56 protein-coding genes and 1 tRNA gene (1 of these 57 only partly in view) are annotated in these 56,453 nt (G+C 63.9%); 16 read left to right on the plus strand and 41 right to left on the minus strand.

The genetic code is table 11. The annotated features are described in order from the left end of the window. Nucleotides 1-126: 126 nt before the first annotated feature. Complete coding sequence (locus B9A11_RS06620) at nt 127-624, plus strand: DUF1097 domain-containing protein (RefSeq protein ID WP_058246685.1); 498 nt, start codon at nt 127-129, stop codon at nt 622-624. Nucleotides 625-692: 68 nt separating this feature from the next. On the opposite strand, the gene B9A11_RS06625 is transcribed toward B9A11_RS06620, so the two are convergent. From B9A11_RS06625 to zwf, 4 genes are all read right to left on the minus strand, one after another. Continuing rightward, entirely contained in the window at nt 693-1,217 is a 525-nt protein-coding gene (locus tag B9A11_RS06625) for a PRC-barrel domain-containing protein (RefSeq protein WP_083499776.1), read from the minus strand. 100 nt (nt 1,218-1,317) lie between these two features. Then, nucleotides 1,318-2,907, minus strand: coding sequence for a glucose-6-phosphate isomerase (gene pgi, locus B9A11_RS06630; RefSeq protein ID WP_268811235.1), 1,590 nt, complete (start codon nt 2,905-2,907; stop codon nt 1,318-1,320). An 11-nt stretch (nt 2,908-2,918) separates the two neighbouring features. Further along, nucleotides 2,919-3,596 (minus strand): 6-phosphogluconolactonase, encoded by a 678-nt coding sequence (gene pgl, locus B9A11_RS06635; RefSeq protein ID WP_058246683.1) that lies wholly within the window; start codon nt 3,594-3,596, stop codon nt 2,919-2,921. Beyond that, nucleotides 3,593-5,047: a glucose-6-phosphate dehydrogenase gene (gene zwf, locus B9A11_RS06640; protein WP_058246682.1), complete on the minus strand. Its 1,455-nt coding sequence runs from the start codon at nt 5,045-5,047 to the stop codon at nt 3,593-3,595. The genes pgl and zwf overlap by 4 nt, the downstream gene beginning before the upstream one ends. A gap of 193 nt (nt 5,048-5,240) precedes the next feature. On the opposite strand from zwf, the gene B9A11_RS06645 reads away from it, so the two are divergent. The 4 genes from B9A11_RS06645 (at nt 5,241) to B9A11_RS06660 (ending at nt 9,308) form a co-directional block, all read left to right on the plus strand. Continuing rightward, the gene (locus B9A11_RS06645; protein ID WP_058246681.1) at nt 5,241-6,188 is read left to right on the plus strand and encodes a radical SAM protein; all 948 of its coding nucleotides are present in this window, start codon (nt 5,241-5,243) and stop codon (nt 6,186-6,188) included. 193 nt (nt 6,189-6,381) lie between these two features. After that, nucleotides 6,382-7,323, plus strand: a complete 942-nt coding sequence (locus B9A11_RS06650) for a nucleoside hydrolase (RefSeq protein WP_058246680.1) — start codon at nt 6,382-6,384, stop codon at nt 7,321-7,323. An 18-nt stretch (nt 7,324-7,341) separates the two neighbouring features. Beyond that, on the plus strand, nt 7,342-7,788 hold the full coding sequence (locus B9A11_RS06655; RefSeq protein WP_058246679.1) for a GNAT family N-acetyltransferase: 447 nt from the start codon (nt 7,342-7,344) through the stop codon (nt 7,786-7,788). Nucleotides 7,789-7,895: 107 nt separating this feature from the next. After that, on the plus strand, nt 7,896-9,308 hold the full coding sequence (locus B9A11_RS06660; RefSeq protein ID WP_058246678.1) for a protein adenylyltransferase SelO: 1,413 nt from the start codon (nt 7,896-7,898) through the stop codon (nt 9,306-9,308). A gap of 3 nt (nt 9,309-9,311) precedes the next feature. On the opposite strand, the gene B9A11_RS06665 is transcribed toward B9A11_RS06660, so the two are convergent. Further along, entirely contained in the window at nt 9,312-10,196 is an 885-nt protein-coding gene (locus B9A11_RS06665; protein WP_084662785.1) for a DMT family transporter, read from the minus strand. Nucleotides 10,197-10,321: 125 nt separating this feature from the next. Between B9A11_RS06665 and B9A11_RS06670 the strand changes: the two genes are divergently transcribed. Both B9A11_RS06670 and B9A11_RS06675 read left to right on the plus strand, forming a co-directional pair. After that, entirely contained in the window at nt 10,322-11,101 is a 780-nt protein-coding gene (locus tag B9A11_RS06670) for a DUF533 domain-containing protein (protein ID WP_058246676.1), read from the plus strand. Between the two features lie 72 nt (nt 11,102-11,173). Beyond that, nucleotides 11,174-11,587 (plus strand): Fur family transcriptional regulator, encoded by a 414-nt coding sequence (locus tag B9A11_RS06675; protein WP_058246675.1) that lies wholly within the window; start codon nt 11,174-11,176, stop codon nt 11,585-11,587. Nucleotides 11,588-11,654: 67 nt separating this feature from the next. Here B9A11_RS06675 and B9A11_RS06680 read toward each other — a convergent pair whose 3' ends face one another. From B9A11_RS06680 to iscR, 20 genes are all read right to left on the minus strand, one after another. After that, nucleotides 11,655-12,371, minus strand: a complete 717-nt coding sequence (locus B9A11_RS06680) for an alanyl-tRNA editing protein (protein WP_058246674.1) — start codon at nt 12,369-12,371, stop codon at nt 11,655-11,657. Next, complete coding sequence (locus tag B9A11_RS06685) at nt 12,371-14,794, minus strand: DUF3772 domain-containing protein (RefSeq protein WP_058246673.1); 2,424 nt, start codon at nt 14,792-14,794, stop codon at nt 12,371-12,373. Before B9A11_RS06685 ends, B9A11_RS06680 begins: the two co-directional genes overlap by 1 nt. Then, the gene (locus B9A11_RS06690; protein WP_058246672.1) at nt 14,794-15,819 is read right to left on the minus strand and encodes a cysteine synthase A; all 1,026 of its coding nucleotides are present in this window, start codon (nt 15,817-15,819) and stop codon (nt 14,794-14,796) included. The genes B9A11_RS06685 and B9A11_RS06690 overlap by 1 nt, the downstream gene beginning before the upstream one ends. A 55-nt stretch (nt 15,820-15,874) precedes the next feature. Then, nucleotides 15,875-16,993 carry a gamma-glutamylcyclotransferase gene (locus tag B9A11_RS06695; RefSeq protein WP_058246671.1) on the minus strand — a complete coding sequence of 373 codons (1,119 nt, stop codon included), beginning with the start codon at nt 16,991-16,993 and terminating at the stop codon, nt 15,875-15,877. A 3-nt stretch (nt 16,994-16,996) separates the two neighbouring features. After that, on the minus strand, nt 16,997-17,437 hold the full coding sequence (locus B9A11_RS06700; RefSeq protein WP_058246670.1) for a TrgA family protein: 441 nt from the start codon (nt 17,435-17,437) through the stop codon (nt 16,997-16,999). 4 nt (nt 17,438-17,441) lie between these two features. After that, nucleotides 17,442-18,647 (minus strand): SAM-dependent methyltransferase, encoded by a 1,206-nt coding sequence (locus B9A11_RS06705; protein ID WP_058246669.1) that lies wholly within the window; start codon nt 18,645-18,647, stop codon nt 17,442-17,444. Nucleotides 18,648-18,784: 137 nt separating this feature from the next. Further along, the gene (locus B9A11_RS06710) at nt 18,785-20,203 is read right to left on the minus strand and encodes a cryptochrome/photolyase family protein (protein WP_058246668.1); all 1,419 of its coding nucleotides are present in this window, start codon (nt 20,201-20,203) and stop codon (nt 18,785-18,787) included. Between the two features lie 126 nt (nt 20,204-20,329). Next, nucleotides 20,330-20,845 (minus strand): DinB family protein, encoded by a 516-nt coding sequence (locus B9A11_RS06715; RefSeq protein ID WP_058246667.1) that lies wholly within the window; start codon nt 20,843-20,845, stop codon nt 20,330-20,332. A 138-nt stretch (nt 20,846-20,983) separates the two neighbouring features. After that, a tRNA-Arg gene (locus tag B9A11_RS06720) sits at nt 20,984-21,060 on the minus strand. Between the two features lie 78 nt (nt 21,061-21,138). Beyond that, nucleotides 21,139-22,359 (minus strand): cysteine desulfurase, encoded by a 1,221-nt coding sequence (locus tag B9A11_RS06725; RefSeq protein WP_058246666.1) that lies wholly within the window; start codon nt 22,357-22,359, stop codon nt 21,139-21,141. Nucleotides 22,360-22,452: 93 nt separating this feature from the next. After that, nucleotides 22,453-22,938, minus strand: a complete 486-nt coding sequence (locus B9A11_RS06730) for a hypothetical protein (RefSeq protein ID WP_058246665.1) — start codon at nt 22,936-22,938, stop codon at nt 22,453-22,455. Beyond that, complete coding sequence (sufD, locus tag B9A11_RS06735) at nt 22,938-24,215, minus strand: Fe-S cluster assembly protein SufD (RefSeq protein ID WP_058246664.1); 1,278 nt, start codon at nt 24,213-24,215, stop codon at nt 22,938-22,940. The genes B9A11_RS06730 and sufD overlap by 1 nt, the downstream gene beginning before the upstream one ends. Next, nucleotides 24,215-24,970 carry a Fe-S cluster assembly ATPase SufC gene (sufC, locus tag B9A11_RS06740; RefSeq protein WP_058246663.1) on the minus strand — a complete coding sequence of 252 codons (756 nt, stop codon included), beginning with the start codon at nt 24,968-24,970 and terminating at the stop codon, nt 24,215-24,217. The genes sufD and sufC overlap by 1 nt, the downstream gene beginning before the upstream one ends. A gap of 24 nt (nt 24,971-24,994) precedes the next feature. Further along, nucleotides 24,995-25,582 carry a hypothetical protein gene (locus B9A11_RS06745; RefSeq protein ID WP_058247112.1) on the minus strand — a complete coding sequence of 196 codons (588 nt, stop codon included), beginning with the start codon at nt 25,580-25,582 and terminating at the stop codon, nt 24,995-24,997. 71 nt (nt 25,583-25,653) lie between these two features. Next, nucleotides 25,654-25,965 (minus strand): heavy metal-binding domain-containing protein, encoded by a 312-nt coding sequence (locus tag B9A11_RS06750; RefSeq protein WP_058246662.1) that lies wholly within the window; start codon nt 25,963-25,965, stop codon nt 25,654-25,656. A gap of 18 nt (nt 25,966-25,983) precedes the next feature. Continuing rightward, nucleotides 25,984-26,175, minus strand: a complete 192-nt coding sequence (locus tag B9A11_RS06755; protein WP_058246661.1) for a hypothetical protein — start codon at nt 26,173-26,175, stop codon at nt 25,984-25,986. 105 nt (nt 26,176-26,280) lie between these two features. After that, entirely contained in the window at nt 26,281-26,757 is a 477-nt protein-coding gene (locus tag B9A11_RS06760; RefSeq protein WP_058246660.1) for a hypothetical protein, read from the minus strand. A 108-nt stretch (nt 26,758-26,865) separates the two neighbouring features. After that, the gene (gene sufB, locus B9A11_RS06765) at nt 26,866-28,386 is read right to left on the minus strand and encodes a Fe-S cluster assembly protein SufB (RefSeq protein ID WP_058246659.1); all 1,521 of its coding nucleotides are present in this window, start codon (nt 28,384-28,386) and stop codon (nt 26,866-26,868) included. Between the two features lie 17 nt (nt 28,387-28,403). Then, complete coding sequence (locus B9A11_RS06770) at nt 28,404-29,447, minus strand: cysteine desulfurase family protein (RefSeq protein ID WP_058246658.1); 1,044 nt, start codon at nt 29,445-29,447, stop codon at nt 28,404-28,406. Between the two features lie 15 nt (nt 29,448-29,462). Next, on the minus strand, nt 29,463-29,927 hold the full coding sequence (gene iscR, locus B9A11_RS06775; protein ID WP_058247111.1) for a Fe-S cluster assembly transcriptional regulator IscR: 465 nt from the start codon (nt 29,925-29,927) through the stop codon (nt 29,463-29,465). Nucleotides 29,928-30,091: 164 nt separating this feature from the next. Here iscR and B9A11_RS06780 point away from each other — a divergent pair, with 164 nt between their 5' ends. The 3 genes from B9A11_RS06780 to B9A11_RS06790 are packed head-to-tail and all read left to right on the plus strand — an operon-like array spanning nt 30,092 to nt 31,690. Beyond that, nucleotides 30,092-30,745 carry an alpha/beta hydrolase gene (locus tag B9A11_RS06780; protein WP_058246657.1) on the plus strand — a complete coding sequence of 218 codons (654 nt, stop codon included), beginning with the start codon at nt 30,092-30,094 and terminating at the stop codon, nt 30,743-30,745. Between the two features lie 3 nt (nt 30,746-30,748). Beyond that, complete coding sequence (locus B9A11_RS06785) at nt 30,749-31,030, plus strand: hypothetical protein (RefSeq protein ID WP_058246656.1); 282 nt, start codon at nt 30,749-30,751, stop codon at nt 31,028-31,030. 51 nt (nt 31,031-31,081) lie between these two features. Next, nucleotides 31,082-31,690: an HD domain-containing protein gene (locus B9A11_RS06790; RefSeq protein WP_058246655.1), complete on the plus strand. Its 609-nt coding sequence runs from the start codon at nt 31,082-31,084 to the stop codon at nt 31,688-31,690. Here the strand turns inward: B9A11_RS06790 and lpdA are convergent. The 5 genes from lpdA to B9A11_RS06815 form a co-directional block, all read right to left on the minus strand. Continuing rightward, nucleotides 31,687-33,081: a dihydrolipoyl dehydrogenase gene (lpdA, locus tag B9A11_RS06795; RefSeq protein WP_058246654.1), complete on the minus strand. Its 1,395-nt coding sequence runs from the start codon at nt 33,079-33,081 to the stop codon at nt 31,687-31,689. The genes B9A11_RS06790 and lpdA overlap by 4 nt on opposite strands. An 80-nt stretch (nt 33,082-33,161) precedes the next feature. Next, entirely contained in the window at nt 33,162-33,743 is a 582-nt protein-coding gene (locus tag B9A11_RS06800) for a DUF924 family protein (protein ID WP_058247110.1), read from the minus strand. A 126-nt stretch (nt 33,744-33,869) separates the two neighbouring features. Then, a complete protein-coding gene (locus B9A11_RS06805) occupies nt 33,870-35,144 on the minus strand; it encodes an MFS transporter (protein WP_058246653.1) in 1,275 nt (424 codons plus the stop codon). A 118-nt stretch (nt 35,145-35,262) separates the two neighbouring features. Next, nucleotides 35,263-36,321 carry a tRNA preQ1(34) S-adenosylmethionine ribosyltransferase-isomerase QueA gene (queA, locus tag B9A11_RS06810; protein ID WP_058246652.1) on the minus strand — a complete coding sequence of 353 codons (1,059 nt, stop codon included), beginning with the start codon at nt 36,319-36,321 and terminating at the stop codon, nt 35,263-35,265. 17 nt (nt 36,322-36,338) lie between these two features. Next, complete coding sequence (locus B9A11_RS06815; RefSeq protein ID WP_058246651.1) at nt 36,339-39,620, minus strand: YhdP family protein; 3,282 nt, start codon at nt 39,618-39,620, stop codon at nt 36,339-36,341. Nucleotides 39,621-39,701: 81 nt separating this feature from the next. Here B9A11_RS06815 and B9A11_RS06820 point away from each other — a divergent pair, with 81 nt between their 5' ends. From B9A11_RS06820 to B9A11_RS06835, 4 genes are all read left to right on the plus strand, one after another. Then, a complete protein-coding gene (locus B9A11_RS06820) occupies nt 39,702-40,151 on the plus strand; it encodes a peroxiredoxin (RefSeq protein ID WP_058246650.1) in 450 nt (149 codons plus the stop codon). Nucleotides 40,152-40,246: 95 nt separating this feature from the next. Further along, nucleotides 40,247-41,050, plus strand: coding sequence for a ferritin-like domain-containing protein (locus B9A11_RS06825; RefSeq protein WP_058246649.1), 804 nt, complete (start codon nt 40,247-40,249; stop codon nt 41,048-41,050). A gap of 176 nt (nt 41,051-41,226) precedes the next feature. Continuing rightward, nucleotides 41,227-42,540, plus strand: coding sequence for a M23 family metallopeptidase (locus B9A11_RS06830; RefSeq protein ID WP_058246648.1), 1,314 nt, complete (start codon nt 41,227-41,229; stop codon nt 42,538-42,540). Further along, nucleotides 42,530-43,042, plus strand: coding sequence for a bactofilin family protein (locus B9A11_RS06835; protein ID WP_058246647.1), 513 nt, complete (start codon nt 42,530-42,532; stop codon nt 43,040-43,042). Before B9A11_RS06830 ends, B9A11_RS06835 begins: the two co-directional genes overlap by 11 nt. Nucleotides 43,043-43,118: 76 nt before the next feature. Here the strand turns inward: B9A11_RS06835 and B9A11_RS06840 are convergent, their stop codons facing one another. From B9A11_RS06840 to B9A11_RS06860, 5 genes are all read right to left on the minus strand, one after another. Further along, nucleotides 43,119-43,703: an HNH endonuclease gene (locus B9A11_RS06840; protein ID WP_058246646.1), complete on the minus strand. Its 585-nt coding sequence runs from the start codon at nt 43,701-43,703 to the stop codon at nt 43,119-43,121. Nucleotides 43,704-43,910: 207 nt separating this feature from the next. Next, entirely contained in the window at nt 43,911-44,804 is an 894-nt protein-coding gene (locus tag B9A11_RS06845) for a hypothetical protein (RefSeq protein WP_058246645.1), read from the minus strand. A gap of 121 nt (nt 44,805-44,925) precedes the next feature. Beyond that, the gene (locus B9A11_RS06850; protein WP_058246644.1) at nt 44,926-45,591 is read right to left on the minus strand and encodes an alpha/beta hydrolase; all 666 of its coding nucleotides are present in this window, start codon (nt 45,589-45,591) and stop codon (nt 44,926-44,928) included. Next, a complete protein-coding gene (locus B9A11_RS06855) occupies nt 45,588-46,232 on the minus strand; it encodes a DNA-3-methyladenine glycosylase family protein (RefSeq protein WP_058246643.1) in 645 nt (214 codons plus the stop codon). The genes B9A11_RS06850 and B9A11_RS06855 overlap by 4 nt, the downstream gene beginning before the upstream one ends. Next, entirely contained in the window at nt 46,214-46,918 is a 705-nt protein-coding gene (locus tag B9A11_RS06860) for a precorrin-6A/cobalt-precorrin-6A reductase (protein ID WP_058246642.1), read from the minus strand. The genes B9A11_RS06855 and B9A11_RS06860 overlap by 19 nt, the downstream gene beginning before the upstream one ends. Before the next feature lie 174 nt (nt 46,919-47,092). Here B9A11_RS06860 and B9A11_RS06865 point away from each other — a divergent pair, with 174 nt between their 5' ends. Further along, complete coding sequence (locus tag B9A11_RS06865) at nt 47,093-48,367, plus strand: MFS transporter (protein WP_058246641.1); 1,275 nt, start codon at nt 47,093-47,095, stop codon at nt 48,365-48,367. Between the two features lie 9 nt (nt 48,368-48,376). On the opposite strand, the gene B9A11_RS06870 is transcribed toward B9A11_RS06865, so the two are convergent. The 6 genes from B9A11_RS06870 to B9A11_RS06895 form a co-directional block, all read right to left on the minus strand. Beyond that, nucleotides 48,377-49,165 carry a squalene/phytoene synthase family protein gene (locus B9A11_RS06870; RefSeq protein ID WP_058246640.1) on the minus strand — a complete coding sequence of 263 codons (789 nt, stop codon included), beginning with the start codon at nt 49,163-49,165 and terminating at the stop codon, nt 48,377-48,379. Beyond that, nucleotides 49,162-50,781 (minus strand): citramalate synthase, encoded by a 1,620-nt coding sequence (gene cimA / locus B9A11_RS06875; protein WP_058246639.1) that lies wholly within the window; start codon nt 50,779-50,781, stop codon nt 49,162-49,164. Before cimA ends, B9A11_RS06870 begins: the two co-directional genes overlap by 4 nt. Nucleotides 50,782-50,872: 91 nt before the next feature. After that, nucleotides 50,873-52,249 carry a cysteine--tRNA ligase gene (cysS, locus tag B9A11_RS06880; protein ID WP_058246638.1) on the minus strand — a complete coding sequence of 459 codons (1,377 nt, stop codon included), beginning with the start codon at nt 52,247-52,249 and terminating at the stop codon, nt 50,873-50,875. 264 nt (nt 52,250-52,513) lie between these two features. After that, nucleotides 52,514-53,668 (minus strand): endolytic transglycosylase MltG, encoded by a 1,155-nt coding sequence (mltG, locus tag B9A11_RS06885; protein WP_058246637.1) that lies wholly within the window; start codon nt 53,666-53,668, stop codon nt 52,514-52,516. 5 nt (nt 53,669-53,673) lie between these two features. After that, a complete protein-coding gene (gene fabF, locus B9A11_RS06890) occupies nt 53,674-54,936 on the minus strand; it encodes a beta-ketoacyl-ACP synthase II (protein WP_058246636.1) in 1,263 nt (420 codons plus the stop codon). A 309-nt stretch (nt 54,937-55,245) separates the two neighbouring features. Then, nucleotides 55,246-56,046 (minus strand): hypothetical protein, encoded by an 801-nt coding sequence (locus tag B9A11_RS06895; RefSeq protein ID WP_058247109.1) that lies wholly within the window; start codon nt 56,044-56,046, stop codon nt 55,246-55,248. Between the two features lie 206 nt (nt 56,047-56,252). Between B9A11_RS06895 and rsgA the strand changes: the two genes are divergently transcribed. Beyond that, nucleotides 56,253-56,453, plus strand: the start of a protein-coding gene (gene rsgA / locus B9A11_RS06900) for a ribosome small subunit-dependent GTPase A (protein WP_058246635.1). It continues 870 nt past the right edge of the window; only the first 201 of its 1,071 coding nucleotides appear in the window; its start codon is at nt 56,253-56,255; the stop codon falls past the right edge of the window.

Consider the following 56,453-nt stretch of genomic DNA (forward strand, 5'->3'; position numbering starts at 1 on the left):
AATCAAGTCAACTCCGTTAAGGTAGAATAAATTAAGGTCTCATTCTCAAGATTTCATCGCCGCTCTAGCGTCCACGGCATCGGCCAACGCCACCACGGCGGGCCGGACATTTTGGGAGGAAAATACATGAATTTGATCAACGCGCTGGCGATCTCGATCGGCCTTTTGGCCGCGCTCGCCACTTGGGTTTGCCTTGGCAACGGGGCGGGCCTGCACGTCTGGGCGCTGTTCGTCGGCTGGGGCAGCTTTTACCACACAGGCGGCGGCACCGACGGGCTGACCAAATCGGCCATCAACCACATCTGGGGCGCGGTTGTGGCGACCCTTGCGCTGGTCGTCGTGGGCACCGTGGGCGGCTCTGTGGTGGTGACCTCGGCCATCGTCGGTGCGTCGGTCGTGGCGCTGGTCTTGGGCGCGCATATCCCCGCCCTGTCGACCATCCCGGCGGCCGTTTACGGCTATGCCTCGACGGCGGCGTTTTGCCTGCTGTCGGGCGTCGCGATTGGCGACATCACCGCCGTCGCCACCGCTGCGGCCATGGTTGTCGCCTCGCTGATCCTTGGCAACATCTTTGGTTTCGTCAGCGAAAAGCTGGCCGGCATGATGGCCAAGTCCGAGGCGTAAACCCCCGGCACAAAACGCAAAAAGGCCCGGGCGCACACCCGGGCCAATCTTGGCTAAACCGTCAAGGGTTAGTTCCAAAAGCCTTCATCGACGCCTTCCATGGCCTTGAGTTCTTCGAGCGTGTAGGACACGACGATCGAGTAGGATGCATCGTCCACCGGCACCAGCATGGCATTACTGACGGGGATCATCACGTGCTTGTCACCGATGTCCAGAAAGCCGCCAACCTCGGCCACGATGCCCTTGAAAGAGCCGTCAGCGGCCAGAACGATGTCCTCGATTTCACCCACGGCGTCCCAGCTGTCGTCCACGGAGTCGAACATCATGTTGCCCCAGTCGGCCACGGCGTCGGTCGATTCCGTCATGGTGTAGACGGTGCCACCGGTGATGTCGCGGGTGCGGATCAGCTTGGGGTCGCTGCCCATATCCATATCAGCGGCCGCCATGTCATCGACTTCGGGCTGCGCCGGGCGCATCTCGGCTTCGTCGGTCTGGTCCATTTTCATCATACCGTCAGTGGCGGCATGGCTTTCGGCCAGGGCAACAACAGGGATCAGGGCGGCGGCGGCGGCGGTCATCATAAAGCGGTTCATGTGCGATCTCCTTTTCGCGTTTGATCTGCTTGGGCAACTCGTGCCGGACCGTCGCCGTTCCCTTTCTTTTTAAAGTTTATTTTTTGGTTTGGCCGGAACCTTAGCGCGCTTGGTGCGTATGCACGAACCGCAAAAGTTGCGCGGTCGAGCCGTCTTTGCCTTGCACGGGTGCCTCGCCCGTGACCAGCGGGCCAAGCGCGGTCGCCAGCTCTTTGCCCAGCTCGACACCCCATTGGTCATAAGAGTTGATCCCAAGGATCACCCCTTCGACAAAGACGCGGTGTTCGTACAAGGCGATGATCTTGCCCAGCGTTTGAGGGTCGAGCTGGTCGTAGATCAAGGTCGTCGAAGGCCGGTTGCCGGGGAAGACGCGGTGGCGCGCCTGCCGTTCCAGCTCGGCCCCTTCGAACTTGTCCGCCACCTTAGCGCGCGCCTCGTCCAAGGTCCGCCCGCGCATCAGCGCCTCGGACTGGGCAAGGCAGTTGGCAACCAGCAGATCGTGGTGGTGTTTGAGGTCAGGCTCGTGCCCGCGCGCCGCGACAAGGAACTCACACGGCACAACCCGCGTCCCTTGGTGGATCAGCTGGTAAAAGGCGTGCTGGCCGTTGGTGCCCGGCTCGCCCCAGACCACGGGGCCGGAATGATACGGCAGGTCCGCGCCGTCCATGCTCACGCCCTTGCCGTTGCTCTCCATCTCCAGCTGTTGCAGGTAGGCGGGCAGCCGCGCGAGGCGGTTGTCATAGGGCAGCACGGCGCGGGTGGCATGGCCCAGCACCTGATTGTGCCACAGCCCGACCAAGGCCAGCGCGACCGGCATATTCTCTGCCATGGGGGCGGTGACGAAATGGCGGTCCATCGCCTCGCCCCCCTTCAGGAAAGCGCGGAAATCCTCGGGGCCGATGGCGATCATCAGCGACAGGCCGATGGGCCCCCACATGGAATAGCGCCCGCCGACCCAGTCTTCGAAGCCAAAGACCCGCTCCGCCGGGATGCCGAACTCGCCTGCCTTGGCCACGTTGGACGACAGCGCAATGAACTTGCCCGCGTCGCTGACGCCCTGCGCGGCGAGCCAATCCTTGGCGGTTTGCGCGTTGGTCATGGTCTCGATGGTGGTGAACGTCTTGGACGCCACGATAAATATGGTCGTCGCCGGGTCGCATTTGGCCAGCGTGTCGGCAATGTCCGCCCCGTCGACGTTGGACACGAAATGGCAGCGCGGCCCGTCGTGAAAGGGCGCAAGCGCCAGCACACCCATGGCCGGCCCAAGGTCAGAGCCACCGATGCCGATGTTCACCACATCCGTGACGTCGCTATCGCGCACGATCTGCGCCAAGCTTTCCATCCGGCTGAGGGTCTCCAGCACCTCGGGCATGACATCCTTGCCATCCACCAGCACCGGACGCGCCTCGAGGTTGCGCAGCGCGGTGTGCAAGACGGCGCGGCCTTCGGTTTCGTTGATCTTTTGCCCGGCGAACATGGCGTCGCGTTTGGCGGCGACCCCGGCTTGATCGGCAACCTCCAGCAGGGCGTCATAAATCGGCGCGTCGATCTGCGTTTTGGAGAAGTCGAACAGCATCCCCAGCGCACTCAGCGAATAGGCGGCGGCGCGGTCGGGGTCAGCAAAAAGCGCCTCGATCCGGCGATCGCCAAGGCCCGCCGCTTTGGATTTCAGGTCGTCCCACATGGGCAGTCTCCGTCGGTTTAAGCGGCCCAGTGGACCTTGGCACCGTCAAGGACGGCGTTGATGGGGGCGTCGTGCACGGACAGGCCACGCGCGCTTTCCAGCGCCTCGCGTTTCTCTGCGCCAAAGATCAGCACGTGTTTGGCCAGCGCCCCGTTCAGCACCGGCGCCGACAGGGTGATACGCGGCTCGGGCGCACCCGGCGCGCGCATCGCCAGCAAGGTCGGCGCGTCATGGGCCAGCGCCGCGTCCAGCTGATCGGCGCCGGGGAACAGCGACGCGGTATGGCGATCCGCGCCCATCCCCAGCAGCAAAACCGCCAGCGGCAGTTCCTCTTCGATGGGTTTGGCCAGCTCGGCCAGCGCGTCGTCCGGTTCCGGATAGGGGGCGTACAATGGCAGATAACGGGCGCTTGCCGCACGATCCACCAGCAAACGCTGCCGCAAAAGCGCGGTATTGGACCGCTCGTGATCCTCGGGCACCCAGCGTTCGTCGTTCAGCAGAACGTCCACCCGCGCCCAATCCAGATCGGCGGCGCACAGGTCGTCAAAGATCGGCCCCGGCGAGGTCCCCCCCGGCACGGACAAGACCGCACGGTCGCTGTGCGACAAGGCCGTGCGCAGATCACCCGCCAGCTGGTTCGCCAGATCGATCACCAGCATCTCACGGTCGGGGTATTCGATGAACTCGTACGTCATCCCTTGATCTCCCGCCACTTGCGCCCGTCGCGGTGCATCAGCATCAAGGCATCCTCCGGCCCGCTTGATCCCGGCTCGTAGGGCTTGGGCACTTCGCCGCGCGCGGTCCAGCCTTCGATGATCGGATCGGTCCAGCGCCAGGCCGCCTCGACCTCGTCGCCGCGCATGAACAGCGTCTGGTTGCCCCGGATCACGTCCATGATCAGGCGCTCGTAGGCGTCCGGCACCTCTTCGGCATCCGGGCCCAGCGCCTCGGCAAAGGACATATCCAGCGGCACATCCAACAGGCGCATCCCGCCCGGCCCCGGTTCCTTGATGGTCACGCCCAGCGTCATCCCCTCGTTCGGCTGCAAGCGGATCACCAGCACGTTGGCGTGCCGTCCGGCTTCGGGCCCGAAAATAGAGTGCGGCGCATCCTTGAACACCACGGCAATCTCAGAGGTCCGCGCTTTGAGCTTTTTGCCGGTGCGCAGATAGAACGGCGTGTTCGCCCAGCGCCAGTTCGAGATATGCACCTTCATGGCGACAAAGCTCTCGGTGGTCGAACGCGGGTTTTCCACATGGGCGCGATAGCCCGGCTGGCTCTCGTCCGCCGCGTATTGCCCGCGCACGATGTGGTGATAATCCACCGGGTCCAGCGCGCGAATAACCTTGAGCTTTTCGTCGCGCACCGCGTCGGGTTCAAAGCGCGCGGGCGGCTCCATCGCGATCAGGCAGAGCAGCTGCATCAGGTGGTTCTGCACCATGTCGCGCATCGCCCCCGAGGTATCATAGTAACCGCCGCGCCCGCCCACATCGACGGTCTCGGCCACGGTGATCTGGATGTGATCAACGTATTGCGAATTCCACAGCGGCTCGAACAGCATATTGCCAAAGCGCACCGCCATGAGGTTCTGCACCGTTTCCTTCCCAAGGTAGTGGTCGATGCGGTAAATCTGCGTCTCGTCAAAGTGCTGCGCCAGCGTGGCGTTCAGCGCCCGCGCGCTGGCCAGATCCTTGCCAAAGGGCTTTTCAACCACCACCCGGCTGTCATCATCGGCCAAACCAAAGCTGCGCAGCCGTTCCGCGATATCGCCAAACAAACTGGGCGCAACCGAGAAGTAAAACGCCCGGACAAAGCCGCTCCGCAGCCGTTCTTTCAGCTCGCCCCAACCGCCGTCGCCCTTGGCGTCCACGGTGACATAGCCGATGCGCGTCAGGAAATCGTCCAGCGTGCCGTCCTCACAAGAGCGCCCGCCGCCGAACTCGCGGATCGCCTCGGCGACCATCTCGCGAAAGCCCGCGTCATCCATGTCAGAGCGCGCAGCCCCGGTGATCCGCGCCTCTTCGGGCATCTGCCCCGAACAAAAGCGGCGGAACAGCCCCGGCAGGATCTTGCGCCGGGCCAAATCGCCGGTTGCACCGAAAATGACCAGATCAAAGGGGTCCACCGGGATGACTCGAGATACCATGCTGCGGGCCTTTCCATTGGTTGCGCAGCGCAAGTTAGCGCTAACGAAGTCTCACTGATTGGGCATTTACCCGAGTTTCGAGCAGGAGTCTAACACCCAATTTCGCCTTCACAATGGTGTGGGCGGTATTCTTTGGTCTGGTCAGGGCAATTTCCTTTGGCTACCCAATCCTTAGGCAAGCAAGGGAAAAGACATGAAAGACAGCGCCCCCGCCAACCTTGGCAAATTCCAGGACCCCAAAGTCACCGCCAAAGGCGAGCCGCGCGCCAATGTCGCCCTAAGCAATCCGCAAACACTTTGGTTCAACACCGGGACGCTGTGCAACATCGAATGCGCCAATTGCTACATCGACAGCAGCCCGGAAAATGACGCGCTGGTCTATCTGACCGCCGACGAGGTGGACAGCTACCTCGACCAACTCTCAGAGCGCAACTGGGGGGTGCGCGAAATCGGCTTTACCGGCGGCGAGCCCTTTATGAACCCGGCGATGATCGACATGGCCGAGCGCGCCCTGTCCCGTGGCTACGAGGTGCTGATCCTCACCAACGCCATGCGCCCGATGATGCGCCCGCGCGTGCGTGCCGGTCTTGAACGCCTCCATGCTGCCTACGGCGACAAACTGACCCTGCGCATCTCCGTCGATCACCACAGCGCCGAGTATCACGACACCGAGCGGGGCGTTGGCACCTTTGACAAAACGATCGAGGGGATGCGCTGGCTGCGCGATACCGGCATCCAAATGGCCGTGGCAGGCCGCACCATGTGGCACGAAACCGAAAGCGACAGCCGCAAAGGCTACGCCACGCTTTTTGAGGCCGAAGGCTTTGCCATCGACGCCCACAACCCCGCCATGACGGTGCTCTTTCCCGAAATGGACACCTCGGTCGAAGTCCCGGAAATCACCACCGCCTGCTGGGGCATCCTGAACAAATCCCCCGACGACGTGATGTGCGCCTCCTCCCGCATGGTGGTCAAACGCAAAGGCGCGCAATCCCCCACGGTCCTCGCCTGCACCCTGCTCGCCTACGACCCACAGTTCGAACTGGGCGAAACACTGGCCGAGGCCGAAGCGGACGTCGCCCTCAACCACCCCCACTGCGCCAAGTTCTGCGTCCTCGGCGGCGCCAGTTGTTCAGCCTAAGCCCCCAATAATCCCCCCAAGCTTCTTCTCTTTGAAAATATCCCGGGGGAACGCCAAAGGCGTGGGGGCAGCGCCCCCCTTCTGCCCTACTGGCAGGCACCGGGCTCATCCTCCCACACCCAAGCCAACCATCCCGCTTGATCCCCCCGCGCGCCCGTGTCACCACCTAAACCAAACAACACGAGGCTTCCCCATGACTGCGCGCAAGATCATCATCGACACCGACCCCGGCCAGGACGACGCGGTCGCCATCCTCCTCGCGCTCGCCTCCCCCGAAGACCTCGACGTCCTCGGTCTCACCTGCGTCGCAGGCAACGTCCCTCTGAACCTCACCACCAGAAACGCCCGCATCGTCTGCGAACTGGCGGGCAAGCCCGAGACCCGCGTCTTTGCGGGCTGCGATGGGCCGATAGCCCGCAAGCTCGTCACCGCCGAACACGTCCACGGCAAGACCGGCCTTGACGGCCCTACCCTGCCAGAACCGACCATGCCGCTTCAGGACCAGCACGCCGTCGACTTCATCATCGACACCCTGCGCAATGAGCCCGCGAAAACCGTCACCCTATGCCCCCTCGGGCCCCTGACCAATATCGCCACCGCCCTGACCCGCGCCCCGGACATCGCCGAGCGCATTCAGGAAATCGTCCTCATGGGCGGGGCTTACTTCGAGGTCGGCAACATCACCCCCGCCGCCGAGTTCAACATCTATGTCGACCCCGAAGCGGCCAAGATCACCTTCGCCTGCGGTGCGCCCATCACCGTCATGCCGCTGGACGTCACGCACAAGGCGCTGGTCACCTCGCCGCGCAACGAAGCCTTCCGCGCCTTGGGCACCCGTGTCGGCACCGCTGTCGCCCAGATGACCGACTTCTTCGAGCGCTTCGATCTGGAAAAATACGGCTCCACCGGCGCGCCGCTGCACGACCCGTGCGTCACCGCCTACCTGATCGCCCCGCACCTCTTCCAGGGCCGCTTCATCAATGTCGAGATCGAAACCCAGTCCGAGCTGACCTTGGGCATGACCGTCGCCGACTGGTGGCGCGTCTCTGGCCGTGCGCCCAACGCCACCTTCATGGGCGACATCGACGCCGACCACTTCTTTGCCCTGCTGACAGAGCGCCTCGCGCGCCTCTGACCCCGGATCGGACCTTTTATGAAATCGCTCCACCTCGCCACAGCTGACGACGCGCCGAAACTCCTGGCCCTCGTGGCCGCCTTCCACAGCGAACAGGGCCACGAGATCACGCCCGAACACCAAGAGCACGCCATCCTGCCCCTGCTCGACGGCGCCCCCCACGGCGCAATCTGGCTGATCGGCCCGCGCAAATCCCCCGTGGGCTTTGTCGTGGTCACCTTTGGCTGGTCGCTGGAACTCGGCGGGCTCGAAGCGCATATCCCCGCGCTCTACATCCGCCCCGCCGTGCGCAAACGCGGCATGGGCGGCGAGGCCCTCGCAGGCATCTCCAAAGCCATGAGCGACGCCGGGGTCGCCGCGCTCCACCTGCGTATCCCACGCGACGATGAGGCCACCCAAAGGTTCTGCCAGCGCGCGCGCTTTGCCCCGCAAAAAGACACCCTCCTGCTCACCCGCCTGCTGTAGCGCGGGGGGCAGCGGGACGGCGGGCGGGGCGTGGTTCCGCAGGAACGAGCGCCGGACCGCCTTCCCCTGCAACGCACGCCCCCTATATAGATGCCATGACCTCGAACATGACCTTAAACATCCCCTTCGACAACAGCTACGCCCGCCTGCCCGCAGGCTTTTACACGCGCCAGGACCCCGCCCCTGTCAAAGCCCCCTCGCTGATCGCGTGGAACGCCGCGCTGGCCGCAGAGCTCGGCATCACCGGCACCCCCGACGCCGCCACCTTTGCAGGCAACGCGACGCCCCACGGCGCGGCCCCCCTCGCGCAGCTCTACGCCGGGCACCAGTTCGGCAATTACAACCCGCAGCTCGGCGACGGGCGCGCGCTGCTCTTGGGCGAGGTCATCGACACCACCGGCACCCGCCGCGACATCCAGCTCAAAGGCTCCGGCCCCACGCCCTATTCGCGCAACGGCGACGGGCGCGCCGCCCTTGGGCCTGTGCTGCGCGAATACGTGGTCTCCGAGGCGATGCACGCCCTTGGCATTCCCACAACCCGCGCTCTGGCCGCCACCCGCACGGGCCAAGAGGTCATCCGCGAACGTCCCCTGCCCGGCGCAGTCCTGACCCGCGTCGCCTCCAGCCATATCCGCGTCGGCACCTTTCAGGTCTTTGCCGCGCGCCAGCAATACGCCGACCTGCAAACGCTCTTCGACTACACGGTGGATCGCCACTATCCCGGCGTCACCAGCCCCACAGACCTGCTGCGCGCCGTCGCCACCCGCCAAGCGCAACTGATCGCCGCGTGGCTGTCGGTCGGCTTTATCCACGGCGTGATGAACACCGACAATTGCAGCCTCTCGGGTGAGACAATCGATTACGGTCCCTGCGCCTTTATGGACACCTACAACCCAGAGACCAAGTTCTCCTCTATCGACCGCATGGGCCGCTACAGCTATGCCGCGCAGGCCGATATCATCGTGTGGAACATGGCGCAGCTGGCCACGGCCCTCGTGCCGCTCATGCCCGACGACGACAAGGCCATCGCCGAATTCACCGAGATCCTGCACGGCATGGGCGACACCATCCGCGCCGAATGGCTGACCCGCTTTGCCGCCAAGATCGGCATCAGCGATCCCACGCCAGAGGATGCGCCCTTGATCGGTGAGCTTCTGGTCCTGATGGACGGCCAGCAAGCGGATTTCACCAACACCTTCCGCGCGTTGGGCGATGGCACCGCCCGGGATCAGTTCACCGACCCAACCGCTTTTGACGCGTGGGAGGCGCAGTGGAAACCCCGCCTCGACGCGCAGGCTCAAGCCCCCGTCGCGCTGATGCAACGGACCAACCCCGCCATCATCCCGCGCAACCACCGGATCGAACAGATGATCGCCGCCGCCGAAGCCGGCGACGACAGCCTGTTCCACCGCCTCAACGCAGCCTACGCCAATCCTTATGACGCGCCAGAGGCAGACGCCGACCTGCGCCGCCCGCCCTTGCCCGATGAACGCGTGCGCGCGACCTTTTGCGGGACCTAAGCCTCAGACGCGCTTGCGGCGGTTGATCAGCACGATCCCCACCGCCACAAGCGCCAAAGCCCCAAGGAACCCAAGGCCCACCGGCTCGTCCAGCAGCGCCCAGCCAAAGCCCACCGCCAGCACCGGCGACAGGAACGAAAAGGCGGCAATGTCCGACGCCGGATAAATCGCCATCAGGTACAGCCAGAACAGATAGCCCATGCAGGCCACCACGACCTGAAAGCCCATCCCCGCCCAATGCAACGCCTCTGGCGCGCGCATCAGGTCTCCGAACAGCGGCGAAATCGCGGTCAGCACCACGGCGCTGACGCCCAGTTGATAGAACAGCTGGCTCTCGGCGCTGACCTCGGACACCCGCGTCAACCGCACGGTCAAGGCGATCCCGGCCCAGGCAAAGGCACCGCACAGCGCCAACAGATCGCCCGCCCAGGTCCCGCCGCTTTGGCTATCCTTGTCCGCCAAGGCCCAGATCACCCCCGCCATCGCCAGCACCAGCCCCAAGGCACGGCGGCGCGACAGGCGCTCTCCCGGCAGGGTAAAGTTGGCGATGATCGTAAGCCACACCGGCATGGAATAGAACAGGATCGACGCGCGGCTGACGCTCGTCATGTCCAAGGCATTGAACAGAAACACAAACTCGGCGCTGAACAAGACCCCCAACAACAGCCCCGGCCCCAGCGCCGCGCGCAAGCCATTTAGCTTGCGACCCGACAGCAGGCACCACAGCAACAGCAGCCCCACCGCAAGGATGGACCGGAACCCGGCGGCAAACACCGGGCCAAAGCCGGCATTGGTCACCTTGATGACCACTTGGTTAAAGGCGAGCGTTGCGGCAAAGCCCACCATCCCGGCGGCCCCCACCAAATCCATAGAGTCTTTGCGTTCCATCCGACGGTTGGACACGTCTTTGACCGCCCGGTCAATCCCTTACCGCGCGGGCAACCGGGGGCTGTGCAAGCGCGGCCTTCTCTGCTTAACTCTGTCCAAAGACGATGACCAAAAGGAGTCTGGGTATGGGTTTGATGGGAACACTGGCCAAGGTCGCCATCGGCTACGCCGCCGCGCGCGGGGTCGACAAACTGGCACAGGGCCAAGGGCTTGGCGGGCTCTTTCCGGGCAAACAGGTCGCCGCGAGCGATCCCAATGCCGCCGCCCAGGGCCAAATGCTCAAGGGTGAGATGCCGCAGGCCGCCCAAGCCCCCTTGGGCGGGATGATGGACATGTTCAAGCAAAACGGCTTTGGCCAGATGTCCGGCGGCCTTGCGGGCGGCCTCCCCGGAGGACTGGGGGACCAAGTCTCCGGCATGATGGATAAGCTCAAAGAGAACCCCGCCATGGCGGGCCTCATGGGGGCCATGTCCGGCGCAGCGGTGGCGCAGGGTCAGGGCGTCGGCGCGCTTCTGGATGCCTTTAACACCGAAAGCACCGCCCCCGAGGCCGAAGAAGCCGCCGGCCTGATGCTGCGCGCGATGATCCAGGCCGCCAAGTGCGACGGCGTCATCGACGAATCCGAAAAGGCCAAGATCCTCGAAGCCGTGGGCGAGGATGCCGATCCCGGCGACATGAACTTTGTCCAGGAACAGCTCGCCGCCCCCGTCGACCCCGAAGCGCTGGCCGCCGACACGCCAGAGGCGCAGCGCGTGCAGGTCTACAGCGCTTCGCTGATGACCATCAGCGTCGACAATGACGCCATCGCGCAGTACCTCGACCGCCTCGCCAAGGCGCTGGAGCTGGACGAGATGACGGTGAACACCCTGCACGCACAGATGGGGATGCAGCCTCTCTATAGCTGACCCTAAGCGGACAAGGCTTGGCCCCGCGCCCGGCCTTGTCTACAAAGAGCATCCGACAGCCAAAGGCCCCAGATGCCCAAAACGATTTCCGAACGTTGCGCCGCCGCTGGCTTGCGCATGACCGGCCAGCGCCGCACCATCGCCGAGGTGCTGGAAACCTCGCGCGATCACCCCGACGCCGAGGCGCTGCACGCCCGCGCCGCCGCCCGTGATCCCAATATCTCGATCGCCACGGTGTACCGGACGGTGAAACTGTTCGAGGAATCGGGGATTCTGGATCGGGTGGATTTCGGCGATGGTCGCGCCCGGTACGAAGACGCCCGGCGCGACCACCACGACCACCTGATCGACATCGAGACCGGCAAGGTCATCGAATTCGTCGACCCGGAAATCGAGGCGCTGCAAGAAAAGATCGCCGAGAAACTCGGCTACCGTCTGACCGGCCACCGGATGGAGCTTTACGGCACGCCGATAAAGAAACCGTAGTGGGGCGCGTCGCCTATCCTCTGGGGGGATAAAAGCGCGCGGTAGCGCACCTTTGGATCACGCTGCCTTAGTCCAAAGCGATGTTCACCCGGCGGTTCTGTTTGCCCTTGTTTTCGATCCGGCCCAGCCGCAGCGCGCCGATCTCGCCGGTGCGCGCCACATGGGTGCCGCCGCAGGGTTGCAGGTCGACCTGCTCCGCCCCCGCGCCAATCCGCACCAGCCTGACTTCGCCGCCCCCGCGCGGAGGCCGCACCGACAGGGTTTTCACCAGCCCGGGGTTGGCGTCCAGTTCGGCGGTGGTGATCCAATCCTCGGACACCGCCAAGTCGCGGTCCACCAAATCGTTGAGCGCCGCCTCCAGCGCGTCGCGGTCCTCGGGCGGCTCGGGCATCATAAAGTCCAGACGCCCGGTGCCTGCGCTGATCTTGCCCCCGGTGACCGGCAGCGGGATCACCACGCTCAGCAGATGCAAGGCCGTGTGAATGCGCATATGCCGGTGCCGCCGCTCCCAATCGAGCACCTGCACCACATGCGCGCCCTTGGGCGGCAGCGCGGCAGGCTCGGCCGGGACCAGCACCGACAGACCGTCGTCGCCCTTGACCGCCGTGGCGATGGGCAGCTTTTTCCCGTCCCATTCCAGCCAGCCGCTGTCACCCGGCTGCCCGCCCCCTGTGGGGTAAAAGAGGCAGGGCGTGACGATCACGCCCCCCTCATCGGTATAGCCAACCACGCGGCCCGGCGCTTCGCGGGCGTAGGCGTCATCGCGGTACAGCAGATCGGACATCAGCGGTCTCCTGCGTCGGGCTCGATCCCGGCGGCGCTGTTGGACACATCCGCCTCGGACTTGGCCGCGGGCGAGGTTTCCTCCTTGGGCGCCTCGGGCGGGTGCGCCGCGCCGGGCTGCAAGGCCTCTGGGTTGCGCAGCCAGATGTCGCGCTGTGCGAAGGGAATCTCGATGCCCTCTTCGGTGAAACGCTCGACGATCTGGTGGTGCATCTCTGTGCGCACAACCAGCCCCTTGCCCACGTCGCGCAGGATGCAGCGGATTTCAAAGTCCAGACTGTCCGCGCCGAACCCCTTGAAGAACACGAACGGTTCGGGGTTCATCAGCACCATGTCGTGCTGACGGGCAATATCCAGCAGGATCTTTTCAACCTTGCGGGTGTCGTTGCCATAGGCCACGCCAACGCTGACGATGATCCGCCCCAGAGAGTTGCCGCGCGTGTAGTTCGACACGGTGCCCGACACGAAATCGGCGTTGGGGATGATCACGTCGTATTTGTCAAAGGTCTCCATCCGGGTGGAGCGCACAGAGATGTCCTTGACGATACCATGCGTGCCGTTGACCTCGATCCAGTCGCCTTCGGAGATCGGGCGCTCGATCAGCAGGATGATGCCGGACACAAAGTTCGACACGATGTTTTGCAGGCCAAAACCGATCCCGACGGACAAGGCACCAGCAACGATGGCCAGCGACGACAGATCCAGCCCCCCGGCGGTGATCGCAATGATCGCCGCGACAAAGATGCCCACATAGCCCATGCCCGACACGATGGCGTTCTGGCCGCCTTGGTCGATCTTGGTCTTGGGCAGGATCGAGGTGCGGAACGCCCCTTGTAGCAGGCGCGTCACGGTGTAGCCGATGACAAAGACGATCACCACGACCATGAAATCGGTCGGAGAGATGCGCGTCTCGCCAAAGGTAAAGCCCTCTTGGAACTGCGCCCAGATCTCTGTCAGGTCGGCAACGCGCGCGCCCCAGATCAGCGCGAGGAACGGCAGCATCACCAGCGTCAGGCCAAAGCCCGCCAGCACCGGCAGCAGGCTGTCCTCTTCGTCGGCGCGCTTGCCGGTGATCAGCTCGTACAGGTCGTTGACAAAGCGTTGCAGGATCAGCAGCACGCCCACCACCGCCAGCGAAGCGATAAACGGATAGACCAGCGCCTCGCCAAAGCGGGCATAGCCGATCGCGGCCATCACCGGGCCGATCACGCCGATGATCATCGCCGCGCGCCCCATCAGCCGCGCAAAACGCAGACGGAAGACGCCCGCATCATCGGTCACCGCGGCAGACTGGCTGCCCGCCATGGCGGCATGGTTGCGCACCCGGCCCAGACGGAACAGCAGAACGCCGGAAATCACCAGCAGCGGAAAGTCCATGACCGCGCTTGTGGCCGTGGGGTAGTTGTCGAACTGGCTGACCGCGTCGAGAACGCTTTTCAGCACATAGGTCCAGGCCAGCAAATCGGCGATGCGGCGGGCGCTGGCGCGGTCGCTGGCCTCGAGCGGCAGGGTCGCGATCTCGTCGTTCTCGTGAAAGCTTTCGTCCGCAAGCCAGTGGATGCCCAGCAGCAAGGTCGCCCAAAGCGGCACCTGATCCAGCAGCACCAGCCAGCGCGCGCCCATGAATCCCGTGGCCTCAAAGGCTTGGACCAGCGCGTAAATCCCCAGCAAGGGCAGGATCACCTGCCCCAGCGACACCAGAAAGCGGAACACACCCGTGCCGCGCGGCGCTTTGCCCCGCAGATAGGCCACCGCCGCCCGAGACCAGCTTTCGCCCTTGATCACCAGCATCAGGCCGATGACCACCAGCAGCAGGATCAGCGGCAGGTTCTGGCGCGCCTCGGCTTGATATTCCGGCGAGGAAGCGTTGGCCTTGATCTCGACGCCCGCGCGGTGGAACGACATCAAGACGTCCTCCAGCGCGGTGGGCCAATAGGCCGGGTTCAGCGGCGTTGGCCCCAGTTCCAGCAGCTCGTCGGTCTGACGCTCGCGGATGATCCGGTCAATCTCGGCGATCAGCCCGTTCGAGCGTGTGTACGCCTCTTCGGCCCGCAGCGAGGGCGCGCGCAGCTCTGTCAGCGTGGCGTTCAGCTCTTCGCGGCGCTCGGCGATCTCGGGGTCTTCGGTTTCGCCATCGGCGGGCGGCTCGCCCAAGGCGGCGATCTGGTTTTGCAGCGTCTCGATGCGCGCCGCGTTCACGTCCTGCGCCGCAAGGAATTGCTCGCGCCAGTCGGCGATGGTCTCGCGCAGCAGCTCCAGCGCATCGTCAGAGGCGCGACCTTCGCTCAGCGTCTGTTCGGCGCTGGTCGCCGTCGACGTCCATTTGGAATAGTCCGGCAGGCCCGCGTCCTGCGCAAAAGCAGCCCCCGCCAGCATGGCGAGGGAGAAGATCATGGCGCTAAGCCAACGGTAGATAAAGGTCATTAGTCCTCGAATACACCGGGGATGCTGGCGGGCGCGCGGTCAAGCCACGGCGGCGTCGGCAACCCCTTTTCTTTCAGGAAGTCCGGGTTGAACAGTTTCGACTGATACCTAGTGCCATAATCGCAAAGGACAGTCACAATTGTATGTCCGGGGCCCATTTCCTTGGCCAGACGCATGGCACCGGCCACGTTCACGCCAGACGAGCCGCCAAGGCACAGCCCCTCTTCGGACAGCAGATCGAACACCACCGGCAGCGCCTCGGCGTCGGAAATGCGATAGCAGAAATCGGGGGTGAAGCCTTCGAGGTTGGCGGTGATGCGCCCCTGCCCGATGCCCTCGGTGATCGAGTTGCCGGGGTTCTCAGCGCCGGTATACAGTTTGAACAGGCCCGCGCCTTCGGGGTCGGCCAGACCGATCTTGACGCCCTTGGGCTGCAAGGCCATGCCGACACCGGCCAGCGTCCCGCCCGAGCCAACGGCGCAGATAAAGCCGTCAACCTTGCCGCCGGTCTGTTCCCAGATCTCGGGGCCGGTGGTTTCGATATGCGACTGGCGGTTGGCGACGTTGTCGAACTGGTTGGCCCAGATCACGCCCTCGTTGGTGGTGCGGGCCAGCTGTTCGGCCAGACGGCCCGAGTAGCGCACATAGTTGTTGGGGTTCGAATAGGGCGCGGCGGGCACCTGCACCAGCTCCGCCCCGGCAAGGCGCAGCATGTCCTTCTTTTCCTGACTTTGCGTTTCAGGAATGACGATGACGGTCTTGAACCCCATGGACGCGCCCACCAGCGCAAGGCCGATGCCGGTGTTGCCCGCTGTGCCCTCGACAATGGTGCCGCCGGGCTTCAGCAAGCCCTTTTCCACCGCGTCCTTGATGATGTACAGCGCCGCGCGGTCCTTGACCGACTGGCCGGGGTTCATGAACTCGGCCTTGCCAAGGATCTCGCAGCCGGTCAGCTCGGACGCCTTGTTCAGCCGGATCAGCGGAGTGTGCCCAACAGCCTGAGCCAAATCGGATGCGATACGCATGTGCGGTCCTTTCATACACGTCTTGCCCTTGGTGTATGTCTGGCGGGGCGTAAACTCAAGCCGCTGCGCGCAAGGCTTCGCGCTTTGTCGCCAGCCAGAGCAGCATCATCGCCAAGGGGGCCGCGTTGATTTCCCCGGTGTCTAGCAGGTCCATGGCATCGGTAAAGGCAATGACGTGGTTGCGGATATCCTCGTTCTCGGCCTCCAGCCCGCCCTGGCTTTGGCCGCGGCCCGACAGATCGCACAGGCCCAGAAAGCTGTGGTAGAACTCGGTCGAATAGCCGGGGCTGGCATAGCCGCGCACCATGGGGCGCAGGTCCGTCAGGGTCAGATGCGCCTCTTCGACAGCCTCGCGGCGGGCGGCGGCTTCGGGCGTCTCGCGCGCATCGACCAAACCCGCGATCGGTTCCAGCACCCAAGGCGCGGGGTCGCCGCGCTGGACCGGGCCAAAGCGCAGCTGCTCCACCAACAAGACCTTGTCCAAGACCGGGTCATAGGGCAGCACCAAGGCCACGTCGAAGGACATGAAACACTCGCGCGGCAGCTCTGGCGACCAGTCGCCATCAAAGCGGCGGTAGCGCAGCTTGAACGCATTCATGGTGAAAAACCCGTGGAATCCCGGACGCTTGCCGGTGATCTCGACCTGATCCATGGTCATCGGGTTGCGCACGGTCTGCGGCGCAGGCGTGCGGGCGATCTGCTGCGCCCAGGCGCGCGAGCGGAAAAACGGCAACATCCCGCGAATCTCGGCGGCGCTGTGGGTGGTGCGGCGGGCCATGACCTCTGCGGCGGCGCGCATGGTGATCTCTTCCCAGTCCTGCCGCCACGCGTCCAGCGACCACGGCGCTCCGGCGGTGAACTTGCCTTCGGGCGGGAAGTAGACCAGCGCCTGCGCCCCCTGCCCGTCCACCGTCACCGTGACGGGGCGCGCGTCATAGCCAAAGCCGCCTTCGTAGAAATCCAGCGCCTCAAGGTCCGCGCTCGTCAGCCCGCGCACCAGCAGCCCCTTGGCCTGTGCGCCCGGCTGCGGGGCGATCACCGGGAAGGCCTCGTCCTGTGCCCAATACACCGCGTGATCGGCCAAAACCGCCGGCGCATTGTCCGGCACCCGCCCAAGCACACACTCCAGCAGCGGCAGATGCCGCAGCGTTCCATAGAAAAACAGGTCCGAAATGGCTTATCTCCAGTGACGAGAGACTTTTTCCGCGATCAATCCCGTGATGATCCCACCCACAAGCATGGTCAGGATCACCATCGGGTCAACCAGCTTTTCGGAAAAGTCGATGGCGATCTCAAAGACCGACATCAAAGCATCCACCACCGTGCGGTACTTGCGGTCAAAAGAGTTGTCGACCATCTCGTTCGCCGATTGCACGAAGAGGCACCAAAACAAGGCCGCCGCCGTGCCGGTGAACCCGTTGGCAATGGCCGCCGACACGCCCCGCCCGGCGCGCGGGCCGACGATGAACCAGCCGCACAACCCGCCAATCGCCGCGTTCACCTCGCTGAACAGCCCAAAGTCGCGCGACGCCGGCATTCCCGCTTTGACGAATTCCGATGTGACATAGGCCACGATCACAAGGCATATCGCGGAAAAAAGTTTCGCGGCTGTGGGCATTCGGTCAGGTGGGCCTTGCAATCGTAATCTGGGTTACATCACAGTTTCCGCTATGAAACGTCGCCGCGCAAGAGGCGAGATAGAAATTCCACATCCTCCGGAAACGTTTATCAAACCCAAGTTGCGAGATAGCGTCCCACTTCTCGTTAAACGTATCATGCCAGCGCATAAGGGTCTGCGCATAGCTTTGTCCGAACTCGACAGAGCCGACCACGTCCAGCCCGGCCTTTTGCACCTCTTGGCGCAGCACGACGGGGCTGGGCAGCATCCCGCCCGGGAAAATGTACTTTTGGATAAAGTCCACGGTGTTGCGGTAAATGTCCCAGCGGCGGTGCTGAACGGTGATGATCTGCAAGGTCGCGCGCTTGCCGGGCTTGAGGCTTTGGTGAACGGTGTCGAAATAGGTCTGCCAATAGCGCTCGCCCACCGCTTCGAACATCTCGATCGAGGCGATGCCGTCATAGGTTCCTTTTTCGTCGCGGTAATCCTGAAGTTTCAGCTGCACGCGGTCCTGTAGGCCGGCCTTTTGGATGCGCTCCTGGGCGTAGTTGAACTGTTCCTGCGAAATGGTCAGGCCGGTGACCTTGAGCCCCCGTTCCTTGGCCGCATATTCCGCAAAACCGCCCCAGCCGCAGCCGATTTCCAGCACGTGATCGCCGGGCTGCGCGCCCATCTGATCCACCATAGAGGCGTATTTGGCGGTTTGCGCGTTCTCAAGGCTTTCCTGGCCCGTCTCGAACAGCGCCGAGCTGTAGGTCATCGTGTCGTCCAGCCACAGACCGTAGAATTCGTTGCCAAGGTCATAGTGGTGCGAGATGTTTTTCTTGGCCTGCCGTTTGGAGTTGGACTGAAACCAAAAGCGCACCTTCTCAAAGGCGCGCACCAGCCCCATGCCGGGAAAGCCGTCGTACATTTCGTCATTGGCGTGCACGAGGTGCATAAAGCCCATCAGATCAGGGGTGGACCACCAGCCGTCCACATAGGCTTCGCAAAAGCCCAGGTCGCCCTCTCGGATCAGGCGGGCAAAGATGTCGGGGTTGTGGATGTCCAGTTCCGCCACCGGACCGGGCGCTTTGCCTTCGGCGCGGAACCGGCGGCCGTCGGGCAGGACGAAATCCAGCCGCCCGTGGTCCATCTGGTTGGCCATGTCGAAGACGTGGGAAAAGTAGCGCGGCAGGTTGGTTTGGTCGCGGGTATCGGTCAGGATCATGAACAGTCCTCAGGCTGGCGTGGGAGGGACCTTGTCTTGCCTGATGGCAAGCCGCGGCCCGTTATAAACCTTACGCAGCAGAGGCGCGTTTGGATGAGTTTAAGTTAAAGTAATGTGACGGTCGGTCAAATCCGCCCCTAGAAGCCCTTGTTTTCATAGGCATTCAGGGCGGCTTCGCGGCCATCCTTGGCGCTGACGATGGGATCGGGGTAGTCGTCGCCCGCGCGCATCGGCCAGCTTTCGGGGATCGCATCGAAGTAGGACAGCGCCTCTGCGCCGGGGTTTTTCTGCCCCTCGGCGATCCAGCGTTTGACGTAAGCCCTGTCCGGGTCGAATTTCTCGCGCTGTGTCACGGGGTTGAACACCCGAAAGTAGGGCGTCGCATCGGGGCCGGACCCCGCCACCCACTGCCACCCCATGGCGTTCGAGGCCGGATCCCAGTCGATCAGGCAATCCTCGAACCATTTCATGCCGATCTTCCAGTGACACAGCAGGTGTTTGGTCAGGTACGATCCGACGATCATCCGCACGCGGTTGTGCATCCGCCCGGTCACATACATCTCGCGCAGGCCCGCGTCGACAAAGCGGATGCCCGTGCGCGCCTGTTTCCACGCCTTGACCTCGGCGCGGCGCTCATCCTCGTTCCACGGGAAAGCGCCCCATTCCTCGCGCCAGTTGTCGGTCAGGATACGCGGCGAGTGCCACATGAGGTGATAGGCGAACTCGCGCCAGACGATCTCCTTGAGAAAGGTCTCGGCCCCCGCTTTGCCCTCTTCCAAAGCGCGCTGGCCTGCATGCCACATCTGCGAAGGGCTGATTTCCCCCACGGCGAGGTTTTCCGACAGACAAGAGGTGCCATCCTCGGCGGGGACATCGCGCTGGTCTTTGTATGCCTCCACCTTCGATGCCATGAAGGCGCCAAGACGGCTTTGCGCCGCCTGCTCGCCCAGCCGCACATACGGCCGTACCACCGCCGCCCCGCGCCGCATGGCGTCGCCCAGACCCCAGTCGTTCAGATCGTCACTCACGGGCCACTGGTCTGGCGCAGGCAGGTCAGACGGCGCGGGCAAGGGTGCAGGCACCTCGCGGTCCTTCACAGCGCGCCAAAAGGGCGAATAGACCTTGTAGTAACCGCCCTGCTTGGTCTCGACGGTCCACGGCTCGAACAACAAATGCCCCTCAAAGCTCTCGGCCTGCACCCCGGCGTCCTTGAGCGCGGATTTCACATCGGTGTCGCGCTCGACGCTGTCGGGGTCATAGGCGCGCTGCCAGTAGACGGCGCTGGCCCCGACCTGTTTCGCCAGTTCCAGCAAGACTTCGCGCGGCGGCCCCGCCCGCAGGATCAGGCGCGATCCCTTGTCTTCCAACGACTTAGAGAAACTTTCCACACCAAGGCCCAGCCGCCACTTGGGCGCGGCCCCCAGCCCATCGACCAAGGCATCGCGGATGAACACCGGGATCACCGGCGCGCCCGATTTGGCCGCCTGCGTAAAGGCCGCATGATCGGTCAGCCGCAGATCGCGGCGCACCCAGACGATAACGGGGGCTTGGCTCATGGAATGTCCCTCAAACTCTTTTGACGCGATCTAGCGCGCGGACACCAAAAGCAACCCCTCGGGGGGCGCAAATGACGGGACGGTGGGCGGGGCGATGTGCCATGGCACGAGCGCCGTCAAGCGTCCCTAGAGCCAGGGCCCTTCGCTCGGCATGAAAATCATGTCCGTCACCGGCGCGTCCCTGCCCGCCGCAGTCAGCATCGCGTGGATCTGCCCGCGGTGGTGGGTCTGATGGTTGAACATATGCGCGGCGCACTGCGCTTTCGGCATCGCGCGCACCTCACCCGTGCTGCCAGACGTCCACTCCAACGGTCCGGCCAGATCAATGCTCCGCAGCCCCTTGGCCCATTCCAAAAGCGCGCCATCGGTCTGGAACCGCGCGATGTCCCAATCGGACAGGGTCTCGGTCATCCGCGCGCTGTCTGCCATGCCCACGCTTGGCGGCGGCATCCCGGCAATCCGCGACAGCCACAGCTGATCGCCCCACAGAATGTGGTTCGCCGTCTCAAGGATCGAGCCAAAGAAACCATTGCGGTCGCGCCGCAGCTCTGCCTCGCCAAGCGCATGAAAAGCGGCCTTCAACTGTTTGTTCTGCCACGCATTATAGCGCGCAAAGGTCAGGCAATACTCTGCCGTGATCATCCGGATTCTCCGTAGCTATCCTCGCGCCGCAGCCGGACCCCAAGCCCCCAACCTTGGCCTCTGACGACACCGCAAAGTAAGCCAGCGCAAAGGCAAAGACGCAAGTCTTTTGCCCGAATGGTCAAGAATGTGAAGAAATGGCGCACCCATCAGGATTCGAACCTGAGGCCTCTGCCTTCGGAGGGCAGCGCTCTATCCAGCTGAGCTATGGGTGCCTAGGGGCGTCTATACAAGGCGCCCCGCCCCCCTGCAAGCGCATTCCTGCGCCTTGGGGCGTGTTCATTGGGGCCTGTTCAACAGAACAGATCGTGCGCCAGTTCCAGCGCGTCCACCAGTGCGTCAACCTCTTCGGTGGTGTTATACATGGCAAAGGACGCGCGGCAGGTGGCTGCGACGCCCATATGCTCCATCAACGGTCCGGCGCAATGCTGACCGGCGCGCACGGCAACGCCCTTTTTGTCGAGCACGGTGGAAATGTCATGCGCATGCCCTGCCCCGTCCATGGTGAACGAGAAAATCGCGCCCTTGTTCGGAGCCGTCCCCTGCACTTGCAGCCAGTTCAGCCCGCCAAGCCGTTCCACCGCGTAATCGCGCAAAGCCGTCTCATGGGCGGCGATATTCTCCATCCCGACGGTCATCATGTAATCCAAGGCCACGCCCAGACCGATCTGCTGGACGATCCCCGGCGTGCCCGCTTCGAACTTCATCGGCGGGTCGTTGTAGGTCACCGCATCGCGGGTCACTTCGCGGATCATGTCGCCGCCGCCCATAAAGGGGCGCATCTCGTCCATGCGCTCGCGGCTGATCCAGATCGCGCCAGAGGCGGACGGCCCATACAGCTTATGCCCTGTAATCGCAAAGAAATCACAGCCCATGTCCGCCACGTTCACCGGCATGTGCACCGCCGACTGAGAGCCATCGACCAGCACCGGCACACCCTTTTCGCGCGCGCCGTGGCAGATGGTTTTCACGTCCACCACCGTGCCCAGAACGTTGGACATCTGGGTGATGGCGATCAGCTTGGTCTTTGGAGTGATGGCGTCCAGCACCGCCTGCGGGTCCAGCGCGCCGGTGGCGTCACAATCGACCCATTTGATCACCACGCCCTGACGTTCGCGCAGGAAATGCCAAGGCACGATATTGGCGTGATGCTCCATCACCGACAGGATGATCTCATCCCCGGCTTGCAGGTTCGGCATCGCCCAGCCATAGGCCACAAGGTTAATCCCCATGGTGGTGCCGGTGGTGTAGACGATCTCTTCGGGATCGGGGGCGCCAAGGAACCGCGCAATCACCTCCCGCACGCCTTCGTACTTGTCGGTGGCCAGGTTCGACAGATAGTGCAAGCCCCTGTGAACGTTGGCATATTCCTCGGCGTAGCCCTTGGTCACCGCCTCGATGACAACCTGCGGCTTTTGCGCCGATGCGCCGTTGTCGAGGTAAACCAGAGGCTTGCCGTTGACCTGCCGCGACAGGATGGGAAAGTCTTTGCGCAGCGCGTTCACATCATACATAGGGCCGTCTTTCGTTCTATGCGGGCCACGATCCGGCCCGTCTGTCTTGCTATACCTCAAGGGGCCAGCGCGCCAGCCCCCCGAAAGTCTGCGTTAGCTCTCGCGCCCATAGACCACGCGCAAGCCGCTGATCCAAAAGACGAAAAAGGCCACGGCCCAAAGCACCCCAGTGATCTGCAACTGGATGCCCGGCCCCACGAACCCGGCGGTCAAGCCGTTGAGCAGCGCCAGAGGCCCGCTTGCCAGCAGCGCCCAGAACAGCACGAGGCGTGATCCATAGCCCGTCCCGCGCTTGGTCAGCGTGCCCAGCACCAGATGCACCACAAAGGCCACGGCATACAAAGCCAGCGGCAGGAACATCAGCGTGCCCAGCAGCGCCCCGCCCATCTGCATGTTCAGATCCAAGCCCGACAGATGGGCCTCACGCGCAAGGCTCGGCCATTCCGAGATGAACAGGATCGCGCAACCGCCCATGACAAAGGCCAGCGCCCGGTCCTCGCGAGGGCCGAACGCCAGCAACCGGCGCACCACCTCGCGGGGGCGCCGATAGGTGGCGACGATATCCTGCGTCAGCGGCATCAGTCGCGCCGCCGTGCCAGCCAGGCTTCGACCCGCGCGACGATCTCTTCGCCCAGGGACTCGTCTTCGACCTCTTGCACCGCTTCGGCGATGAAAGCGATGGTCAGCAGGTCTTCGGCGATGCCTCGCGGCAGGCCGCGCGCGCGCAGATAGAACAGGCTGTCCTCGTCGATCGCACCCGAAGTGGACCCGTGCGAGCAGGCCACGTCATCGGCGTAGATTTCCAGCTCGGGCTTGGCGAGGAACTGGCTGTCGTCGTCCAGCAGCAGAGACTGGCTGATCTGGTAGCCATCGGTCTTTTGCGCGCCCTCTTTCACAAGGATCTTGCCCTGGAAGACGCCGGTCGCACCGTTGCGCAGCACCTTTTTGAACACCTGACGGCTTTCGCAGTTCACCGCGTCGTGGGTGATGAACACCGTGTCGTCGTGGTGGAAATCGCCGTCGCCCATGCAGGCCCCCGCCACATGGGCCACCGCGTCGTCACCGGTCAGCTCGACGATGACTTCGTTGCGGGTCAGCACGCCGTTGACGGTCAGGGTAAAGGTCTTGAACACGCTTTCGGTGCCGAGGCGCGCAAAGATATGCGTCGCGGCGCGGCGTTCGTGATCGCGGCCTTGGGCGCGCACGTGGTGCAGCTTGGCGGTGTCGGCCAGATCGACCTCCATCACCTTGTTAAAGCGCGCAGCGGCAGGCCCGTTTTCAAGGATCGTCACCTCTGCGCCCGCGTCCACCTTGACCACGTGGTGCAGCATGGCGTCGGATTGCTCGGCGCTGTGCTTGTAGAGGATGTGGATCGGCTTGGACGGCGTCGCGGTGACGTGGATCAGCAGGCCATCGGTGGCAAAGGCGGTGTTGAGCGCCGCCAAGGGGCGTTCCACCGGGGTTTGCCCAGCGGTTTCCAGCGTGCCGTAGATGTCCTTGGCCCAGTGGATGTCGGTCGCCTCGGCCAGACGGTCGATGGAGACCCCTTCGAGCGCCAGATCGTCAGAGGCCTCGGCGTCGAACACACCGTCCACAAAGACGATTTTCAGCCGGTCACGGTCCGCGAACAGCGCCTCTTCGTCCGCCTCAAACACCGTTGCCTTGGGGGCCTCGGCGGCGACCAAGGTTTCGGGCTTGGTGTACTTCCAGTATTCGTCGCGCGCCCCGGGCAGGCCCATGGTTTGCACGCGGGACAAAGCCTCGCGCCGCGCCGAGTCGGCCCAGCCCCCGGTCGGCAGCGTCAGCGCGTCAAGGCGCGCCTCGGTTGCGGTCAGTTTCGCTTGCGGCAGAGCCATTATTCGATCCCCTCAAGCAGGTCGGCATAGCCGTTCTGTTCCACTTCCAGCGCCAGCTCGGGGCCGCCGGTCTTGATGATGCGGCCCTTGGCCATGATGTGCACCACGTCCGGTTTGATGTGGTCCAGCAGACGCTGGTAGTGCGTGATCACAAGGAACCCACGCCCCTCGTCGCGCAGCGCGTTCACGCCATCGGCCACCAGCTTCATCGCGTCCACATCGAGGCCCGAGTCGGTCTCGTCCAAGATGCACATCTTGGGTTCCAGCATCGCCATCTGGAGGATTTCGTTGCGCTTTTTTTCACCGCCGGAAAAGCCGACGTTGACCGGGCGCTTGAGCATGTCAGCGTCGATCTTGAGATCCTTGGCCTTGGCGCGCACCAGCTTGAGGAAGTCGGCCGAGGACATTTCCTCTTCGCCGCGGGCCTTGCGCTGTGCGTTCACCGCCGTGCGCAAAAAGGTCATGTTACCCACGCCGGGGATTTCCACCGGGTATTGGAACGCAAGGAACAGGCCCGCTGCGGCGCGCTCTTCGGCTTCCATGTCCAGCAGATCTTCGCCGTCCAGCGTCGCCTCGCCATCGGTGACTTCATAGCCGTCCTTGCCGGACAGCACATAGGACAGGGTCGATTTGCCAGAGCCGTTCGGCCCCATGATCGCGTGCACCTTGCCCGCCTCGACGGTCAGGTCGACACCCTTGAGGATCTGCTTGTCCTCTTCTTCCAGTTTCACGTGCAGGTTCTTGATTTCCAGCATCTTTCGATCCTTTTCTTTCGCGCCTCAGGGGCGTTGCATCAGGTTGATCACCCAAAGCAAACGTTCGGGCGGGATGGGGTTCGGGGTCACATGGAAATGCGCCATGCGCCCGGTGATGTGCGGTTGGCCGAGCAGCTCTTCGACCTTGTGGTAATGTTTGCGCTGCACGTAGTCGTCGAAATACACATCGACAGGCTTCTTCGACATGAACGCCGCCGCCAGCGCGCAGCCCTGACGAAAGCGGCCATCGACCAGCACCACGTCGGGTGTGCAGGCGTCCAGCTCCCAGACTTGCAGCGGATAGCGGGCAAAGCGCCGCCACTCGGTCTCATCCACAGGGTGGCCCCAGGCCTTGGTGGTGCCGATGTCGCTCCAGAGCATTTCGACGGTGGTGCCGTTCGCGGGCGGGTTTTCGTCGAGGTATTCCAGCATCATGCCCGCCCAATCCTTGTCGGATTCGACGCTAAGCACGGTCTTGCCGGGCATTTCCGACGCCATGACGGTCGAGCCGCCAGAGCCGTATTCAAGGATGCAACCCGCCCGCGCGTAGGCGTCGCGCAGCAGCATTGCCTCGGGTTCGGGCAGGGTCAGTTCCGGACGGGCCACAGCCATCAGACGCGCCCCCCGATACGGGGACACGTCGCGCGCGCCTTGCGGCAGGATATGACGACCCAAAGGCGCATTCAGCCCAGCACCACCGCGGTGCCGGTGGCCGACACCATCAGCATGTTGTTGATGGTCTCATAGTCCAGATCGACCGCCACAACCGCCGTTGCGCCCAAGGCCGCCGCGCGCTCTTCCATCTCGCGCAGGGCGGTTTCGCGCGCCTTGCCAAGGCTCGCCTCGTAGGCACCAGAGCGCCCGCCGATGATGTCGGTGATCCCGGCAAAGAGATCGCGAAAGACGTTCGCCCCAAGGATCGCTTCGCCGGTGACGATGCCCTTATACTCGGCGATTTGATAGCCTTCGACGCTGGGGGTGGTGGTGATAATCATGGACTTCCTCCAAACTGTTTACGTAAACATAGCGATCAGCGCGGACAGGAACCACGCCAGCATCCCCGCCACAACGGCGGTCTTCCAGACAGAGCCCTGGACCAGCCCGGCGGCATTGCCCTTGCGCGCGCGCAGGCCAAAGCCAATCAGCGTGCCAAGGAAAATCCCGACACCGATACCCACGGTTTGATTCACGGCTTCAGCGAACACGGCGCTCTCCTGACTTTTGAAAACGCACGAAAAGCCGTGACCCGCCGAGCTGGAAAAGATCGGCAGGCGCAGCTGTGGTGCTGTTGGAAATGCGGGACGGCGCGGTTAGCCGATGACCAGATAGATCGCCTGCTGGCACAGGTCGATGACAAACCCCGCCATGTGGTACATCACATAGCCCGTCGCCCCGGCCAGCACCAAATGCGTCTTGGTCCGCCAGCCCAGAAGGTAGCTGAGCACAAAGGGCAGCGCGGCGGACATCGGCCCCAGCGCCTGCGCCATATAGGCCCAAAGGTACAGGTTGCCCACGTCCTGCGCGAGGGTTTTGGCCTCGACCGGTGCCCAGACGGGCATGGCCAGCAGAACCTTGCACAGGATGCCCGCACAGATGCCCAGCAGCAGCACGCCGAAGTAGCCAAAGGTCTCCCACGCGATGGTGCGATCCGTGCGATCCTTGCGGGCTTTTACTGGGTCGGGCCGCTCGGCCAGGGGCGCGATGTCCACGTAGCTGTCCGACGCCCTGATCCGCGCGAGGCGATCCTGAAACGATTGGCTGTCGTTCAAACCCGTCGATGTGTGCATACCCGTACCCTTTCACTTGCACTGCTGGTGCAAGCGAATAGGCCATGCAATCATGGCGGGAATATGCAACGGAAAGGTTCATTTTCAGCCTATCGCAAGCCGGGGGCCTTAGCCCACCGACCCTTCCAGAGAGATCGCCACAAGCTGTTGCGCTTCCATGGCAAATTCCATCGGCAGCGCTTGCAGCACCTCACGGCAGAAGCCGTTGACGACCAGCGCCACCGCCTCTTCCTCGTCCATGCCGCGCTGGCGGCAGTAGAACAGCTGCTCGTCGTCCACCTTGGACGTGGTCGCCTCGTGCTCGACGCGGCTGGAGTTGTTCTTGACCTCGATATACGGCACCGTGTGCGCCCCGCATTTGTCGCCGATCAACAGCGAGTCACACTGGGTGTAGTTGCGCGAGTTCTTGGCCTTGGGGTGCATCGAGACAAGCCCGCGGTAGGTGTTCTGCGCGACGCCCGCCGAGATGCCCTTGGACACGATGCGCGAACGGGTATCCTTGCCCAGATGGACCATCTTGGTGCCGGTGTCCGCCTGCTGGTGGTTGTTGGCGATGGCGATCGAGTAGAACTCGCCCTGCGACTCGTTCCCGCGCAGGATGCACGACGGGTATTTCCACGTCACGGCAGAGCCGGTTTCCACCTGCGTCCACATCACCTTGGCCCGGTCGCCCCGGCAGTCGGCGCGCTTGGTCACAAAGTTGTAGATGCCACCCTTGCCGTTCTCATCGCCGGGGAACCAGTTCTGAACGGTGGAGTATTTCACCTCGGCGTCTTCTTCGATGATGATTTCCACCACGGCGGCGTGCAACTGGGCGGTGTCACGCTGCGGCGCGGTACAGCCTTCGAGGTAGGACACATAGCTGCCCTTGTCGGCGATGATCAGCGTACGCTCAAACTGGCCGGTGTTCTCGGCGTTGATGCGGAAGTAGGTCGACAGCTCCATCGGGCAGCGCACGCCCGGCGGCACATAAACAAACGAGCCATCCGAGAAGACAGCCGAGTTAAGTGTCGCGTAGAAGTTGTCGGACACCGGAACCACGCTGCCCAGGTACTTTTTCACCAGTTCGGGATGCTCGCGGATCGCCTCGGAGATCGAGCAGAAGATCACGCCCGCCTCTTTCAGTTCCTTCTGAAAGGTCGTGCCGACAGAGACCGAGTCAAACACCGCGTCCACCGCGACCTTGCGGCCTTCGGCGGGCATGTTTTCCGCGCCCTCAACGCCCGCAAGGAGCATCTGTTCCTTCAGCGGGATGCCCAGTTTCTGGTAGGTTTCCAGCAGCTTGGGGTCCACGTCATCCAGCGACTTCGGCTTTTCCGCCATGCTCGCGGGGCGCGCATAGTAATACTGCTCCTGAAAGTCGATCTCGGGGTAGTCGACCATCGCCCACTTGGGCTCTTCCTTTTGCAGCCAGCGCTCATAGGCGGCCAGACGCCAGTCCAGCATCCACTGCGGCTCGTTGTTCTTTTCCGAGATCAGCTTGACGATATCGGTGGTCAGCCCCTTGGGGGCGTATTCCATCTCGATCTCGGTGTTCCAGCCATGCTTGTAGGTGCCGACGGATTTGACCGCATCCACGGTTTCCTGATCGACGCCTTCCTTGACCGTGACTTCATCCATGGATGTCATGACCGTATCCCTTTTCCTCATGCGGCCCGTTCGCGATGCCGCTTGTATTTCGCCGTCCACGCCTCAGCAAAGCGTAGAACCTCATCTTGTGTCGTGGTGGGCCCAAGGCTCACGCGGATCGCAGAGCTGGCCACCACATCGTCGTATCCCATGGCGCGCAGCACCCGGCTGGCCTTGACCTTGCCGCTGCTACAGGCACTGCCCGCGCTGACGGCAAACCCGGCCAGATCCATCTGCATGACCTGCGTCTCGCCCTTCCACCCCGGAAGAGCAAAGCAAGCCGTGTTGGGGAGTCGCCGCGCGCCTTTCCCGACAAAAATAGTCTCTTTTGCGCCAGCCTCAATAGTGGATTCTAGAATGTCTCTAAGTTTTTCAACCCGGTCCCATAGACCTTGGTCCAGATCGCGCGCCGCTGCCTCTGCTGCCGCGCCGAAACCGGCGATGCCGATGACGTTTTCCGTGCCAGAGCGTCGGCCCATTTCCTGCCCGCCACCCTTGATCTGCGCCGCGATGTCAGTGCCGCGTTTGATCACCAGCGCGCCGATGCCCTTGGGGCCGCCGAGTTTATGCGCCGAGATCAGCGCCATTTGACAGCCCAGCCAGTTGAAGGCAACAGGCACCTTGCCAAAGGCCTGCGTGGCGTCGACCACGGCGAGCCCCTGCGGCAGGTCCTGGAGAACGCCGGTTTCCGAGTTCGCCAGTTGAAGCGCGGTGCGCGCGGGGTCGGTCACGCTCACGGCCCCCTGCCCGTCCACGGACAATTCGGGCGACACCCAGGACACCACCGCGTCATGTTCCACGTCCGCGCCTACAAGGCCACGCCCCGCACAGGCCAGCGCCGCCGCCTCTGTCGCGCCAGAGACAAAGACCACGTCCGCCCCTTCGGCCCCAAACGCCGCCGCCACCTGCGCGCGCGCCTTTTCGACCAATGACTTGGCCGCGCGCCCTTCGGCATGGACGGACGAGGGGTTGCCCGCCACATCCATCGCCGCGATCATCGCCGCGCGCGCCTCTGGCCGCAAAGGGGCCGTGGCGTTCCAGTCGAGGTAGACGCGGTTCATGACGGCAATCCCGGCTTACTTGTCATCGTCCACCACCGCGAAAATATCCGGCACGGCAGGACACGGCGCCATGGTGTTTTCCACCACGTCCGACAGGCGCGCCTGATGCAGGAAAACGTAGACCTGCGCCGACAGGCTCTGCCACAGCCGGTTGGTCAGCGACTGCGCGCGCGAGCCCGACGCCGCCCCGGACGCGCCCGCGCCCTTGTGCATCGCATCCACCGTCTCATCGACCGCCGCCAGCACATCGACCACGCGAATGTCACTGGCAGACTTGGCCAGACGATAGCCGCCCCCCGGCCCGCGCACCGATTCCACCAGCCCCGCGCGCCGCAGCTTGACGAACAGCTGTTCGAGATAGGGCAAGGAAATGTCCTGACGTTTGGAAATATCGCCCAGCGTCACCAGACAGCCGTCCGCCTGCAAAGCAATATCCGTCAGCGCCACCATCGCGTAGCGTCCCTTTGTGCTCAGCTTCACCTTGCCGCTCCCCCATAACGCGCCAGACAATTGACGTTGGCTTGTCAATTGCCTATCTGCAATCAACCCCGGTCCGGAAAACATCCGGATTAGAACGTTTCTAAGGTGCCCAAGCGAATTCGTCAAGAATATCGCCCACCGGATTGAGGAGCCAAAGTCGCCCTATGCCAGAGGTCATTTTTCCCGGACCCGAAGGCCGCCTCGAAGGCCGCTATCACCCGCAAAAGGACCGCGATGCCCCCATCGCGATCGTGCTGCACCCGCATCCGCAGTTCGGCGGCACCATGCGCAACAAGGTTGTCTACAACCTGCATTATGCGTTTTATAACATGGGCTTCACGGTTCTGCGGTTCAACTTCCGCGGCGTCGGTCGCAGCCAGGGCGAGTACGACCAGGGTGTTGGCGAGCTGTCCGATGCGGCTTCGGCGCTCGATTACCTGCAATCCATGAACCAGAACTCCAAGCACTGCTGGGTCGCGGGTTTCTCGTTCGGCGCGTGGATCGGGATGCAGCTGCTGATGCGCCGCCCCGAGATCACCGGATTCGTCAGCGTGTCGCCCCCGGCGAACATGTATGACTTCAGCTTCCTCGCGCCCTGCCCTTCCTCGGGCCTGATCATCAACGGCTCGGCGGACCGCGTGGCGCCGCCCGCCGACACCCGCGCGCTGGTGAACAAGCTGCACGAGCAAAAGGGCATCACCATCACCCACGAAGAAATCGAAGGCTCTGGCCACTTCTTCGAGGAACCGCATATGGACACGATGATCGACAGCGTCACCGGCTACGTCAAACGCCGCCTGACCGAGAATTCGCGTTAAACCATGGGTGTTGTCGACGATCTCGCGGACAAGCTGGCGCAGGACGTGATCAAGGCGATGGACGCTTTGGGCGACGAGAACCTGCCGGACGAGGTGGCGAACGTGCTGGGCGCGTCCTCGCCCTCTTCGGAAGAGATCTTTCGCGCCGCCGTGCGCATCCGCTTGGCAGAGCGCCGCGCGCGGGCGTTCCTGAACGATCACGTCAAGGCGGCGATCGAGGCGAAAAAGGCGGGCAAGGCCCCGCCCAAGGCGCTCGCCCCCGGATCGGACAACGAAAACCTGTAAATTCCCGCGGTCCCGCTTGCCAAAGCCGGGGCCGCGTGACCTTTTGGGGCCATGACACAGCCCTCCCCCTCCCGACTCGACCGCCAGATGGATTTCCTGATGGAAATCGACCGGCTGAAATCCGTCCATCGCGCGACCAAGCTGGCCGATGGCACGCGGCGTGAAAACTCTGCCGAGCACAGCTGGCACGTGGCGCTATTCGCCCTGACGCTGGCCGAGCACGCCCCGCAAGGCATCGACCGCGCCCGGGTGATCGAGATGCTGCTGTTGCACGATCTGGTGGAAATCGACGCGGGCGACGCGCCGGTCTATGGCAACCACGACGCCAGCGCCGTGGCCGAGGCCGAGCGCAAGGCCGCCGACCGCATCTTTGGTCTTTTGCCCGAGGATCAGGGCGCACACTTCCGCGCCATCTGGGAAGAATTCGAGGCGATGCAAACCCCCGAGGCGCGCTTTGCCAAGTCGCTCGACCGCTTTGCCCCGCCGAATATGAACATCGCCAACGGCGGCGGGTCCTGGGCCGAATACAACGTCGATTTCGGCACGTTCCAAGCCAACGTCGGCATGAAGATCCTGCAAGGCGCCCCGGCGCTGTGGGAGTGGATCGCCCCGCGCGCCAAAGCCGTGATCGACCGTCTGCGCGAGGGGCCTAAGCCTTAGAAGTGGATCGCGCGGTTCCACGCGTCCAGCACGCTTTCGTGCATGGATTCCGATAGGGTCGGATGCGGGAAAACCGTCTGCATCAGGTCCTCTTCGGTGGTCTCGAGCTGGCGGCCGATGACGTAGCCCTGGATCAGCTCGGTCACCTCGGCCCCGACCATATGCGCGCCCAGCAAAGCGCCGGTTTTGGCGTCAAAGATCGTCTTGATCAGCCCCTCGGGTTCGCCCAGGGCGATGGCCTTGCCGTTGCCGATATAGGGGAAGCGGCCCACCTTGATGTCGTAGCCCTTGTCCTTGGCCTGCGCCTCGGTCAGGCCGACGCTTGCAACCTGAGGGTGACAATAGGTGCAGCCCGCGATGCTGTCCGGATCGACCGCGTGGGGGCGGCCCCCAGCGATGAGTTCGGCGACCATGACGCCCTCGTGGCTGGCCTTGTGCGCAAGCCAAGGCGCGCCTGCGATGTCACCAATCGCAAAGACCCCCGGCACGCCGGTGCGGCACATGGGATCGGTGACGACATGGGTGCGGTCGACCTTGATGCCTGCCTCCTCCAGCCCGAGGTCTTCGACATTTCCGACAATTCCAACCGCCGAAATGACCGTATCCACGGTCAGCTTTGACATTTTTCCATCTTTTTCAATGTGGGCGGTGACTTGCCCCTTGGCCCGGTCGAGCTGCTTGACCATGGCCTTTTCAAGGATCTCAAGCCCCTGCTTTTCAAACTGTTTCTTGGCGAAAGCGCTGATCTCCGCGTCCTCAACCGGCAGGATGCGGTCCATGACCTCGACCACCGTCACCTCGGCCCCGAGGGTGTGGTAGAAACTGGCGAATTCGATGCCAATGGCGCCCGAGCCGATCACCAAAAGCTTTTTCGGCATCCGAGGCGGTTGCAACGCATGCTTGTACGTCCAGACCAGATCGCCGTCCGCCTCCAGCCCCGGCAGCTCGCGCGCGCGGGCGCCGGTGGCCAGCACGATGTTCTTGGCCTGAAGGGTCTCGGTGCCCTTGTCCGTCGTCACCTCGACCGTGCCCGGCTTGCCCAGACGCGCCTGCCCCATGACCGTGGTGACCTTGTTCTTTTTCAGCAGGTGGCCCACGCCAGAGTTCAGCTGTTTCGCCACCCCGCGCGAGCGTTTGACCACCGCGTCCAGATCGTAGCCGATCCCCTGGGCGCTCAGCCCGAATTCCTTGGCGCGGTGCATCAGGTGGTACACCTCGGCCGAGCGCAAGAGCGCCTTGGTCGGGATGCAGCCCCAGTTGAGGCAAATCCCGCCCATATGCTCGCGCTCGACAATGGCGACCGACAGGCCCAGCTGCGCGCCGCGAATGGCCGCCACATAGCCGCCGGGGCCGGCCCCGATCACCACCATGTCATAGGTTTTCGCGCTCATCCCATCCTCCTGCCTTGGGTTCAGGAGAAGGCTACCGCAAGCCCACGCCTGCGGCAACGTATCGCGCGCAATTGACCGCTTTACGCCGCCTCTGCCTGAAACTGCCGCAGGGTATGGCCATACCCGCCCGCCTCGACATAGCGTTGCTCGGCGTCGGTAAAGCGCCGGTCCAGCGCCTCGTTCCGGTAAGGAAAGCGGCCAAACTGGCGGATGACCTCGCGGTGGACCTTGGCGTGCAGCAGGTTGCTGTCGCCGCTTTGGGTCATGCGTTCCTTCATCAGGCGCACGCAACGGTCCTGATCACACAGGTTTTCCGAGTGCATGAGCGGCAGGTAGAAAAACTGCCGCGCGGGTTCGTCAATGCGCATGTCCCAGCCGCGATGGATCGCCTGTTTCGCCGCCGCAAGCGCGACACGGTCAGAGGCAAACGCCTGCCCCTGCCCGCGGAACATGTTGCGCGGGAACTGGTCGGCAAGGATGATATAGGCCAGCACGCCGCTGGGATAGGTCAGCCACAGACCATAGCTGCCCTCTTGCAGCGCCTCCCACGCGGGCAAAAACCGCGCGCGAATGTCGGCGTCCAGCGCCTCGTCCTGCTTGTACCAGCCGCTTGGGCCGACCTCGTCCAGCCAAAAGGCCAAAACCTGCTCGGGCGTTGTCATGTTGTCCTCCACCGCACCCTTGTCGTTAAGGACTAGCCTACGCACGGCCAAGCCTCTGTCGCCAGTCACGAATTCTGTCAGTTTCTGTCAACAGGGCCAAAGTCGGAGGCGGGTTCACCCTTGGGTTTATGCGGCGCTGGACTCCTCTGCCTCTTCGGCGGCTTCCTCGGCGGCCTCGATGGCGTATTCCTGCGCCGCTTCCATGGCGACCGGGGTCACACCATAGGCCACCGGCGCATAAACTCCGGTGTCCTCGACCGGCAGGCTGGGACGCTTGGTCATGCGATACAGCGCATAGGCCGTCAGCGCGCCAAGCAGGCCGGTGATCAGCATAAAGTACCCCTGCGGGCCGACCACCTCCATGCCGTAGCCGATGATCAGCGGACCGGCAATGGCGCCCAGCCCGTTGATGAACAGCAAACCGGCAGAAGCGGCGGCCATATCCTCGGCCTGCAAAAAGTCGGTCGTGTAGGCAATCAGCAGCGAATACAGCGGGTTACACATGCCGCCAATCATAAAGGCCGACACCAGCAGCATCGGGAAATAGCCCCCCAGCAGGATCGCCATCACACCCGATCCGGCCCCGATCCCCGCCACGATGGTGATCAGCAGGCGGCGGTCCATGCGGTCCGACAGCCAGCCCAGCGGGTATTGCAGCAGCACCGCGCCCACGTAAAAGGCAGCGACAAACATCGAGATTTGCCCCAGCTCCAGCCCGGCCTGCATCCCGTAAACGGCGGACATGCCGAACTGCGCCGCGAAGACACCGCCCAGCAGGAACATCCCCACGATCCCCAGCGGCGAGACGTCGTATAGCTCGCGCAGGGTCATGGGCTTGGTCGCCTCAAACGCCGGCGTCGGAGAGATCGAGAGCAAGATCGGCGCAAAGGAGATCGACACCAGCACGCTGGGGATCACGAACAGCAAGAACCCCGAGGTGTCCGGGATCACCAGCATCGCCTGAGAGATGATCACCCCCAACATTTGCACGATCATATAGGCCGACAGCGCCTGCCCGCGCGTCTCGTTGGTGGCGGAATTGTTCAGCCAGCTTTCCGCCGTCACATACACGCCGCAGTAGCAAAAGCCGATGATCACGCGCCCCGCCGTCCAGGCAAACGGGTCCTTGAACGCCGGATAGAGGATCAGCACCGCCGAGACGAGAGACCCAAGCGCCGCAAACACCCGCACGTGCCCAACGCGCCGGATCATCCCCGGCACGACGCGCGAGGCCACCAAGAAGCCCGCGAAATACCCGGCCATGACGACGGACATGGTACTGGCGGAAAAGCCCGCCTCGGCCCCGCGCACCCCCAGAAGCGAGCCTTGCAGCCCGTTGCCCAGCATCAGCAGCAGCATCCCCAGCAGCAGAGCCCAAGAATTTCGTAGCACGTCCAGCATGGTGTCTCCTTACATCTTAGGCCCGAGGTAGCGCGCGCACGCGCGGGTCAAGTTGGCCCATAGCGACATTTCGCAACGATTGGCGTCGCGTTCACCCTATGCGGTGCGCGCCGCGCGCTCAATCTGCCGATGGCGGGATCAACAGCGACGCGTCACCGTATGAGAAAAACCGATACTCTTCGCTTAACGCATGGTCATAAATCTTGCGGATGCGGTCCTGCCCCATCAGCGCCGACACCAGCATCAGCAGCGTCGATTTGGGCAGGTGAAAGTTGGTCATCAGCGCGTCGGTGACGTGGAAGTCAAAGCCGGGGTAGATAAAGATGTCGGTCACGCCCTGAAACGGTGCGATCTGCCCTGCGCGCGCCGCCGTCTCGATCAGACGCAGCGCGGTGGTGCCCACGGGGATCACCCGGCCCCCGGCCTGTTTGGTCGCTTGGATTTGAGCGGCGGCCTCGGGCGATACTTCGCCCCATTCGCCGTGCATCTTGTGGGTGGTCACGTCCTCGACCTTGACCGGCAAAAAAGTGCCCGCGCCCACATGCAGCGTCACATGGGTAAAGCTCACGCCGTGATCGGCCAGCTTTTGCAAGAGGTCCTGATCGAAATGCAACGAGGCGGTGGGGGCGGCCACGGCCCCAGTGTTGCGCGCCCAGACGGTTTGGTAATCAGTCCGGTCCTGCGCATCGGCGGGCCGCTTGGCGGCGATATAGGGCGGCAAGGGCATGGCCCCCGCGGCGTTCAGCGCGGCGTCGAAATCATCCCCCGACAGGTTGAACCGCAGCAGCCCCTGTCCTTCATCCTTTACTTCAAGAATGGCGGACAAGTCATTGGAGAACTTGATTTCTTCACCCTCTTTGACTTTCTTCAAGGGCTTAACCAAGGCCGACCACAGCCCATCGGCGCGCGGCTCTAGCAGGGTGACTTCGATCTTGGCCTGCATCGGCCCTTGGGCGGTGTCACGCGCCCGCGTGCCGGACAATCGCGCCGGGATCACCTTGGTGTCGTTCAGCACCAGACGGTCGCCGGGGCGCAGCCAGCCTAGGATGTCATACACCCGCGCATCGGTGATCTGATCGCCCTCCGCCACCAGCAGCCGCGCCGAGGGACGCGGTTTCGCAGGGCGCGTGGCAATGAGACGATCGGGCAGATCGAAGTCGAAATCCGAGAGCTTCATAGGGTAAGCCTTTGAGTTTATTCAGACACCGTCGGCGGCGGCCTGCGGAAGATGTCACGGAACATCCCCGGCGTGAAGACCGAAAGCGGATTGACCGCCACACGCGGCCCCGACACTGGCCCACGCAGGTTGAAGTTAAAGCCGATCAAGCCTTCGCCCTTGCGCGCGATCAGCCGCCCGATGCCGTTGACGAAATAGATCGGCGACAGCACGCCCTGCATGTCCATATTGCCGCTGGCCAGATCGTAATAGCCATCCATGGACACCCCCATCGACGGGCCAACGGCGCTGGATTCGGTGACGATGACCTGGCTCGGGGACAGGCGGAACTTGGCGTCGACATTGCTGAAGAAAATCCCCGGCCCATCGAGCTGGTCGATCAGGCCGACGATGCTGATGGCGTCCAGCAGCGCACCGATGGCCGGGGCGTCGCGCAGCCGCGTTTCCGCGATGGTCATGGCGCCGTCATAGGTGCCGGTCCGCCCGGCGACCGGGATCAGGTCCAGCCGGAACGCCCCGCCGCTGAGGGTTTTCAGCATCCCCGCGCCGCGCAGCACGTCGCCTGCATCGTTACTGGTGATGGCAAAGGCGCTGGCCCCGTTTCGCGGCGCAACCGTTCCGGCGATGGCCGCCTGCCCGCCCAGCATGGCGTCGAACCGCCCGCGCAGCCCCGTGCCTACGTCGAAATTGCCCCGGAACCTGCGCATCACGATGCTGTCGGTGACCTGCAAACTGTCCAGGGTCAGGGCGACCGGCAGGCTGGTCCCCGTGGCCCTGCCGCCGCCAGAGCCGCCGCCCCCAAAGCTGGCGTTGCGCAGGTCGATCTTGCCAGAGGCGACCTCGACCGCTGGCGGCAGGCCGCGCCCCCGGCCACGCAACCGCCCGGTCACATCCAGCCAATTGCCCAGGCTCATCCGCGAAAAGCTCAGGGATTGAAAGGCGTTGCCCTGCCCCAGCGTCAGATCGCCCACGGCGTCCAGACCCGCGCCGGACAGCGACAGACCATTCACCCGGATCGGATTGCTCAGCGCACCAGAGATCTGGAACTTGCCCTGAAGGCCCTGCGGCAAGGCCCAGCCCAGCTGCGGGATCGCCACGCCGAGGCCGTCCAGATCGGTGCTCAGCGCGAATTCCACCGGCTTGCCCTGCGGCATCCGCAGCTCAAGCTGGCCTTGCCCCTGGCCCGAGATCATCCCGTCCGGCAGGCTGATCCCCAGCGTTTGCAGCGCCCGCGGGCTTAGCGTCACATCGGCGGCCACGCGCCCCTGGCCCGGCGCAAAGGGCTGCGTCCAGGTGCCCGTCGCCGGAATCCCCGAAAGCTGCACCCCGCCAGAGACCTCAAGCCGGCTGTTGCTGACCTTGAATGTCAGCCGATCGGCGGTCAGGCTCTGCCCCGGCACGATGGTGTCGCTGACCAGATCGCGCGCCGTGCCGCCAAGGTCGAGGGTGATGTCAGGCAGCTTTAGCCCCTTGCGCAGCTCCATCGCGATCAGGCCCGACACTTCGACCTGCCCGGTGGCAATAGAGGCATCGCGCCCGGTCTTGGTCAGCACCTGCCAGGCGTCATTGTCCAGATAGGCCAGCGCAGCGGTCAGCGCGCCCTTGGCCTGCAAGCGCACCTCGCCCGGCGCGGGTTTGACGCGCAGGTTGGGGATAATGAATTCGGTCCCGGTGATGTCGATGGGCCCGCCCAGACCGGGGTCAATCTGGCCCGCATCAACGCGCAAGCCCAGCCGACCGTCATACATGGTCATCCGACCCTTGCCGCCGGTGATGGGCGGCAAACGCTTATTATACAGAACTTTTCCGTCCTCGAACCCCACATCCAGAAAAGTGTCGGGCCGCGCGTCCGGCTCTAACCGTAGGGCAAAGACGATGTCGTGCAAGCGCCCGCCCAGCACGTGCTCTGACGCCCAATTGCGGGTTTGCGGGCGGAACTCCTTGGGCCAGAAGGCCAGCACCTGATCCGGCGTGGTCTGCTCGGCGGTGGCATCCAGCGACAGCTGCCAGCCATCGCTGCGCGCCAGCAGGTCGGCCTTGGCCCGGATCGGAAAGGCAGGATCGGTGACGCGCAGCCGCCCCACCGTCAGGCGAAACGGATCAAGCGTCAGTTTGAATTCGGACACCGCGCCGGACATCTCGACCGATTGGTCCCACAGCAAGCCTTCGGCAAGTTTCAGATCGGACAGGCGGAACTGGCCGGAAATCGCTTCGGGCCAGCCTTGGTCCAGCCCTTCGAGCCGGGCGTCGCCACGCGCGCTGACCTGCCCCAGCGGAGAGCGGACGCGGATTTCGTCAAAGCTCAGCACCGCCTGCGCGGGATCGTAGCTGAAATAGGTGCGCGCGCCGTCGAAATGCAGCGCCTTGGTGGCGCGGTTGGGTTGCAGCACGCCCGCGCCGATCTGCAAGGTCGCGCTAAGCGTATCAAGCGCGCCGTCGTCGCGCAGACCCGAGCGCAGCGCGCCGGAAATGGGCGCATCAAGGTTGGCGAGCCACGCCAGGGCCGGGCTTTGGGTCGCGATGTCCTGAGACCGCAAATCCTTGAGAACCATACCGAAATCCAAGGACCGCTCGCCGATTTCACTTTGCGCGTTCAGCTCGAGCGTGGCGACCCCGTCGCCGCCCGCCAGCAAGGCCACATCGCCGGACAGGCGCAGCTCCCCGCCTTCGCGCGCCAGCCGCAGACGCCCGCCATCGGCGGTCCAGCCCCGCCGCGCGCGCTGATCCTCGTAGCGCACGGTCAGCGCGTCGGCCTCGAAAACGTCGAACTTGGCCAGCCGCTCATCCTCAAAGGCGGCATCGACGGCGGCGATGATCGCGCCCAGATCAGGCACATCGGTGCCCTCGGCAAAGGCATCCCCCAGCGCCAGACCAAAGCGCCCGCGCATGTCGCGCTGAAGGGTGACAAAGGCGCCCGAGACCTGCGCCTCTCGCAGCACCAGATTGCCACGCAAGAGCGCCGCGGGGGACAGGCCGGCCTCGATGTCGGACAGCTGCGCCACCTGCTGGCCCTGCGCATTGGTGATGTTGACGTCCCACAGGATGATCCGCGCAAGGCCGGTCCGCTGGACCAATAGGCTCATCCGACCAAAATCGACGTTGATCCCCGGCAAGGTCTGGGCAATGCGTGCCTCGATCTTTTCGCGCACCCACACGGGGGCGTCGACGGGGCGGCCAATCATCACCATCGCCCCGGTGCCCGCCGCGGCCAGCAGCAAGACAAAGGCAAACAGCACCGCCAGCCCGCTTTTGCGGCGGCGCGACCGGCGAGGTTTTGGATTTTCTTGCGCGTCGCTCACTGGAAGCCCGGCCTTTGCGGTTTATTCTTGGCTTGCATCTGCTTTGTGATCGTCACACTACCCCAAGTAAAGGAGACACGCATGTCCGAGTTGATCCCTGATGTCACGCTTCCCGGCACCTCCGGCGAAGTTTCGCTGAGTGCATTGAAAGGCACGCCCTTTGTGCTGTTCTTTTACCCGCGCGACAATACCCCCGGCTGCACCACCGAGAATTTGGACTTTACCGCCAAGAAGGCAGAGTTCGACGCGCTTGGCGTGAAACTGTTCGGCGTGTCCAAGGATAGTCTTGAGAGCCATGAAAAATTCGTTGCCAAAAAGGAATTGGCGGTGCCTTTGCTGTCCGATGAGCACACGGATTTGAGCGAACGTCTGGGCGTGTGGAAAGAGAAAAAGATGTACGGCAAAACCTTTATGGGGATCGAGCGGTCGACGTTTTTGGTGAATGCGGCCGGCGAGATTGTGCGCGAATGGCGCAAAGTCAAGGTCGCAGGCCACGTGGATGAGGTTTTGGAAGCGGCCAAGGCGCTGTAAGACCGGTTTGACGGGCGCGGGCCAAATCTTTTTGAAAAGATTTGCAAATTCCTTGGAAGGAATTTGGCCGCGCGAGACGAAAAGGAAAGCCCAGAATGCAAACCTTGTGCGAAATGGCTGTGGATGTTTTGACCACCGCCGATGGCCGTGAAAAGACCCGCAAATCGCGCGCCTATGCCGCCGCCTATTTCGCCGCGCGCGAGGCCGGAACACCGTTGCCCTTGGGCCGGGCCGAGCCGCCCTTGCGGCCTTCGCGCCCCGAGAAACCCGAACTGCTTGATCCGCGCGATGTGCCCAAGCGCAAGCCCGGCAGCGAAAAGGGCCGTATTGCCCTGCTGCACGCGGTGGCCCATATCGAACTGAACGCCGTGGACCTGCATTGGGACATCATTCCGCGCTTTGCGGACACCGCCATGCCGCAGGGATTTTACGACGATTGGGTGAAATCTGCGGACGAAGAATCCAAGCATTTCAACCTGATGTGCGATTGCCTCGAAGAGCTGGGCAGCCATTACGGGGCTCTGCCCGCCCACGCTGGCATGTGGCGCGCCGCCGAGGACACCGTCGACGATCTCATGGGCCGCCTTGCGGTGGTGCCCATGGTGCTCGAAGCGCGCGGGCTGGACGTCACCCCCGGCATGATCGCCCTGTTCAAAAAGGCCAAGGCCGACAGCGCCGTCGCCGCCCTGGAGACCATCTATGGCGAAGAGGTCGGGCACGTGGCCTATGGCTCCAAGTGGTTCCATTTCCTCTGCGGCCGCCACGACCATGACCCAAAAGAGACATTCCACGCGCTTGTCAAAAAATATTTCCACGGCCCCTTGAAACCGCCGTTCAACGAAGAAAAACGCGCCGAAGCTGGCCTGCCGCCCGACTTTTATTGGCCGTTAACCGATTAACTCCTCGTGAGAACCCCTTGAATCGGCGGTTTTTTGCCATTTCGGCCACAACCTGCCGTCTTACCCGAATCATCCGCCCTATTTTGTTGCGCTGACCTAAAGCGCTCGTTAATCCCTTGTGGGACGCTGGCTTGGGGAGCCGACGTCGCAATTGGGACGGGTAGAAGGAAAGTCAGGTGAGAACACGTCTGGCAATCAAGACACATGCACTCCTCGAGCGCTTCTTTCCGGAACGTCGACTGTTTTTGCGGTCCGACACCGATACGCGGTTCATTCGCCTGCGTCCGGAAACCCAGGCGGTGGCCTTTGTGGGCGGGGTCCTTGTGGTCGGTTGGACCACGATTGCAACGGCAATCCTGTTGATGGACTCGATCGGCGCGGGCAACTTTCGTGAACAGGCCCGCCGCGAGCAAATCACCTACCAGCAACGGCTGAACGCCCTGTCGTCCGAACGCGACGCCCGCACCGCCGAGGCCCTCGCCGCCCAAGAGCGTTTCAACGCCGCGCTGCGTCAGGTGTCGGTCATGCAGTCCGAATTGCTGGACTCCGAGGCGCGCCGCCGCGAGCTGGAAACCGGCATCGACGTGATCCAGACCACCCTGCGCGACACCATGAAGGAACGCGAGCAGATCGCGGACCGTCTGGCGGCGCTGGAAACCCAGGCCGAGGGCGGCGTTGCGCTGGCCATGGCCGGTCAGGATGACAGCACGCTGAACTTCCTGTCCGACGCGCTGGCCCGCACCGCGCAGGAGCGCGACAAGGTCATCGCCGACGCGCAACAGGCGCTGATCCGCGCCTCTGAAATGCAGGCCGAAATCGAGCAGATGGAAGAGCAGAACGACCGCATCTTCCGCCAACTCGAAGAGGCCATGACCGTCTCTGTCAAACCGCTGGACAAGATGTTCGAAAAGGCCGGGATGGACCCAGACCGCATTCTTGGCCAGGTCCGCAAGGGCTATAGCGGTCAGGGCGGCCCGCTGACCCCGCTGTCCTTTTCCACCCGTGGCACCGTGGATATCGCCCCCGAAGACACCGCGCGCGCCAACGACATTCTCAACCAGATGGACCGCTTGAACCTGTACCGGATCGCGGCCCAGAAGGCGCCCTTTGCCTCGCCGCTCAAGGATCCGTTCCGCTTTACCTCTGGCTTTGGGCACCGCTGGGGCCGGCTGCACGCGGGCACCGACTTTGCCGCGCCGCATGGCACGCCGATCTACGCAACCGCCGATGGCGTCGTCACCCATGCTGGCTGGTCCTCGGGCTATGGCCGTCTGGTCAAGATCCAGCACGAGTTCGGCATCGAGACCCGCTATGCCCACCAATCCAAAATCCGCGTGAAGGTCGGTCAAAGGGTCTCGCGCGGGGAGCGGATCGGTGATATGGGGAACACCGGACGGTCGACCGGAACCCATCTTCATTACGAAATCCGTGTCGGCGGCAAACCCGTCAATCCGATGATCTATATCAAGGCTGCGAACGATGTTTTCTAAGAGCAAAATTAACGAGCCGGGCCCCAAAGCAGACGACACCTCTGCCAAGCCCGCTGCACCGGAAATGCCCAAGGCATCCCCGGCTCCCACTGATTACAAGGCCGCCGCGCCCAAGGCCAAGCCGCCCGCATCGGTGCTGAGCCAGGATCTGCACGTGACCGGCAACATCAAGACCACCGGCGACATCCAGGTCGAAGGCACCGTCGAAGGCGACATTCGCGCCCACCTGCTGACCATCGGCGAATCTGCCACCATCAAGGGTGAAGTAATCGCGGATGACGTGGTGGTGAACGGCCGCATCGTGGGCCGCGTGCGTGGTCTCAAGGTGCGCCTGACCGCAACCGCCCGTGTCGAAGGCGACATTATCCACAAGACCATCGCGATCGAATCCGGCGCTCACTTCGAGGGTTCGGTTCAGCGTCAGGACGACCCGCTCAACGGTGGCAAGGCCCGCGCAGCCGCCGGTCAGGCCGCACCTGCCGCGCCGACGCAGCAGGGCTAAGCCGCACAGGCACCTTTGCCAGAACAACGAAACGCCGGGCCACTCGCCCGGCGTTTTGCGTTTGAGCCGCTGATAATTACGCCTCCAGCTCGGCGTCCCAGTACAGAAAATCCATCCAGCTTTCGTGCAGGTGGTTGGGCGGGAACTTGCGGCCCGTGTTCATCAGCTCGGACGCCCCCGGCTGGCGCGGCGGTTTGCGCAGGGCCATGTTGGCTTGGCGCAGGCTTTTGGATCCCTTGCGCAGGTTGCACGGCGCGCAGGCGGCCACCACGTTTTCCCAGCTCGTCACGCCCCCCGCCGCCCGCGGCACCACGTGGTCAAAGGTCAGCTCTGACTTGGTCCCGCAGTATTGGCAGCGAAATTCGTCCCTCAAGAAAAGATTAAAGCGCGTGAAGGCCACGCGCTTTTGAGGTTTGACGAAATCTTTGAGGACAACGACGCTGGGCATCCGCAGGGTCATGCTGGGGCTTCGCACGACCTCGTCGTATTCGGCGACGATATCCACCCTGTCGAGGAAAGCCGCCTTGATCGCATCCTGCCACGGCCAAAGACTGAGCGGATAATAGGAAAGCGGCCTGTAATCCGCGTTGAGCACAAGCGCCGGATGGTTCTTTAACCCACCGGATTCGCGCACGAAATTCGTTCTGAAATTGCCGTCCATTGGGGGACTCATCCTCCGCCCTGTCTGCTTGTTCCAAAGCACCAAGGCGGGACAACCCGCCCCAGCTTATGTATGACTATATATCGTGTTTGTTGTCTGGCAAGCCCCACGACATAGAGCGCACGCCCAAGGGGGTAACGCGGGGCTGTAACGCCTATATGACAGGCAGACGGCGAAAGGGCCCCAAGTTCGGGGCCCTCTCAGAGGTTAGGCCTTGGTCAGCGCCCGCAGTTTCGGGAATGGCAGCTGATCGCCGTCATACATGGCGATAAAGTTTGCTGCCCCATCGCCCGGGTCTGCCCACGCCGCCGTGCGTTTGAAATCGCCCGGTTTCAGCACGCCCTTGGCGACCAAGGCTTCGGCGTGATTGATCAGCGCCACCAGCTCGCCCTTGATCTGAGCCTTTTCCTCGGGCGTGCGCACCGCGCCATAGGCAGAGACGAAATCCACCTCGGGCAGAGGAATCTCCAGTGTGCGTGCACCAACGGTCACCTTGCCGTCCTGCACCGCGTCCAGCCGCAGCAGCATCGAGGGGGCCATGCCCTTTTCGCTGGCCGCGCCTTCGTGCCAGCGGGCAAGATCCGCGACGCGGGCCGGGAAAAAGTAGCGGTTGTACCAATGGGGAAATTCGCCTTCGAGGAAGGATTTGACATAGGTCTCGTCCACCTCACCCAGGGCCAGAAGGCGGTCGACCTTTTTGTAAAAGTGCTCGATGTGCGAGACGTAGCGCCAGTTGTCATTGCGTAGCACGTGATAGAGATCGTCCAAGCCCTTGGTGGGGAAATGCAGGTGCGATTTGAACACCAGCCCCGCGCGGTTCCGGGTTTCGAGGAAATCGTACGAGGTGAACTCTTCGAGGATGGCGACGGCGGCCTGGCGTTTGTCGCGGTTGTCCTCGATGATAAAGACCACAAGCGCGGTGAGCAGCGAACCGATGGCGGCGGCGGCAAGGCCCGCAATCAACTGGTTCTCAGAGATCTTGCCAAAGGCAGTATAGGCCGGGGCGCTGGCGTCCCCTTCGCCATAAGAGAAAAAGAGCAAGGCGGTGAGCGATGCAAAAAGGCTGACCGATAGGATCAAAAAGACTTTGGCTTTGGACATCCTTCCTCGGGTATTCAAAGTGTGAAAAGGGCCGAACCGGGGGGATGCCCTTGTTCGGCCCGACCGGGAAGAACGTGAAAACCGGCGTCTCGTCAATGGGATAAACGTCGCGGCTGCGCGTTTAGAACCCGCATTTGTCGCGCAGGAAGGCAAGGCAGACGGACAGCCCGTCGGGGGCGATGCCGTGGGCAGTGCCCTTCATGACGTGGGCGTAGACCTCTTTCCAGCCCGCGCCTTGCAGCGCCTCGGCGGCCTCGGGCAGCGATTGCGGCGGCACCACGTCGTCCATGTCGCCATGGATCAGCAGGACCGGGGGCTTGCTGACCACCTCATCGGCCAGCAGCTCAGGGGCCAGCAGCCGCCCAGAGAACCCGACGATCCCCGCCAGTTCATCTTCGCGGCGGGGGCCGACGTGCAGGCTCATCATCGTGCCTTGGCTAAACCCGACCAGAGCCACCTGTTCGGGCAGCAGGTCTTCGTCCACCATCAGCGCATCGAGAAAGGCGTTCAGATCGTCGATGGCGCGCGCCATGCCTTCCATGGATTCCTCTTCGCTCGACCCGTCGATCCACGGGATCGGGAACCACTGAAAGCCCATAGGCGCCCCGGCGCAGCTTTCCGGCGCATCGGGGGCGACGAACAGCGTATCGGGCAGGTGCTCGCCCAGCGGATCGGCCAGCCCCAGCAGGTCCGCGCCGTTTGCGCCGTAGCCGTGCAGGAACACCACGCAGCTGCGGGTTTCACCAGAGACCGGCGCCTTGCGGCCAGTGTTCAGAACGCGTGTCATGCAATGCCCTCTCGCTGTTTGCACACATGGTAGTAAGCCCAGAGTACGCGCGCCGCAACCGATCTCCATGGGCTCCACGCCTCGGCCATCTGGCGCAGGGCGCGGTCCTTGGGGCGCTCTGGCAGATCGAACAGCAGCCGCGCGCCCTCTTGCAGGGCGAGGTCTCCGGGGGCAAAGACATCCGCCCGCCCAAGGCTGAACATGGCGTAGATTTCCGCCGTCCAGACGCCGATGCCCTTGACCGCCACCAGCGTTTTGACGACCTCGTCCGTGGGCAGCGCGCGCAAGGCGTCAAAGTCGATTCCCGCCTCGGCCAAGGCCTGCGCGTAGGTGGCCTTTTGACGGCTCAGGCCAAGTGCCCGCAGGTCGTCATGGCTGACGGATTGGATCGCGTCCGGCGTGGTCATGCCCGCGTCTTGAAGTTTCCCCCAGATCGCCCGGGCGGAGGCCACGCTGACCTGTTGGCTGACGATGGCCGACAGCAACTGGTCAAACCCATCGGGCCGCAACCGCAGGGGCAAAGGCCCGGTCTGCGCCAAGGCCGCACCCCAGCGCGGGTCTTGCTGGGTCAGCCACGCGGCCCCCTCGCTCACGCAGGCATCGCTGCGGATGATCCGTCCGGTTATTGCTTCGCGATCCATGCCAAGGCCTCTGCCACTGTTTGCACCCTCGGGCCATCCGGCCTGCGCGGTCGGTCGATCATGGCGACAGGCAAGCCCAGCCGCCGCGCCGCGCCCAGTTTCGGCCAGCCCCCCGGCCCCCCTGCGTTATGCACCAGCAGCCAGTCAATCCGATCCTTGCGCAAGGCGCGCATCTCTTCCGCCACGGTGAACGGGCCTTGTTTCGTTTGAAAGCGCCCACGGCGCAGGGGAAAGCGGTCCTCCCCGCCCTGCCCGATCCGCCGCGCGATGACATAGGCCTCCAAAGCCTGCATCCGCACCAAGGCATCGCGCCCCGCCGCCATCAAGACGCGTGCGCCCTTTGGGATGACCTCTGCCGCCTTTTCGGGGCTGCGCAGCCGGTGCCATCGGTCGCGCGCCCCTGCCCGCCAGGCCGGGCGCACCAGTTGCAGAAGCGGCAAGCCCTCGGCCCGCGCCAGTCGCGCCGCCGCTTGCGCGGTCTCTATGTCACATGGGTGCGCCGCCTCAATCACCATCTCGGCGCCCGTTTCAGCGATCCACGACGGCTCCAGCGCGCCTGTGGACACCGCCGCGGGCCAGCTTTGCGCCACCCGTTCGGGGCTGACCAGCCGCACCTCGGCCTGCGGGATCGCCCGCGCCAAGGCGCGCGCCTCGGCAGAGCCTGCAATGATCGCTATCCGTGTCATGGCCCCTGTCTAGCGCGCTCCCGCGGCGCGCACCACTGGGACAAAAGCGTCGCCTTTGGCCTTGCGGGAAATCGGCGCGCGGAAGCGCCCCTTTGGATCACGCTCACCTCGCGCGCAACCCTAGATAACATTCCCCTCTTGCGATGCGGCGCGGGCGCGCTTAACGCTTGGCGCATGACACATGCCTCCGATGCCCGCGCCCGCCGTAACGTCTATGTCCTCGTCCTCGCTCAGGCGATCATGGGCGCGCAGATGCCGATGATCTTTACCATCGGCGGTCTGGCCGGGCAGTCGCTTGCGGGCAACCCCTGTTTCGCGACGCTGCCGATTTCGATGATCGTGCTGGGCTCGATGCTGTCAGCGACGCCGGTCTCGGCGGTGATGCAGAAATATGGCCGCAAGGTCGGCTTTTTCATGGGCGCGTTTGCCGGGGCGCTTGGCGCGCTGATCGCCGCCTATGGCCTGCAGACGGGCAGCTTTGCGATCCTGCTGGTGGGCAGCCTGATCACCGGCATGTATATGTCGGCCCAAGGGTTTTACCGCTTTGCCGCCGCCGACACCGCTTCGGACGCGTACCGCCCCAAGGCGATTTCCTACGTCATGGCGGGGGGGCTTCTCGCGGCGATCATCGGCCCGCAGCTGGGCAACTATTCGTCCTTTGCGCTGGGGGCCGTGCCGTTTGTGGGCACCTACGTCGCTGTCGCGGCGCTGAACCTGATCGGCTGCTGGATGTTCCTGTTCCTCGACATCCCGCGCCCGCCGGTGCCTGACGCGGACGCCCCGCATGGGCGCACCCGGATGGAGCTGCTCAAGACCCCGCGCATCGCCGTGGCGATCATCTCGGCCATGGTGTCCTACGCCTTGATGAACCTCGTGATGACCTCGACCCCGCTGGCAGTTGTGGGCTGCGGCGTGGGCGGCGCGACCGAAGTTCCCGCCTACCTGTCCAACCTCATCCCCGCAGGCACCGCGCGTGAGCAGTTCCAGTTCATCGCGGGCTACGTCGTGACCGCGCATGTGCTGGCGATGTACATCCCCAGCTTCTTCACCGGCCACCTGATCGTGCGCTTTGGCGTGGAAAAGATCATCGCCGCCGGTCTCGTGATCCTCGCAGGCGCGGGCATCGTCGGCCTGTCCGGCGTGCAGCTGGAACAGTTCTTTGTCGCGCTGATCCTGCTGGGCGTCGGCTGGAACTTTGGCTTTATCGGCGCGACCTCGATGCTGGCCAGCGCGCACGAACCGCACGAGCGGGGCCGCCTGCAAGGCATGAACGACCTGCTGGTGTTCGGCGGTGTGACCTTTGCCTCGCTGGCCTCGGGCGGTCTGATGAATTGCTCGGGCGGGGCGCCGCAGGACGGCTGGGTCGCGGTGAACCTTGCGATGGTGCCGTTCCTTGCGCTGGCCGGGGCGGCGCTGATCTGGCTGGTGCTGCGCCCGTCTGAGGACTAAGCGCTCAGTTCACCAGCGCCCTGTGAACGCCCCCCGCAGGCGTCCCCACCGCACCGCAGCCTCTGGCGGCGTCAGATCGCCGCTGGCCACGCGGGCCGGATCCTGAGCCACGCGCCGTAGCACCGGCCCCGCCGTCACAGCAGGCGCAAAGGCCGCCCGCGCCGCCTTTGGCACATGTTTCAAAGCGCGCCGCGCCTCGGCCAGATGCGCCAGCCCCTCGTCGGCCAAGGCCTTGACCGCCTCGGGACGTCCATCGGCCAAGGGCTGCTTGCCGCGCGCCTCGAGTTCGGGGACCGCGCGCAGATATCCGGCCAGCCCGACGGCCAAGCCATAGCTACGCGCCGCGCGCCCATCGGTATCGCCCAAGGCCGCCGCCGCAGCGACGGTCAACGCCCCCGAGGTGTCCCCCAGATAGGTCCAGAACGCCCCCACGTCGTCAAACGGCGCGCGCTCGATGTCCAGCCGCCGCGCCTCGACCACCTGTTGCAGCCGCTCCGCCACCGGCGCAGAAATTGCCAAGGCCAAGGGCGTCACCACCTCGTGCCGCCGGATAAAACCACCCCCAGCGATCTCTTCCAGCGCATCCGCCCACCACTGAAGGCGCATCTGCGCGATCATCGGCTCGGCGGTCATCCACGGCACACGCGCCACCTCGACGTTGAAGGCGTAGATCGGGAACAGCACCCGCCGCGCCGCCACATCCGCCGCCATGACGCTGGCAAAACGCTCGGCGTCGCCCTTTTCGACGATCTGCGCGCAGGCGTGCAAATCGCCTCCGGGCGCGAAATCCCCGCTCACGAGGCTGCGCCGTCGCGGATCAGCTTCCAGCGCACCGCGTCCAGCAGCGCCTCAAAGGACGCGTCAACTATGTTCGCGCTGACGCCCACGGTGGCCCACCGCCGCCCCTGCCCGTCTTCGCTGTCGATGATGACGCGGGTCACGGCCTCTGTGCCGCCTTGGGTGATGCGCACCTTGAAGTCCACCAGCCGCATGTCGTCGATCATCGACTGGTACGGCCCCAGATCCTTGGCCAAAGCCTTGGCCAGCGCGTTCACCGGGCCGCGGTCGTTGCCGCAGTCGTCCATCGACTCGGACACCGACAGCTTTTTCTCGCCGCCGACTTTGACCACCACCACCGCTTCGGACAGGCTGACCATGCGGTCGTACTTGTTCTTGCGGCGCTCGACGGTGACGCGGTAGCGCTTGACCTCGAAAAACTCCGGCAGCTGCCCCAGTTCCTCGCGCGCCAGAAGCTCGAACGAGGCCTGCGCGGTGTCGTAGGAATAGCCCTCGGCCTCGCGCGCCTTGACCCGGTCAAGAATGCGCGCCAAGGCGGGATCGCCCTTCTCGACGCTCAGCCCCGCATCGGCCAGACGGCGGCGAAGGTTCGACTGCCCCGCCTGGTTCGACATGGGCACCACGCGGCGGTTGCCCACCAGCCCCGGCTCGATGTGCTCATAAGTCGTCGGGTCCTTGAGGATGGCGCTGGCGTGCAACCCCGCCTTATGGGCAAAGGCCGAGGCGCCCACATAGGCCACCTGCTTGGCCGGCACCCGGTTGAGGATATCGTCCAGCATCCGGGCGACGCGCGTCAGCCCCTTCAAGGCCTCCGCCGTCACCCCGGTGTCAAAGCGGCTGGCGTAGGGCTCTTTCAGCAGCAAGGTCGGGATCAAGGCGGTGAGGTTGGCATTGCCGCAGCGCTCGCCCAGCCCGTTCAGCGTGCCTTGGATCTGCCGCGCCCCTGCGTCCACGGCGGCCAAAGACCCCGCCACCGCCATTTCGGTATCGTTGTGGGTGTGGATGCCCAAACGCGCGCCCGGAATGCCCGCCGCGATCACCTCACGGACAATCGCTCCGATCTCATGCGGCAAGGTCCCGCCATTGGTGTCGCACAGAACGATCCAGCGCGCCCCCGCCTCCAACGCCTCGCGCAAGCAGGCCAAGGCATACTCCGGGTTCGCCTTGTACCCGTCAAAGAAATGCTCGGCGTCAAACAGCGCCTCACGCCCCAAGGCCACCAGATGCGCCACCGAGGCGCGGATATTCTCGCGGTTCTCCTCCAGCGAAATGCCAAGCGCGGTGGTCACATGGAAATCATGCGTCTTGCCCACCAGACAGACCGCAGGCGTCCCGGCATTGGTCACCGCCGCCAAGACGTCGTCATTCTCCGCCGAGCGCCCGGCGCGCTTGGTCATCCCAAAAGCGGTCATCACCGCCCGCGTCTTGCCCACCTCATCGAAAAACGCGCTGTCGGTTGGGTTCGCACCCGGCCAGCCGCCCTCGATGTAATCAACCCCCAAAGCGTCCAGCGCCTCGACGATCCGATGCTTCTCTGCGGTGGAAAACTGCACGCCTTGAGTCTGCTGCCCATCGCGCAGCGTGGTGTCATACAGATACAACTTCTCTTTCATCACACCGCCCCCTGCTTCTTCTCTTTACAAATATCCCGGGGGTGTGGGGGCTGGCCCCCACTCCCGTTCTTGAGAATGCGCTCCCCACCAAATCTCACGCGATCCCCTCCAACTTGGCCGCATCAAAGCCCGCCCCCGGCACCAGCTCGACGCCCGCCTTGGACATGCGCACCTCGACGCCTGCGTCGATCAAAGCCGCCTTCAACCGGTCCACCTCCGAGAAATCCTTGCTCTCCATGGCTGCCGCTCGCACCTCGGCCAGGCGCGCCGCCAAACCCGACAAATCGACAGACACAACGTCCCAGCCGCCAAGTTCTTCGGTCAGCAGCCCCAGCAAGCCCGCGCCCGCCTTGAGCCCCGCCGCATCGCCTGCCGCCGCCAGCTTGTGCAGCTCGGCAATCGCCCCGGCGGTGTTCAAATCGTCGGCTAAAACGCGCAAAACCGCCTCGGGCACAGCGCCAGCCGCGACGCCGTCCACCATCCCGCGCCACTTGCGCAAGGTCGCCGTGGCCTCCCGCGCCTTCTCGGCGGTCCAGTCCATGGGCTTGCGGTAATGGGTCGACAGCATGACAAAGCGGATGACCTCGCCCGGCACCCCCGGCTGGCCATCATGCCCGTCCAGCAGATCGCGCACGGTGAAAAAGTTGCCGAGGCTCTTGGACATCTTCTTGCCCTCGACCTGCAACATCTCGTTGTGCAGCCAGACCTTGGCAAAACCACCCTCGGGATGGGCACAGCAGCTCTGCGCCACCTCGTTCTCATGGTGCGGAAACAGCAGATCGTTGCCGCCGCCGTGGATGTCGAATGTATCCCCAAGCAGCTCATAGCTCATGGCCGAGCATTCGATATGCCAGCCCGGACGACCCCGCCCCCAAGGGCTGTCCCACCCCGGCACATCGACCGAAGACGGCTTCCACAACACAAAATCCATCGGATCACGTTTGTAAGGCGCCACCTCGACCCGTGCCCCCGCGATCATGTCATCCACAGAGCGCCCCGACAAAGCGCCATAGCCCTTGTACGAGGACACCGAGAACAGCACGTGCCCATCAGCGGCATAGGCGTGGCCCTTGTCGATCAACCCTTCGATCATCTCGACCATCTGGGGAATGAACTGCGTGGCGCGCGGCATCTTGTTCGGCTCCATCACACCCACCGCGCCCATGTCGTCTAGATACCACTGGGTGGTCTCGGCGGTGATGTCCGCAATGGGCCGCCCCGACTCCGCCGAACGCGCGTTGATCTTGTCATCCACGTCGGTGAAGTTGCGAACATAGGTCACGTGATCGGCGCCATAGACCTCGCGCAACAGACGGAACAGCACGTCAAAGACAATCGCAGGCCGCGCGTTGCCAATATGGGCGCGGTCGTAAACCGTCGGCCCACAGACGTACATCCGCACGTTGTCAGCGTCGATCGGAGCGAAAACCTCTTTGGTTCTCGTGCGAGAGTTGGTGAAGCGCAGTTCCATAGGCCGTTCCTTCGCGAAAGCTCGCGGCGGGCTTAGCAACTAACGTCACGATTTGGAATAGAAGACCGACCCGCCGACTATGTCAGCAGATAATGCAGCAAATGATGAGGGTTGCAGCGGTGGTCATACCGCCCATGTATCACGAAAAACGCGCCCCGACAACGGGACGCGTCTGATCTGATGCGCTTCGCCTCCTCACGCGCGGACCAAAACTTTTTCAAAAGTTTTGCAAATTCCTTATCCAAGGAATTTCCCGCGCGCGCCTCAGTTGTCGCGGGCCGCCTCAAGCGCACGATAGGCCGCCACGTTGCGGTTGTGCTCGTCCAGCGTCACCGCAAAGTTATGCCCATCCGCCGGGTTCAGCGTCTTGGCGACAAAGTAGATGTAATCGGTATCCGACGGGTTCATCACCGCCTCGATTGCAGCCCGGCCCGGATTGGCGATCGGCGTCGGCGGCAAGCCATTGATCCGGTAGGTGTTCCACGGCGTTTCGCGGTCCAGTTCAGACCGGCGCAGCCCGCGTCCCAAGATGCCTTCGCCCTTGGTGATGCCGTAGATCACCGTCGGGTCCGTTTGCAGGCGGATGCCTTGGTTCAGGCGATTGACAAAGACCGAGGCCACATCAAACCGCTCTTGCGCGTTGCCGGTTTCCTTTTCCACGATGGACGCGAGGATCAGCGCCTCTTCCGGGCTGTCCAGCGGCAGACCATCGGCACGGTTCGCCCAGGCCTCCGCCAAAATCCGGTCCTGCGCGCTTTGCATCCGTTCAATCAACGAGGCCATGCTGTCGCCCGGCGCAATCTCGTAGCTGTCCGGCGCCAGAGAGCCTTCGTCCGGCACCGCAACTTCGCCGTCCAGTACGCCGATTTCGCCAAGCTCCTGCACCACTTGCCAGCTGGTCACCCCTTCGGCCAGCGCCACGCGGTAGCGGGTGTCCGCCGCCGCGCGCACCTTTGCGTAGATCGCGGGCTCTTCGTCACTGGGCGCAAACTCGGCCCGCTCGACGTAGCGGCCCGTCGCCGGGTCCAGCTCTCGGACCTGCACCGTCGCGCGGGTGATGCCAATGCGATAGACCACCTCGGTGCCGCAGGTGGACGCCCCGCCGCGGGTCACAATATCGGTGATCTCGGCCATGGACGCGCCCTCGGGCACCAAAAAGCTCCCCGCCTTCAGCGCCTGCGTCTTGTTGGTGTAATCCGCCCCCACGCGGAACATCGCGCCCGAGATGATCGCGCCTTGATCTTCCAAATCCCGCGAGACCGCGCGCATGGTGCTGCCGCGCGGCACCTGCACGCAAATCGGCTGCGTCAAAGGCCCTTCGGCGGAATACTCCTGCTGCGCCCAGATCAGCATCCCGCCCAGCAGGAACACCGCGACGACCAGAAAGGTCAGCGCGTTTGACGCGATGTTACGCCACATGGGGGTTACTCCACCTTCCCGAAGATCACGCTGGCGTTGGTGCCGCCAAAGCCAAAGCTGTTGGACAGCGCATAGTCGATCTTGCGCGCGCGCTTGGCGTTGGGGGCCAGGTCCAGCTTGCTCTCGACCGCCGGGTTATCCAGGTTGATTGTCGGCGGGGCCACCTGATCGCGGATCGCCAGAATGCTGAACACCGCCTCGATCGCGCCAGCCGCCCCCAGCAGGTGCCCGGTGGCCGATTTGGTCGAGGACATAGTCGCGCCAGAGGCCGCATCGCCCAGCAACCGCTCTACCGCGCCCAGCTCGATCGTGTCCGCCATGGTCGAGGTGCCATGCGCGTTGATGTAATCAATCGCCGACGGCTCCAGCCCCGCATCCTTCAGCGCCGCCCGCATCGAGCGCTCACCGCCCTCACCGCTCTCGGACGGTGCGGTGATGTGATAAGCATCGCCCGTCAGACCATAGCCGCACACCTCTGCGTAAATCTTGGCCCCGCGCGCCTTGGCGTGCTCGTACTCTTCCAGCACCACAACACCCGCGCCCTCACCCATGACAAAACCGTCACGGTCCGCATCATAAGGGCGCGAGGCCGCCTTGGGGTCATCCGCGCGCTTGGTCGACAGCGCCTTACAGGCGTTGAAACCGGCGATGCCAATCTCGCCAATGGCCGCCTCTGCGCCGCCTGCGATCATCACATCCGCGTCGCCATACTTGATCAACCGCGCCGCGTCGCCAATGGCGTGCGCGCCGGTCGAACAGGCCGTCACAACCGCGTGGTTCGGCCCCTTAAAGCCATAGCGAATGGACACGTTCCCCGAAATCAGGTTGATCAGCGCGCCGGGAATAAAGAACGGCGACACACGGCGCGGCCCCTTTTCCTTGATCATGATCGCAGTGTCCGCGATGGCGTTCAGCCCGCCAATGCCAGAGCCGATCATCACGCCGGTGCGCAGACGATCCTCTTCGCCCTCGGGCTTCCAGCCCGCATCGCTGACCGCCTGCTCGGCCGCCGCAATGCCAAAGCGAATGAACTCATCCACTTTGCGCTGCTCTTTCTTGTCCATGTACAGATCGGGATTAAACGTCCCGTCGGTGCCGTCCCCATAGGGAACCTCACAGGCGTAAGTCGTCGCCAGATGGCTGGCATCGAACTTTGTAATGGTGCCCGCACCGGACTGACCATCCAACAAACGGTCCCAGGTTTCTTCCACACCACAAGCCAGCGGAGTGACCAACCCAAGCCCTGTGACAACAACGCGACGTGCCATGGCGGCGCCCTTTCCTCAATCTATCTTGGCGACGCTCTTACCCCGCCATCGCCCACGGGGGCAAGAGCACAGCGCCCATACGGCGAACCCCCGCCCACCTTTTCTCTCAGACAAGACGCCCAAACGCGCCCGCCGCATCTTCTTCTCTTTAAAAATATCCTCGGGGGAGCTCGAGGGGGCAGAAGGCCCCCTCGTTTAAAACGGGGGAGCTCGAGCGGGCAGAAGGCCCCCTCGTTTAAAACGGGGGTGCGCGAGGGGGCAGACAGCCCCCTCGTTACCGCGCCCTCAACCCGCGATCCGGCAAACGGTTCACGCCCAACCGTCCCCCAAGTCCGCCCGCGCGCGGTCGATCCAATGCTCCTGCAACCAATCGCAAGGCTTGGAATAGCGGATCACAGACCCCTTCCACCCGGCCAAAGCATCCGTCATCTTGGGCCGCCCGTGGAAACACACCACCCGAGCATCGGCGGGCAAACGCGGCGCGTGCAGGTAGTTGCCGGGGAACGGGTTGCAGTCATACTTGAACGACACCACCCACTCATCCGGGATGTAGCTAAAGCACCCGTTGTCCATCGCCTTGTGCGAGGTATAGCGCTGTTCCGACCCGCGCGCCTTTTCAACCTCTGCATAAGGATTGGCCGCCAAGTCATTGTACAAAAACGTATGTTTCGCCGGATCAAACCGAAAGACCGACCCATGCCCGGTGGGCCGCCCCTTGCGCTTTTCGGTCCAGTCGTGGCGCATGGCGATGTCGCCCGGCGCCATATCGTGGATCTCATCCAAAGATCCGGTGATCACCACGTCCAGATCGAACCCCAAAACCGGCCCCTGCAAATCCGGCACCAAGCCGGGCTTGAACAGCGACACCTTGCGCATCGCGCCTTGCCGGTTTGCCACGGCCAAAGCCTGCGCCATCGGCTCGGCAAAGGGCTCCACCGGCAGGTCCAGAACCTCGATATCGGGGTGAAAGCCTTCCGCGTGTTCGGTCATACACATGAACCGCACCGGGCGTTTCATATTGCGCCGCACGCCGGAATACAGCCGGTTGACGTATTCGGGGCCGAACAGCGTGCCCCACTTGATGCACATGATATTGACGGTCTCAGTCATCGCAAAACCCCGGCGCGCTTGGTGTGGCGCTGCCATAACAATGACCGCGCCATTTTGCCAGCACCCTTGCACCAGACCGCCCCCGGCGCTACCTCGGGTGCATGAAATCAACCGCCGGAGACCGCATGACCCATGCCGCCGTCCTCCGGGCCGCGGCCTGAGCGTGCCGTTGCCCGCACCCGCCCGCCTTCAGTCGGCCATTTGCCATGACTGAGCAGACCCTCGCTGACCTCGGCTGGGGCGCCTTCTTTGCCCAGCAACTGACCGATGAGGACGCAAACCTGCGCCCCGCCCGCGTCACCGAAGTGCAACGCGACCGCATTCGCGCCATGGACACGGGCGGCACACATACGCTGATCCCGGCGCAGCACGCTGGGACATACGCGGTGGGCGATTGGGTGCTGACC

Origin of the sequence: Tropicibacter naphthalenivorans (assembly GCF_900176475.1) — a bacterium.
Lineage (GTDB): Bacteria > Pseudomonadota > Alphaproteobacteria > Rhodobacterales > Rhodobacteraceae > Tropicibacter > Tropicibacter naphthalenivorans.

Bases quoted from the DNA above. Each gene is read 5' to 3' on its own strand.
- B9A11_RS06620 (WP_058246685.1), top strand. From the start codon at position 127: ATGAATTTGATCAACGCGCTGGCGATCTCGATCGGCCTTTTGGCCGCG.
- B9A11_RS06625 (WP_083499776.1), bottom strand. From the start codon at position 1,217: ATGAACCGCTTTATGATGACCGCCGCCGCCGCCGCCCTGATCCCTGTT.
- pgl (WP_058246683.1), bottom strand. From the start codon at position 3,596: ATGACGTACGAGTTCATCGAATACCCCGACCGTGAGATGCTGGTGATC.
- zwf (WP_058246682.1), bottom strand. From the start codon at position 5,047: ATGGTATCTCGAGTCATCCCGGTGGACCCCTTTGATCTGGTCATTTTC.
- B9A11_RS06645 (WP_058246681.1), top strand. From the start codon at position 5,241: ATGAAAGACAGCGCCCCCGCCAACCTTGGCAAATTCCAGGACCCCAAA.
- B9A11_RS06650 (WP_058246680.1), top strand. From the start codon at position 6,382: ATGACTGCGCGCAAGATCATCATCGACACCGACCCCGGCCAGGACGAC.
- B9A11_RS06655 (WP_058246679.1), top strand. From the start codon at position 7,342: ATGAAATCGCTCCACCTCGCCACAGCTGACGACGCGCCGAAACTCCTG.
- B9A11_RS06660 (WP_058246678.1), top strand. From the start codon at position 7,896: ATGACCTTAAACATCCCCTTCGACAACAGCTACGCCCGCCTGCCCGCA.
- B9A11_RS06665 (WP_084662785.1), bottom strand. From the start codon at position 10,196: ATGGAACGCAAAGACTCTATGGATTTGGTGGGGGCCGCCGGGATGGTG.
- B9A11_RS06670 (WP_058246676.1), top strand. From the start codon at position 10,322: ATGGGTTTGATGGGAACACTGGCCAAGGTCGCCATCGGCTACGCCGCC.
- B9A11_RS06675 (WP_058246675.1), top strand. From the start codon at position 11,174: ATGCCCAAAACGATTTCCGAACGTTGCGCCGCCGCTGGCTTGCGCATG.
- B9A11_RS06680 (WP_058246674.1), bottom strand. From the start codon at position 12,371: ATGTCCGATCTGCTGTACCGCGATGACGCCTACGCCCGCGAAGCGCCG.
- B9A11_RS06685 (WP_058246673.1), bottom strand. From the start codon at position 14,794: ATGACCTTTATCTACCGTTGGCTTAGCGCCATGATCTTCTCCCTCGCC.
- B9A11_RS06690 (WP_058246672.1), bottom strand. From the start codon at position 15,819: ATGCGTATCGCATCCGATTTGGCTCAGGCTGTTGGGCACACTCCGCTG.
- B9A11_RS06700 (WP_058246670.1), bottom strand. From the start codon at position 17,437: ATGCCCACAGCCGCGAAACTTTTTTCCGCGATATGCCTTGTGATCGTG.
- B9A11_RS06705 (WP_058246669.1), bottom strand. From the start codon at position 18,647: ATGATCCTGACCGATACCCGCGACCAAACCAACCTGCCGCGCTACTTT.
- B9A11_RS06710 (WP_058246668.1), bottom strand. From the start codon at position 20,203: ATGAGCCAAGCCCCCGTTATCGTCTGGGTGCGCCGCGATCTGCGGCTG.
- B9A11_RS06715 (WP_058246667.1), bottom strand. From the start codon at position 20,845: ATGATCACGGCAGAGTATTGCCTGACCTTTGCGCGCTATAATGCGTGG.
- B9A11_RS06725 (WP_058246666.1), bottom strand. From the start codon at position 22,359: ATGTATGATGTGAACGCGCTGCGCAAAGACTTTCCCATCCTGTCGCGG.
- B9A11_RS06730 (WP_058246665.1), bottom strand. From the start codon at position 22,938: ATGCCGCTGACGCAGGATATCGTCGCCACCTATCGGCGCCCCCGCGAG.
- sufD (WP_058246664.1), bottom strand. From the start codon at position 24,215: ATGGCTCTGCCGCAAGCGAAACTGACCGCAACCGAGGCGCGCCTTGAC.
- sufC (WP_058246663.1), bottom strand. From the start codon at position 24,970: ATGCTGGAAATCAAGAACCTGCACGTGAAACTGGAAGAAGAGGACAAG.
- B9A11_RS06745 (WP_058247112.1), bottom strand. From the start codon at position 25,582: ATGGCTGTGGCCCGTCCGGAACTGACCCTGCCCGAACCCGAGGCAATG.
- B9A11_RS06750 (WP_058246662.1), bottom strand. From the start codon at position 25,965: ATGATTATCACCACCACCCCCAGCGTCGAAGGCTATCAAATCGCCGAG.
- B9A11_RS06760 (WP_058246660.1), bottom strand. From the start codon at position 26,757: ATGCACACATCGACGGGTTTGAACGACAGCCAATCGTTTCAGGATCGC.
- sufB (WP_058246659.1), bottom strand. From the start codon at position 28,386: ATGACATCCATGGATGAAGTCACGGTCAAGGAAGGCGTCGATCAGGAA.
- B9A11_RS06770 (WP_058246658.1), bottom strand. From the start codon at position 29,447: ATGAACCGCGTCTACCTCGACTGGAACGCCACGGCCCCTTTGCGGCCA.
- B9A11_RS06780 (WP_058246657.1), top strand. From the start codon at position 30,092: ATGCCAGAGGTCATTTTTCCCGGACCCGAAGGCCGCCTCGAAGGCCGC.
- B9A11_RS06785 (WP_058246656.1), top strand. From the start codon at position 30,749: ATGGGTGTTGTCGACGATCTCGCGGACAAGCTGGCGCAGGACGTGATC.
- B9A11_RS06790 (WP_058246655.1), top strand. From the start codon at position 31,082: ATGACACAGCCCTCCCCCTCCCGACTCGACCGCCAGATGGATTTCCTG.
- lpdA (WP_058246654.1), bottom strand. From the start codon at position 33,081: ATGAGCGCGAAAACCTATGACATGGTGGTGATCGGGGCCGGCCCCGGC.
- B9A11_RS06800 (WP_058247110.1), bottom strand. From the start codon at position 33,743: ATGACAACGCCCGAGCAGGTTTTGGCCTTTTGGCTGGACGAGGTCGGC.
- B9A11_RS06805 (WP_058246653.1), bottom strand. From the start codon at position 35,144: ATGCTGGACGTGCTACGAAATTCTTGGGCTCTGCTGCTGGGGATGCTG.
- queA (WP_058246652.1), bottom strand. From the start codon at position 36,321: ATGAAGCTCTCGGATTTCGACTTCGATCTGCCCGATCGTCTCATTGCC.
- B9A11_RS06820 (WP_058246650.1), top strand. From the start codon at position 39,702: ATGTCCGAGTTGATCCCTGATGTCACGCTTCCCGGCACCTCCGGCGAA.
- B9A11_RS06825 (WP_058246649.1), top strand. From the start codon at position 40,247: ATGCAAACCTTGTGCGAAATGGCTGTGGATGTTTTGACCACCGCCGAT.
- B9A11_RS06835 (WP_058246647.1), top strand. From the start codon at position 42,530: ATGTTTTCTAAGAGCAAAATTAACGAGCCGGGCCCCAAAGCAGACGAC.
- B9A11_RS06840 (WP_058246646.1), bottom strand. From the start codon at position 43,703: ATGGACGGCAATTTCAGAACGAATTTCGTGCGCGAATCCGGTGGGTTA.
- B9A11_RS06845 (WP_058246645.1), bottom strand. From the start codon at position 44,804: ATGTCCAAAGCCAAAGTCTTTTTGATCCTATCGGTCAGCCTTTTTGCA.
- B9A11_RS06850 (WP_058246644.1), bottom strand. From the start codon at position 45,591: ATGACACGCGTTCTGAACACTGGCCGCAAGGCGCCGGTCTCTGGTGAA.
- B9A11_RS06855 (WP_058246643.1), bottom strand. From the start codon at position 46,232: ATGGATCGCGAAGCAATAACCGGACGGATCATCCGCAGCGATGCCTGC.
- B9A11_RS06860 (WP_058246642.1), bottom strand. From the start codon at position 46,918: ATGACACGGATAGCGATCATTGCAGGCTCTGCCGAGGCGCGCGCCTTG.
- B9A11_RS06865 (WP_058246641.1), top strand. From the start codon at position 47,093: ATGACACATGCCTCCGATGCCCGCGCCCGCCGTAACGTCTATGTCCTC.
- cysS (WP_058246638.1), bottom strand. From the start codon at position 52,249: ATGGAACTGCGCTTCACCAACTCTCGCACGAGAACCAAAGAGGTTTTC.
- mltG (WP_058246637.1), bottom strand. From the start codon at position 53,668: ATGTGGCGTAACATCGCGTCAAACGCGCTGACCTTTCTGGTCGTCGCG.
- fabF (WP_058246636.1), bottom strand. From the start codon at position 54,936: ATGGCACGTCGCGTTGTTGTCACAGGGCTTGGGTTGGTCACTCCGCTG.
- B9A11_RS06895 (WP_058247109.1), bottom strand. From the start codon at position 56,046: ATGACTGAGACCGTCAATATCATGTGCATCAAGTGGGGCACGCTGTTC.